General features: G+C 34.9%; 50 protein-coding genes, 2 tRNA genes and 1 riboswitch (2 of these 53 cut by a window edge). Of the genes, 49 read left to right on the top strand and 3 right to left on the bottom strand.

The genetic code is table 11. The annotated features are described in order from the left end of the window. The 3 genes from J0J69_RS03245 to J0J69_RS03235 form a co-directional block, all read left to right on the top strand. On the top strand, window positions 1-36 hold the 3' portion of the coding sequence (locus J0J69_RS03245) for a hypothetical protein (protein ID WP_055243202.1). 354 nt of this gene lie to the left of the window's left edge; only the last 36 of its 390 coding nucleotides appear in the window; the start codon falls outside the window, past its left edge; the stop codon is at window positions 34-36. 472 nt (window positions 37-508) lie between these two features. Further along, a tRNA-Arg gene (locus J0J69_RS03240) sits at window positions 509-585 on the top strand. A 109-nt stretch (window positions 586-694) separates the two neighbouring features. After that, window positions 695-771: transfer RNA gene (locus J0J69_RS03235), tRNA-Arg, on the top strand. 141 nt (window positions 772-912) lie between these two features. Here the strand turns inward: J0J69_RS03235 and J0J69_RS03230 are convergent. Further along, entirely contained in the window at window positions 913-2,208 is a 1,296-nt protein-coding gene (locus J0J69_RS03230) for an ISL3 family transposase (protein WP_128446202.1), read from the bottom strand. 203 nt (window positions 2,209-2,411) lie between these two features. Between J0J69_RS03230 and J0J69_RS03225 the strand changes: the two genes are divergently transcribed. The 12 genes from J0J69_RS03225 to murD all read left to right on the top strand — a co-directional run bounded on the left by J0J69_RS03225 (window position 2,412) and on the right by murD (window position 19,260). Further along, on the top strand, window positions 2,412-3,383 hold the full coding sequence (locus tag J0J69_RS03225; protein WP_068758808.1) for a hypothetical protein: 972 nt from the start codon (window positions 2,412-2,414) through the stop codon (window positions 3,381-3,383). An 81-nt stretch (window positions 3,384-3,464) separates the two neighbouring features. Beyond that, window positions 3,465-4,748 (top strand): trigger factor, encoded by a 1,284-nt coding sequence (gene tig / locus J0J69_RS03220; RefSeq protein ID WP_055243200.1) that lies wholly within the window; start codon window positions 3,465-3,467, stop codon window positions 4,746-4,748. Between the two features lie 179 nt (window positions 4,749-4,927). After that, window positions 4,928-6,154 (top strand): ATP-dependent Clp protease ATP-binding subunit ClpX, encoded by a 1,227-nt coding sequence (clpX, locus tag J0J69_RS03215; protein WP_055243199.1) that lies wholly within the window; start codon window positions 4,928-4,930, stop codon window positions 6,152-6,154. 217 nt (window positions 6,155-6,371) lie between these two features. Further along, a complete protein-coding gene (lon, locus tag J0J69_RS03210) occupies window positions 6,372-8,696 on the top strand; it encodes an endopeptidase La (protein ID WP_055304641.1) in 2,325 nt (774 codons plus the stop codon). 12 nt (window positions 8,697-8,708) lie between these two features. Further along, entirely contained in the window at window positions 8,709-9,335 is a 627-nt protein-coding gene (gene yihA / locus J0J69_RS03205; protein WP_055274997.1) for a ribosome biogenesis GTP-binding protein YihA/YsxC, read from the top strand. A gap of 352 nt (window positions 9,336-9,687) precedes the next feature. Continuing rightward, the gene (gene rsmH, locus J0J69_RS03200) at window positions 9,688-10,620 is read left to right on the top strand and encodes a 16S rRNA (cytosine(1402)-N(4))-methyltransferase RsmH (RefSeq protein WP_055243196.1); all 933 of its coding nucleotides are present in this window, start codon (window positions 9,688-9,690) and stop codon (window positions 10,618-10,620) included. 17 nt (window positions 10,621-10,637) lie between these two features. Next, window positions 10,638-10,991, top strand: coding sequence for a hypothetical protein (locus J0J69_RS03195; RefSeq protein WP_055243195.1), 354 nt, complete (start codon window positions 10,638-10,640; stop codon window positions 10,989-10,991). 61 nt (window positions 10,992-11,052) lie between these two features. Then, window positions 11,053-13,260 (top strand): penicillin-binding protein, encoded by a 2,208-nt coding sequence (locus tag J0J69_RS03190; protein ID WP_212725225.1) that lies wholly within the window; start codon window positions 11,053-11,055, stop codon window positions 13,258-13,260. 256 nt (window positions 13,261-13,516) lie between these two features. Further along, window positions 13,517-15,424, top strand: a complete 1,908-nt coding sequence (locus J0J69_RS03185) for a stage V sporulation protein D (protein ID WP_055275001.1) — start codon at window positions 13,517-13,519, stop codon at window positions 15,422-15,424. 21 nt (window positions 15,425-15,445) lie between these two features. After that, the gene (locus J0J69_RS03180; protein ID WP_055243192.1) at window positions 15,446-16,897 is read left to right on the top strand and encodes a UDP-N-acetylmuramoyl-L-alanyl-D-glutamate--2,6-diaminopimelate ligase; all 1,452 of its coding nucleotides are present in this window, start codon (window positions 15,446-15,448) and stop codon (window positions 16,895-16,897) included. A gap of 1 nt (window position 16,898) precedes the next feature. Then, the gene (mraY, locus tag J0J69_RS03175) at window positions 16,899-17,867 is read left to right on the top strand and encodes a phospho-N-acetylmuramoyl-pentapeptide-transferase (protein ID WP_212725926.1); all 969 of its coding nucleotides are present in this window, start codon (window positions 16,899-16,901) and stop codon (window positions 17,865-17,867) included. Between the two features lie 37 nt (window positions 17,868-17,904). Next, complete coding sequence (gene murD, locus J0J69_RS03170) at window positions 17,905-19,260, top strand: UDP-N-acetylmuramoyl-L-alanine--D-glutamate ligase (RefSeq protein WP_212725925.1); 1,356 nt, start codon at window positions 17,905-17,907, stop codon at window positions 19,258-19,260. Between the two features lie 517 nt (window positions 19,261-19,777). Here the strand turns inward: murD and spoVE are convergent. Further along, a complete protein-coding gene (gene spoVE, locus J0J69_RS03165) occupies window positions 19,778-20,875 on the bottom strand; it encodes a stage V sporulation protein E (RefSeq protein WP_055243189.1) in 1,098 nt (365 codons plus the stop codon). A 257-nt stretch (window positions 20,876-21,132) separates the two neighbouring features. Here spoVE and murG point away from each other — a divergent pair, with 257 nt between their 5' ends. The 21 genes from murG (at window position 21,133) to J0J69_RS03060 (ending at window position 41,193) form a co-directional block, all read left to right on the top strand. Then, a complete protein-coding gene (murG, locus tag J0J69_RS03160; RefSeq protein WP_055243188.1) occupies window positions 21,133-22,227 on the top strand; it encodes an undecaprenyldiphospho-muramoylpentapeptide beta-N-acetylglucosaminyltransferase in 1,095 nt (364 codons plus the stop codon). A 9-nt stretch (window positions 22,228-22,236) separates the two neighbouring features. Then, complete coding sequence (gene murB, locus J0J69_RS03155; protein ID WP_055243187.1) at window positions 22,237-23,145, top strand: UDP-N-acetylmuramate dehydrogenase; 909 nt, start codon at window positions 22,237-22,239, stop codon at window positions 23,143-23,145. Between the two features lie 11 nt (window positions 23,146-23,156). Continuing rightward, complete coding sequence (locus tag J0J69_RS03150; protein ID WP_055304647.1) at window positions 23,157-23,984, top strand: cell division protein FtsQ/DivIB; 828 nt, start codon at window positions 23,157-23,159, stop codon at window positions 23,982-23,984. 138 nt (window positions 23,985-24,122) lie between these two features. Continuing rightward, on the top strand, window positions 24,123-25,445 hold the full coding sequence (locus J0J69_RS03145; protein WP_256637925.1) for a cell division protein FtsA: 1,323 nt from the start codon (window positions 24,123-24,125) through the stop codon (window positions 25,443-25,445). A 27-nt stretch (window positions 25,446-25,472) separates the two neighbouring features. Next, window positions 25,473-26,621, top strand: coding sequence for a cell division protein FtsZ (gene ftsZ / locus J0J69_RS03140; protein WP_055275014.1), 1,149 nt, complete (start codon window positions 25,473-25,475; stop codon window positions 26,619-26,621). Window positions 26,622-26,913: 292 nt separating this feature from the next. Next, window positions 26,914-27,687 (top strand): sigma-E processing peptidase SpoIIGA, encoded by a 774-nt coding sequence (locus tag J0J69_RS03135; RefSeq protein ID WP_212725923.1) that lies wholly within the window; start codon window positions 26,914-26,916, stop codon window positions 27,685-27,687. 28 nt (window positions 27,688-27,715) lie between these two features. Continuing rightward, entirely contained in the window at window positions 27,716-28,426 is a 711-nt protein-coding gene (gene sigE / locus J0J69_RS03130) for an RNA polymerase sporulation sigma factor SigE (RefSeq protein WP_055243182.1), read from the top strand. 106 nt (window positions 28,427-28,532) lie between these two features. Continuing rightward, the gene (gene sigG, locus J0J69_RS03125) at window positions 28,533-29,312 is read left to right on the top strand and encodes an RNA polymerase sporulation sigma factor SigG (RefSeq protein WP_212725922.1); all 780 of its coding nucleotides are present in this window, start codon (window positions 28,533-28,535) and stop codon (window positions 29,310-29,312) included. Window positions 29,313-29,441: 129 nt separating this feature from the next. After that, window positions 29,442-29,708, top strand: a complete 267-nt coding sequence (locus tag J0J69_RS03120; protein WP_055243180.1) for a YlmC/YmxH family sporulation protein — start codon at window positions 29,442-29,444, stop codon at window positions 29,706-29,708. Window positions 29,709-29,815: 107 nt separating this feature from the next. Beyond that, the gene (locus J0J69_RS03115) at window positions 29,816-30,475 is read left to right on the top strand and encodes a YggS family pyridoxal phosphate-dependent enzyme (RefSeq protein WP_055243179.1); all 660 of its coding nucleotides are present in this window, start codon (window positions 29,816-29,818) and stop codon (window positions 30,473-30,475) included. Window positions 30,476-30,519: 44 nt separating this feature from the next. Then, window positions 30,520-31,020 carry a cell division protein SepF gene (locus J0J69_RS03110; protein WP_055243178.1) on the top strand — a complete coding sequence of 167 codons (501 nt, stop codon included), beginning with the start codon at window positions 30,520-30,522 and terminating at the stop codon, window positions 31,018-31,020. A 5-nt stretch (window positions 31,021-31,025) separates the two neighbouring features. Beyond that, window positions 31,026-31,280, top strand: a complete 255-nt coding sequence (locus J0J69_RS03105; protein WP_055243177.1) for a YggT family protein — start codon at window positions 31,026-31,028, stop codon at window positions 31,278-31,280. Beyond that, window positions 31,277-32,047 (top strand): YlmH family RNA-binding protein, encoded by a 771-nt coding sequence (locus tag J0J69_RS03100; RefSeq protein ID WP_212725921.1) that lies wholly within the window; start codon window positions 31,277-31,279, stop codon window positions 32,045-32,047. Before J0J69_RS03105 ends, J0J69_RS03100 begins: the two co-directional genes overlap by 4 nt. A gap of 15 nt (window positions 32,048-32,062) precedes the next feature. Further along, window positions 32,063-32,479, top strand: coding sequence for a DivIVA domain-containing protein (locus J0J69_RS03095; RefSeq protein ID WP_055243175.1), 417 nt, complete (start codon window positions 32,063-32,065; stop codon window positions 32,477-32,479). A 332-nt stretch (window positions 32,480-32,811) separates the two neighbouring features. Next, window positions 32,812-35,547 carry an isoleucine--tRNA ligase gene (gene ileS / locus J0J69_RS03090; protein ID WP_055243174.1) on the top strand — a complete coding sequence of 912 codons (2,736 nt, stop codon included), beginning with the start codon at window positions 32,812-32,814 and terminating at the stop codon, window positions 35,545-35,547. 247 nt (window positions 35,548-35,794) lie between these two features. After that, window positions 35,795-36,055: a hypothetical protein gene (locus J0J69_RS03085; protein ID WP_212725920.1), complete on the top strand. Its 261-nt coding sequence runs from the start codon at window positions 35,795-35,797 to the stop codon at window positions 36,053-36,055. A gap of 198 nt (window positions 36,056-36,253) precedes the next feature. Further along, a complete protein-coding gene (locus J0J69_RS03080) occupies window positions 36,254-37,213 on the top strand; it encodes a DUF4097 family beta strand repeat-containing protein (RefSeq protein WP_212724454.1) in 960 nt (319 codons plus the stop codon). A gap of 36 nt (window positions 37,214-37,249) precedes the next feature. Then, window positions 37,250-37,726, top strand: coding sequence for a deoxycytidylate deaminase (locus J0J69_RS03075; protein ID WP_055243172.1), 477 nt, complete (start codon window positions 37,250-37,252; stop codon window positions 37,724-37,726). 671 nt (window positions 37,727-38,397) lie between these two features. Beyond that, window positions 38,398-38,865 carry a signal peptidase II gene (lspA, locus tag J0J69_RS03070; protein WP_055243171.1) on the top strand — a complete coding sequence of 156 codons (468 nt, stop codon included), beginning with the start codon at window positions 38,398-38,400 and terminating at the stop codon, window positions 38,863-38,865. Between the two features lie 115 nt (window positions 38,866-38,980). After that, a complete protein-coding gene (locus tag J0J69_RS03065) occupies window positions 38,981-39,895 on the top strand; it encodes an RluA family pseudouridine synthase (protein WP_055243170.1) in 915 nt (304 codons plus the stop codon). A 17-nt stretch (window positions 39,896-39,912) separates the two neighbouring features. After that, a complete protein-coding gene (locus J0J69_RS03060; RefSeq protein ID WP_212725919.1) occupies window positions 39,913-41,193 on the top strand; it encodes a rhomboid family intramembrane serine protease in 1,281 nt (426 codons plus the stop codon). A gap of 268 nt (window positions 41,194-41,461) precedes the next feature. On the opposite strand, the gene rnhC is transcribed toward J0J69_RS03060, so the two are convergent. Beyond that, window positions 41,462-42,379, bottom strand: coding sequence for a ribonuclease HIII (gene rnhC, locus J0J69_RS03055; protein ID WP_212725918.1), 918 nt, complete (start codon window positions 42,377-42,379; stop codon window positions 41,462-41,464). A 315-nt stretch (window positions 42,380-42,694) separates the two neighbouring features. Between rnhC and J0J69_RS03050 the strand changes: the two genes are divergently transcribed. The 13 genes from J0J69_RS03050 to J0J69_RS02990 form a co-directional block, all read left to right on the top strand. Next, entirely contained in the window at window positions 42,695-45,040 is a 2,346-nt protein-coding gene (locus tag J0J69_RS03050) for an endonuclease MutS2 (protein WP_212725917.1), read from the top strand. A gap of 133 nt (window positions 45,041-45,173) precedes the next feature. Continuing rightward, window positions 45,174-45,340: riboswitch (Lysine riboswitch) on the top strand. Between the two features lie 79 nt (window positions 45,341-45,419). After that, window positions 45,420-46,229 carry a transporter substrate-binding domain-containing protein gene (locus J0J69_RS03045; protein ID WP_068758798.1) on the top strand — a complete coding sequence of 270 codons (810 nt, stop codon included), beginning with the start codon at window positions 45,420-45,422 and terminating at the stop codon, window positions 46,227-46,229. 10 nt (window positions 46,230-46,239) lie between these two features. Continuing rightward, a complete protein-coding gene (locus J0J69_RS03040) occupies window positions 46,240-46,992 on the top strand; it encodes an amino acid ABC transporter permease (RefSeq protein WP_370456882.1) in 753 nt (250 codons plus the stop codon). Between the two features lie 11 nt (window positions 46,993-47,003). Then, on the top strand, window positions 47,004-47,753 hold the full coding sequence (locus J0J69_RS03035) for an amino acid ABC transporter ATP-binding protein (RefSeq protein WP_055277447.1): 750 nt from the start codon (window positions 47,004-47,006) through the stop codon (window positions 47,751-47,753). A 204-nt stretch (window positions 47,754-47,957) separates the two neighbouring features. Continuing rightward, window positions 47,958-48,272, top strand: a complete 315-nt coding sequence (trxA, locus tag J0J69_RS03030) for a thioredoxin (RefSeq protein WP_212725916.1) — start codon at window positions 47,958-47,960, stop codon at window positions 48,270-48,272. 207 nt (window positions 48,273-48,479) lie between these two features. Continuing rightward, window positions 48,480-49,502 (top strand): heat-inducible transcriptional repressor HrcA, encoded by a 1,023-nt coding sequence (gene hrcA, locus J0J69_RS03025; protein ID WP_212725915.1) that lies wholly within the window; start codon window positions 48,480-48,482, stop codon window positions 49,500-49,502. A gap of 12 nt (window positions 49,503-49,514) precedes the next feature. Next, complete coding sequence (gene grpE, locus J0J69_RS03020) at window positions 49,515-50,072, top strand: nucleotide exchange factor GrpE (RefSeq protein WP_212725914.1); 558 nt, start codon at window positions 49,515-49,517, stop codon at window positions 50,070-50,072. A gap of 25 nt (window positions 50,073-50,097) precedes the next feature. Beyond that, on the top strand, window positions 50,098-51,906 hold the full coding sequence (dnaK, locus tag J0J69_RS03015) for a molecular chaperone DnaK (protein WP_055244835.1): 1,809 nt from the start codon (window positions 50,098-50,100) through the stop codon (window positions 51,904-51,906). Window positions 51,907-51,993: 87 nt separating this feature from the next. Next, window positions 51,994-53,136, top strand: a complete 1,143-nt coding sequence (dnaJ, locus tag J0J69_RS03010) for a molecular chaperone DnaJ (RefSeq protein WP_055244834.1) — start codon at window positions 51,994-51,996, stop codon at window positions 53,134-53,136. Window positions 53,137-53,347: 211 nt separating this feature from the next. Next, the gene (gene prmA / locus J0J69_RS03005; RefSeq protein WP_055277445.1) at window positions 53,348-54,292 is read left to right on the top strand and encodes a 50S ribosomal protein L11 methyltransferase; all 945 of its coding nucleotides are present in this window, start codon (window positions 53,348-53,350) and stop codon (window positions 54,290-54,292) included. Window positions 54,293-54,333: 41 nt separating this feature from the next. Continuing rightward, a complete protein-coding gene (locus J0J69_RS03000) occupies window positions 54,334-55,080 on the top strand; it encodes a 16S rRNA (uracil(1498)-N(3))-methyltransferase (protein ID WP_055277443.1) in 747 nt (248 codons plus the stop codon). 33 nt (window positions 55,081-55,113) lie between these two features. Then, window positions 55,114-56,418, top strand: a complete 1,305-nt coding sequence (gene mtaB / locus J0J69_RS02995; protein ID WP_055244828.1) for a tRNA (N(6)-L-threonylcarbamoyladenosine(37)-C(2))-methylthiotransferase MtaB — start codon at window positions 55,114-55,116, stop codon at window positions 56,416-56,418. 21 nt (window positions 56,419-56,439) lie between these two features. Continuing rightward, window positions 56,440-57,671 carry the 5' portion of a UDP-N-acetylmuramoyl-L-alanyl-D-glutamate--2,6-diaminopimelate ligase gene (locus tag J0J69_RS02990; protein ID WP_055244826.1) on the top strand. 211 nt of this gene lie beyond the right edge of the window, so 1,232 of the gene's 1,443 nt are visible here — the first part of the coding sequence; its start codon is at window positions 56,440-56,442; its stop codon lies off the right edge, out of view.

Below are 57,671 nucleotides of genomic sequence, written 5' to 3'. Positions count from 1 at the left end.
CAAGTGCTAGATCATAAAGAATTCCCATTAGGTTAAGTTAGTATAGATGAGTTTGTCAATATCAAAGGAAAATAAATATAAGTCAGATAAGTTTTTTATATTGGAAAACTTTTAGTTGGACTATCGTCAGTTTTAGTATTAAAACAATTGAGCAACTAAGACTGATATCCAGGGATGAAATACACTTCTGTTTTCATAATTATATAGTTCTCTAATATATCTAAAATAAAAAGAGGGGGGGATTTCTAAAATTCCCCTCTTTTTCAAACTAGTTAAAGTCATTATCAGAATTAGACTTTATTTTAATTCATCGATAAACAGCTATTGAGGCAGAGTTGACTAATAAAAGAATATTTTCATTTAATAAGGGATAGGGTTAGATAAACCTTTTGATCATTTATCTAACTCTTTTAATTGGAAAAAAATTCATGAATAAATGAGTAAAAAATTGTTTACAAACGTCAGTAAATGGTTTAAAATAATCAATGTGGAAAACAAAACAAAAAATGTCTCGGTAGCTCAGCTGGATAGAGCAACGGCCTTCTAAGCCGTCGGTCGGGGGTTCGAATCCCTCCCGGGATGCCACTTAATTGAACTAAATGACTACAACGGTGTAGTTTTTTTAATGTCTAAGCGTTAGGTGTATATTAACGTCCGATGTTGGTCGTTTGTTTAATGTTTTTGAATAAAAAATGTCTCGGTAGCTCAGCTGGATAGAGCAACGGCCTTCTAAGCCGTCGGTCGGGGGTTCGAATCCCTCCCGGGATGCCATTTGATAGAAGATAATGAACTACATAATTGTAGTTCTTTTTTTGTTGTTTAAAAAGGAAGATGAAACGGAAAAAAACGGCTCTTTGTCAACTGGTGTGGGTGAAGAAATTTTATACCTGTAATCGTGAGGGATTAAGCTGCTCATTGAGCAGTTTGATTCCTTTTATTTTTTTGTTCAAAGGTGTACTTATGGATAATCAAAATTCTAGCTTTGAAATGATAGAAACTACGGTATCCAAAGGCCATGCGTTTAATCACTTTAATCTTGTTATTAATCCCTTCAAGCACTCCATTGGTATAAGATGTTTCAATCGTATTTTTGATATAATCTTGGTAGTTAGTTAATGTTTTTAAAGCTGTTTTCATTTCAGGTGAAAGTAAGTCAGAGGGGTTTTGAATGGCATGATGAAAAGCATCAAAGTTGCGAAGTTTGATGGCCTGTTTGATGGTTTGATAGAAGTCATAAGTGGCTTTTAATTCCGGATCTAAAGCGAGTAAAAAGTCGATGATTTCTTGTTGAGAAATCTGCTTTTTGAAACAGTTAGAATAGAAGTAGTGGGTAGAATGGATATCCTCTTGGGCTTTTAATAAAAGGCGCCAATAATGTTTGAATTTATTGTAGAATTCTTTGTTTTGGTTCATGAAGCGAATACGAGTTTTATTGAGGGCACGAGATAAAAGTTGAACGACGTGGAACTTATCTAAAACAATTTTAGCGTTGGGAAACACCTCTTTAATGAGTGTCATATACGGAGCATACATATCAATAACAACGTGAGTTACACCTTCACGGGCCTCCTTAGAAAATCGCATGAAATAAGGTTTTAAAGTGCTTAGACGACGGTCTTCAACGATATCAATTAACTTCCCATTAGAAGCATCACAAAAAATGAATGACATAGCCCCTTCCGCTGATTTGACCGACTTAAACTCATCAAAACAAAGCACCTTTGGAAGAGAGTTAAAATGAAGGGGTTGTTCCTCGTACGATGTATGAATGATCCGATTGACCGTTGAATGGGATACGTTGAGTTCACGGGCAATATCTGACTCGGATTTTTTATGGCTAGCCTCTAGGAAAATGGCTTGTTTAAGGGGATTAGAAAGGTAACAATTAGATTCTACGAGAGAGGTTTTAAGCGTAAAGGTACGATCACAATGACGGCATTTATAGCGTTGCTTTTTTAAATCGAGATAGGTATCAAAGCCAGAGAGTTTCATCATCTTAATACGAGAGGTTTTGAAGCCGTGTTTAATGATTTGTGAGTCAAAGAGATGACCACAGTTGTAACAATGGGTCGGTTGAAAAGAGAGGATACCAGAAATGACCTTAGAGCGGATCCCGTTAATCTGAACATCTTCCATCCAATTTTCTGAAAAAGTAATATTTTTATCTTTTAAATCGAGTAAAGTTAAGATACAATTATTGTGAGACATAAACCCAATCCTTTCGTGTTTTTTTTGGTCAATTACATGGTATAGAATTTGGGACGTGATGTCTCTTTTTTTATACTTATTTTTTATTCCAAATAAAAGAAGTGTGGGAATCACCCACACCAAATATTATAGAACCAAAAAAACTAAACTCAAGTGAATATTAAACAAGGGTTGTTTACAAGATAAACGCATGAGGTGAAAAGATGGCAATGATTTATGACTTCCCGACAAATTATGAAGAAAAGATCGATCAAGCAACTAAATTAATGGAAAAGGGTTATATTGACCAAGCAATTTGTTTATTAGAAGATTTTTTAGAAGTTGTTAAAGATCAAAAGATTGAGTTCGAAGTGAAAAAGCAGTTGATTACGGCCTATATGTTAAAAGGCGAATTTGAAATGTGTGAGGCACTTATTTTAGAAATAAAAGCGGCAAATTGTTTAGACTTAATTGTAGCGGCCCATGATATATTAGTCACGATGTTTCAACTTCCAGGTGATGTAGTAGAGACCAAGCAGTTAGAATATGGTCGAGAGTTAGGGTTAAACGTTTTAACGAATAAGAACCTCATTGAATTGGTTTATCAATTAAAAACATACTATGAAAGTTATTGGTATGAAACGATTGATAAAAAAATTCAAGTGTTAAAAAATGAATCTAGCTTTGAGACCCGATTGATGGTGTTATCTGATTTGCAGGCAATTGACCCGATTCAATTAACGTTATTTCAAGAGGAATTTGAGTCTATTTTAAATAATTGTTCTCAGCCTATTATCAAAACCATGTTATTTGAATTATTAGTACAAAAGGGAATTGAATGTGAAGTGAATTTTGATAGTGAAATGATGAGTAGACAACTTAAAACAACTGCAGATAGTTTAGATGAATTTTATGAGCAACTCAATCAGGCCATTCACCTTCTCTTTGAAATTGAGGTGGATGAGGACACAAGGCAATTACTCAAACAACATCTAATCTTCTTTTACCAGTGTCTCTTTCCGTTTGTAGATGAAGTTAATCCAGGGGAAGTCGTCCAAGAATTAGCTCGTATGCTCTTAGGGATTGAACTGGAGTTAGTTAGGCAGCAAAAGGGGCTTGATGATAAATTAAATACAATGACTGACATCACATACAAAATGAGTCAGTATATCCTAAGTTTATCATCATTAATGTAGAAATTAGGAAAAGCCTATGTTATAATTTAAAAGTTGTTACAAAGATGTAAACGCAACGTTAATAGATGGAGGTTATTAGACATGTCAGTTAAAGTTGAAACAGTAGAAACTAATAAAGTAAAATTAACAATCACTCTTTCAGCAGAATCATTCGATAAAGCATTAGATGCTGCATTTAAAAAAGTATCAAAAAATTTACAAGCACCAGGATTCCGTAAAGGAAAAATGCCTCGTCCAATGTTTGAACAAAAATTTGGTGTTGAAGCATTATACGAAGATGCATTAGATGCATTATTACCAAAAGCATACATGGATGCAGTTGCTGAAACAAACATTGCTCCAGTTGCAGCACCATCTTGGGATATCAAACAAATTGGAAAAGGACAAGAATTAGTTGCTGAAGCAACAGTTGTTGTTAAACCAGAGGTAGAATTAGGACAATATACTGGAATCGAAGTTGAAGAATTATCAACTGAAGTAACAGAAGCAGATGTAGAAGCTGAATTAGAAAAATTATTACAAAACCATGCTGAAATCGTAGTAAAAGAAGGTGCAGTTGAAAATGGTGATACTGCAGTTATCGATTACGAAGGATTTAAAGATGGTGTAGCATTCGAAGGTGGAAAAGGTGAAAACCATCCATTAGTAATCGGATCTAACTCATTCATTCCAGGATTCGAAGAGCAATTAGTAGGAATGAATGCTGGAGAAACTAAAGAAATCACAGTAACTTTCCCAGAACAATATCATTCAGCTGATTTAGCAGGAGCTGAAGCAGTATTCAAAGTAACATTACACGAAGTAAAAACTCGCGAATTACCACAATTAGACGATGAATTTGTTAAAGATTTAGATCGTGAAGGAATCGAAACAGTTGCTGACTTAAAAGCAGATTTAGAAAAATCAATCAAAGCTCAAAAAGAAACTGCTGCTCGTAACCATGTCATCGATACAGTAGTTGAAAAAGCAACTGAAAATGCTAAATTCGAAATCCCAGCTGAAATGATCGAGGGAGAAGTTGCTCAAATGGTTCGTGAAGCTGACCAACGTTTCCAAATGCAAGGATTTAACTTAGATTTATACTTCCAATTCACAGGAATGGATATGGATAAATTCAAAGCTCAATTACGCCCTGAAGCAGAAAAACGTTTAAGCTACAACTTAACATTAGAAGCAATCGTTAAAGCTGAAAACATCGACGTAACTGAAGAAGAAGTGAACGCAAAATTATCTGAAATTGCTCAAGCATACGGACGTGAATTAGAAGAGTTAAAAGCTCAATTACCAAGCTTAGCAATGTTAAAAGAAGACTTAAAAGTTCAAAAAGCTGTTGACTTCATCGTTGAAAAAGCAGTTCGTAAATAATTAATTGATTTATTTGATCATTATTTTTAATGAGGCGCGTAGCATTCGTGCCTCATTTTGTGCAATATAAGAGGTTGCAAAAAATGTCTAAAATGGACATTAATAATTTGGAGGGTAGCTGAATATATTGATAGTAGTTACTCAATAATGAGATTTGTCACTGTATGGAGGTGTAAAGGATGAATAATATTGATATTACCTGCTCATTTTGTGGGAAAAGTCATGATGAAGTCAATAAAATAATTGCTGGACCTGGGGTGTATATTTGTGATGAATGTATCCAAATGTGTTCGGAAATTATTGAAAATGAACAGTCTGATGAGTTAAGTGAAGAATTTAAAACTTTACCAAAACCAAAAGAAATTTATGAACTATTAAATGAGTATGTCATTGGTCAAGAGGATGTTAAAAAAGTATTAGCTGTAGCGGTATATAATCACTATAAGCGCCTAACTTCAAATAGTGAAGCTAACGACGATGTTGAAATTTCAAAAAGTAATATCTTATTACTAGGATCAACAGGTAGTGGAAAAACGTTATTAGCACAAACTTTAGCCAAAGTGTTAGATGTCCCATTTGCGATTGCCGATGCAACATCATTAACAGAAGCGGGATATGTTGGAGAAGATGTTGAAAACATTTTACTTCGCTTGTTACAAGCTGCTGATTTTAATGTTGAAAAAGCTCAACGTGGAATTATCTACATTGATGAAATTGATAAGATTGCTCGTCGCTCAGATAATCCGTCAATTACTCGTGATGTTTCGGGTGAAGGGGTTCAACAAGCCTTATTAAAAATTTTAGAGGGTGTTGTTGCCAATGTCCCACCACAAGGTGGACGTAAGCATCCAAATCAAGAATTCATTCAAATTGATACAACAAACATCTTATTCATGGCTGGTGGAGCTTTTGCTGGAATTGAAGAAGTGGTTAAACGTCGTATCGGTAAGAAAGTCATTGGATTTGGAGCGGATTCAAAAGCTAATAACATGAGTAAAAAAGAAATCTACAGTCATATCCAACCGGATGATCTTTTAAAGTTTGGATTAATTCCAGAGTTTATTGGACGTTTCCCGATTATTGGAGCATTAAACCCATTAGAGGTAGAGGATTTAGTACGTATTTTAACAGAACCAAAAAATGCATTGACGAAACAATATAAAAAAATCTTCCAAATGGATAATGTTGTATTAGAGTTTGATGAAGGAGCGATTTCAGCTATTGCTGAAAAAGCAGTTGAACGTAAAACCGGAGCTCGTGGATTACGTTCTATCATTGAGTCAATCATGACAGATGTTATGTTTGAAATCCCATCAACAGATAATATTGAAAAATGTATTATCACACGTGATGTGATTGTGCATAATGAAAAACCAACATTAGTTTTTAAAAATGATGTAGCATAATTAGTATTTACTAATATTTTTAAAGTTTTTTGTGCTATAATAGAAGATAGAGTAAGGAAGCGAATAGCTTCCTTTTCTATATCATCTGAAGTGTCCGCTTATGATATAACTTGAAGTTGTTGATCGAAAATTAACCGTACAACAGTGAATGTCAACATGAAATTCCTGTTATCGACCAAAATATGTGGTGTTAAAAGTACTAGTGAGGTGAGTGGAAATGAGAATAGATGTAAACAGTGTCGAGATGCATACGTTGCCTGTTTTACCAGTTCGCGGCGTCATCTCATTACCAAATACAGAAGTTCGCTTAGAAATCGGTCGTCCACAATCGATTGAGGCATTAGAAGCATGTGAAGCTAATGGAAATTATGTGGTATTAGTTTCTCAAGTGGATCCAAATGTAGAAACGCCTCAAAGTGATGATTTATTCCAATACGGGACGATTGCTAAAATTACAATGAAAATTAAACTTCCAAATGGGCATTATAAAGTTAAGTTTAATTCGATTGCTCGTATTGAAGTTGAAGAGTATACGCAGCTTGAACCGTACTTTGAAGCAGTGGTTAAAACCATGCCATCCGTTTTAATGGATTCTGATCAAGAAGAGGCGATGCTTCGTTTATTAATGGAGGAAGTATCTGAACATGGAAGTTTATTATTTGCACATCCAGCTGATGTCACAGCGTTAATTGATGGGGCAGAAACAGCAGAAAAGATTTCAGATATTATCGCTTTTTATTTAAGAATTTCTGAAGAAGATAAAATGAAGTATTTACAAATGACTTCAGTTGAGGAACGTTTAACGGCTCTTTTAAAAGAAATTGAAAAAGAAAAGCATATTGCACAATTAGAAATGAAGATTAATCAAGAGGTTAAGCGTTCGCTTGATGAACATCAAAAAGAGTTTTATTTACGTGAAAAAATGAAAGCTATTCAAAAGGAACTAGGTGATGACTATTCGAAAGAATCGGTGAGCCAAGAGTTCCGAGAGAAAGTGCAGTCGTTACAAATGCCGGAAGCAGTGAAACAGAAGGCACTCGAAGAAATTAAGCGTTTTGAGATGTTACCGGCTAATTCAAGTGAGGCAGGGGTTGTACGTACTTATTTAGAATGGTTAGTAGCAATACCATGGAACGTACAAACAGAAGATAATAAAGATATTTTATTTGCTGAACAAACATTAAATGATCAACATTTCGGTTTAGAAAAAGTAAAAGAACGTATTTTAGAGTATTTAGCGGTTAAAACAATGACAGGGAAAAATCCATCAACAATTTTATGTTTAGTTGGTCCTCCAGGTGTAGGAAAGACATCATTAGCGCGTTCAATTGCTGATGCTTTAGGACGTAAGTTTGTGAAAGTTTCCCTAGGTGGTGTCAAAGATGAATCTGAGATTCGAGGCCATCGTCGTACTTATCTAGGCGCATTACCAGGGCGTATGATTCAAGCGATGAAAAAAGCTGGAACAACAAATCCGGTTTTCTTATTAGATGAAATCGATAAAATGGCAAGTGATCATAAAGGCGATCCAGCTTCTGCGATGTTAGAAGTTTTAGACCCTGAACAAAACAGTCATTTCAGTGATCATTACTTAGAAGAAGAGTATGATTTATCACAAGTTTTATTTGTTGCAACAGCTAACTATTTAGAAAATATTCCAGCACCACTTCGCGATCGTATGGATATCATTCATGTAGATAGTTATACAGAGCAAGAGAAAGCTGAAATTGCAACGCGTTATTTAATTCCACGTCAATTAGAGGCACATGGATTAACAACTGAGCAATTAACAGTAGCTGATGGTGTTGTTATGGAAATGATTCAATATTACACACGTGAAGCGGGAGTTCGACAGCTTGAACGATTAGTTGGATCAATTTGTCGTAAAGTAGCTAGAAAATTATTGACTGAAAAGTTAGAAACTGTTCATGTCAACTCAGAAGTGCTTGTTTCATTACTTGGTAAACATAAGTTTACTCATGGATTAGTGGAACAAGAAGACCAAATTGGAGTGGTAACTGGATTAGCTTATACACAATTTGGTGGTGATATTTTACCAGTCGAAGTGACGTATTATAAAGGAACTGGGAAAATGGTTTTAACAGGTAAATTGGGAGATGTGATGAAAGAATCTGCACAAACAGCGATTAGTTATGTTCGTGCGAATGCAGAACGTTTCGGAATTGATCCATTAATGTTTAAAGATCATGATATTCATATCCATGTTCCAGAAGGAGCAACTCCAAAAGATGGCCCATCTGCTGGGGTAACGATGACAACAGCTCTTGTCTCAGCATTAGCGAAAAAATCTGTTAAGCGTGAAGTTGGGATGACAGGTGAAGTAACATTACGTGGCCGCGTGTTACCAATTGGTGGATTAAAAGAAAAATCAATTTCGGCTCATCGTGCGGGATTAAAAGTTGTTATTATGCCAAAAGATAACGAAAAAGATCTAGATGATATCCCACAAAGTGTGAAAGAAGATATCACATTTATCCCAGTTTCAACAATTGATGAAGTATTACAGCAGGCATTACGATAAGGTGTTGATTATATGCAAATTAATAAAGCAGAATATGTAAAAAGTTGTGTTCGTGCGGAACACTATCCAACGGACGGATTACCAGAGATGATTTTCGCAGGGCGTTCGAATGTAGGAAAGTCCTCTTTCATTAACTCATTAACAAATCGCAAACAATTAGCGCGTGTATCAAGTCGTCCAGGGAAAACTCAGACATTAAATTTCTATAACATTAATGATATGATGTATTTAGTTGATGTTCCTGGTTATGGATATGCAAAAGTTAATCGTTCATTAAAAGAGTCATTTGGACGTATGATTGAAGAGTATCTAGTCGAACGTGATGAGCTAATCTTAGGTGTTTTGCTAGTAGATTACCGTCATAAACCGACTCAAGAAGATATTGCGATGTATAGTTTATATAAATACTATGAGATTCCAACTTTAGTGATTGGAACAAAAAAAGATAAAGTTAATCGCAGCCAACATAAAAAACAAGAAAAATTAATTAAGGAAACCCTTGATTTTGATGAAAATGATGTGTTTGTTGCTTATTCTTCTGAAACACATGAAGGACGTGAAGAAGTATTAGAGATTTTTGAAGATTTAATCAAACAATATCATGAAGTACTAGCTGAAATGGCGCTTGAAGAGGAATAGAAAAAAGCTTCCCAATTTTTGGGGAGCTTTTTTTAAAGTTAAATGATCATTATATGAAAGAAGATGGAACATTAGAATTTTTTTGTATAAATCATTTCAAATTTATTTCAAATGCAATGGAGATAATGTATAATTAGTGGTGAAAAGTGGATATATAAGCCATCATTTATAGTTTTATTATTAGATTAATAGATATTTGTTGAGGATGCATGATAAACACACTTTTTGCTGATGATACGAAAGAATGTTACCTATTCATCGTAGATAGGTCATTTAGTTATAATCGATAAATTAAAGAAACAGAACTTGATATATCACTGATATAAGAGTTGATTTATAGGAGGTTTCAACCATGTTTAATCACTACTCAGTATTACTTCATGAATCAATTGAAAATTTAGACATCAAAGAAGATGGAATTTACGTTGATTGCACATTAGGTGGAGGAGGCCACAGTAGCGAGATTTTAAAACGACTAACGACTGGGCATTTGTATTCATTTGATCAAGATACATTTGCTATTGAAAATGCAACGAAACGTCTACAAGCGATTGGAAATAATTTCACGATTATTAAAAGTAATTTTGTTCATTTGAAGGACGAGTTAAATGCACGAGGAGTTGAAAAAATTGATGGAATTATTTTTGATTTAGGTGTTTCATCTCCACAATTTGATACACCAGAGCGTGGATTTAGTTATAACCATGATGCAAAATTAGATATGCGTATGGATCAAGAAGCCGAATTATCAGCTTATGAAATTGTTAATGAGTGGGAATATAAAGATTTAGAATTTATTTTCCGTGTTTATAGTGATGAGAAGTTTTCAAAACAGATTGCACGTGCTATTGAGCGCTATCGTGAAAAGCAGCCAATTGAAACGACATTTGAATTGGTTGAAATCATTAAATCTGCGATTCCTGCACCTGCGCGTCGAAAAGGTGGACATCCTGCTAAACGTACCTTCCAAGCATTACGTATTGCAGTAAATGATGAACTCAAAGTATTCGAATATGCTCTAAAGGATGCCATGGATATGCTTGCGATTAATGGGCGTGTTGCGGTTATCACTTTCCATTCATTAGAAGATCGAATTTGTAAACATATGTTCAAAAAGAGAAGTGAAGCGAAAGATATTCCACGTGGATTACCAATTATTCCTGAGGAATTCCAGCCAGAATTTAAGGTCATTACACGTAAGCCGATCGTTGCTGACGAAGGGGAATTAGCAGAGAATAATCGCTCGCATTCTGCTAAATTAAGGGTAGCAATGAAGTTAAAATAGGATAAGGGGGAAAATAGATGAGTCCATTAAAAAGACAGGTTGAACAGCAACAGCCGCTTCAAAGAAGAACGGTTAAACCAACTCAAAAACGAAAAGCGAAGAAAAAAGGATTATACTCACTACAAGGATTAGTAGGGATGACAGTCGTAGGAGTATTTCTTCTTTTAATTGGACAACTGTATTTAGATGCTCAAATTAATGAGCTTCATTATCAGGTAGAGAGAAAGAAACTTGAAATTGACCAACAAGTGGTCGTAAATGAAGAGTTATATTCAAAAATTTCAGAATTATCGACCTATTCACGTGCGATGGAAATTGCGAAAGAAAATGGTCTTTCAACTTATGAGAATACGATTACGATTGGAGAGTAACTTCGGTTACTCTCCGTATTTTTAACATCAAGAAAGAGAATGAGTTGTGAGGTTGATGTAGGTGAAACGAAAGAAACAACAATTAAATAACTTGGGGAGATGGACACTGTTCATAACGACAGCTTTTTTTGGAGTGCTATTTTTATATGTAGCTGGTTGTTTTGTTAAAATTGCGGTAACGGGACAAACAAGAGGGACGGATTTATATGAATTTGCTCTTGAAAAATATTTAGTCGAGGAAGTTGTAACAGGAAGACGTGGCACTTTATATGATCGTGATGGAAATGCTTTAGCAGAACAATTAACTTCATATACCTTATACGCCAATTTATACGAAGAGTATGGTGACGTGGTTGAGGATATTGATGAGACAGCAGAGAAATTAAGTACAGTTATTGATTTGTCAAAAGAAGAAATTGTTGAAATTTTATCGAAAGATGCTTATCAAGTAGAGTTTGGGACAGCAGGGCGACAGTTAACCTATTTAGAAAAAGAAAAAATTGATCAATTAGGATTAAGTGGAATTGGATTCCGACAAAATACTAAGCGATTTTATCCAAATGGTATTTTCGCTTCGCATACGCTAGGTTATACGAAGCTAAATGAAGAAACAAATGTCTTAAAGGGTGAAATGGGATTAGAACTTTATTTAGATGAATATTTAGCTGGAAAAGATGGAGTTATCCAATATATTAAAGATAAAAAAGGTTATTTACAGCCCAATAAAAAAGAATATGTGATTCAACCAGTAAAACATGGTTATGATTTTTATTTGACACTTGATTCAACGATTCAGACTTTTTTAGAGGAAGCGATGAATAAAGTTTGGGAACAAGCTAATCCTGAAAGTTTAGTAGCTGTTGTGGCTAATCCAAAAACGGGTGAAATTTTGGCGATGGGAAGTCGTTCGAGTTTTGATCCTAACATTAGAGATATTGAGAATTATAATAATCCAGTTGTCTCTGAACCATTTGAACCGGGATCGACGATGAAAATTTATACTTATGCAGCAGCGATTAATGAAGGAAAGTATTCAGGGAGTCAGTTTTATGAGTCAGGATCTCGCTTAGTTAATGGATCAACGATTCGAGACTATAATACAACTTGGGGAACAATCACTTATGATGAAGGATTTTATCGTTCCTCAAATACTGCGATTATTGATATGTTAACGAATTGGATTAGTCCGGATAAATATATTGAATATTTAGAAGCGTTTGGATTTGGAAGTCAGGTAGGATTACCACTTCCATCAGAAAGTGCTGGAACATTGCCAACAGATTGGGATTTAACACAAAAAATGACGGCTGGATTTGGACAAGGGATTTTAACGACTCCCATTCAGCATATTCAAGCTATTTCAGCTATTTTAAATGGTGGGCAAATTATTAAACCTCAATTGATTTCACAAGTCTATGATTCAAATACTGAGGAAATGATTTATGAATTTAAAGCAGAACTGGGAGAAACACCAATTACCGCTCAAACGGCTGAACAGGTAAAGCAGTTAATGGTTGGTGTTACTTCAAATAAAACCGGTTCTGGGCGACTTGCGTATAGTTTAAATGGTTTTACAAGTGGTGGGAAGACTGGAACAGCTCAGATTGCAGATGGAGCCAATGGTTACTTAGCCAATGAGTATCTGTATAGTTATATCGGATTTGCTCCAGCTGAAGATCCGGAATTGGTGATGTATGTTGCAATGAAACGACCTGAAACAGGTGGACATGATCAATTAGGACAAATTTATCGCTTTGTTATGCAAAATTCGTTAGTCTATTTAGGAGCTGAAAAAACACCAGTCGTGGATATTGCTGATGTTTATCAAAATACAGAAGTTCCACAGATTATTAATGAATCAATCGAGGAAGCCGTTCTAAAAATTGAAGAGGCAGGATTAACACCAATTATTATTGGGGATGGAACGCAAATATTTGCTCAATCTCCAAAAGCAATGTCTTCTGTTAGTGTTGGAAGCAAGGTGTTTATTCAAACCTCAAAAACATATGCCTTACCTAATTTTACTGGGTGGACGAAAGATGAAGTGGTTCAGTTTGCGATGTTAACAGGATTACAGGTCGAGTACATGGGAGAAGGATATGTGTTGGAACAATCTATTCAACAAGGACAGTTGTTGACAAATCCAATTGGAATAACGCTGACGTTAACGAAAGATTTAACTCAAATTAATGAAAAACTTAACTTGCAAGAAGTTCAGATACAACCTGAAGATTTAACAACTGAATCCAAAGATGAAGGTTCTCAATAAATAAAAAAAGACCTAATTGCTATATCGGAGCAATTAGGTCTTTTTTTTGTTTACATAGAGAGCAGTAGATGAGTCTAGATTCATCACATGAAGTAAAAATAGTTTTCATAAAGAGTAAATAAGTGTAATAAATTTGAATAAAAGGGATTTGAAGTGAAGGATTATGTATTTACTCAAGCGTGCACTCATATATTTACTATGGATGTAGAAGAGGTAATAAACGAATCTTAATTCAATTCAATAAGGGGGATAAGAGATGAAACAGTCAGGAGTTATACAACGACGATTAGTCGTATTGCTCTCAATCATTTTAATTTATTTTATAGCACTGTTTATTCGACTTGCGTATTTGCAAATTTTTAATTCAGGGACATTGGTTGACCGAGCCGAATCGTTATGGTCACGAAATTTACCGATTGAAGGACAACGTGGTATTATTTATGATCGAAATCATGATGCAATTGTTGAAAATGAGGTGGCACCATCTGTGATTGTCATCCCAAAGCAAGTCACAGATGTTGATAGAACGTCTGAAGTCTTAGCTGAAGTGTTAGAAGTAAGCGTAGAAGAAGCGAAAAGGCATGTCACACATGGTGTTTCCATTGAAAGAATACAGCCTGAAGGACGTAAACTTTCACTTGAGCAAGTTCAAGCTATTCAAGAGGCTAATTTGGATGGGGTATATCTGGTGAATGATGTGAAACGAAGCTATCCATATGGAAATTTATTAGCTCAAACAATTGGATTTACAGGAATCGATAACCAAGGAATTACTGGTCTTGAGTATGTGTATAATGATTACTTAATGGGAGAAAACGGGGTATGGAAATATTTTTCTGATGCCAAGGGGAACTCTTTACCACAATTTTCAGATGATTATGCTCCCGCTTCGCGAGGATTGGATATTGAGCTGACGATTGACTTACATTTACAAGAAATCTTGGAGCGAGAGTTTGATAATGCAGTTGCTAAATATGATCCTGATCAAATGATAGGTATAATTATGGACCCAAATACAGGTGAAATTTTAGCAATGGCCTCGCGGCCAACCTATGACCCTGAAAACTATCAAGATTATGATCAAGAAATTTTTAACCGAAATTTACCAATTTGGTCAACGTATGAGCCAGGTTCAACCTTCAAAATTGTAACTTTTTCTGCTGCGTTAGAAGAAGGAGTCATGAAGCTTGAAGATCGCTTTTTCGATCCTGGTTATGCCATTGTTGATGGAGTACGTATTCGTGACTGGAAAGCTGGTGGACACGGTGATCAATCGATGTTAGAAGTCATTATGAACTCATGTAACCCGGGATTTATTGAACTTGGGCAACGTTTAGGGAAAGAGAAATTATTTGAGTACATTCGAGCTTATGGATTTAATGAAAAAACGGGTGTCGATATGTTAGGAGAATCTCAAGGAATTATCTTTAATCCAGACAACATTGGAAATGTTGAGCTAGCGACTTCATCATTCGGACAAGGAAACTCAGTTACACCGATTCAATTAGTAACAGCAGTGAGTGCCGCTGTAAATGGTGGAAATTTAATGCAACCTTATATTGTGAAGCGAATGTTGCATCCCTATACGAATGAAGTATTATACGAACGCGAGCCAAGCATCAAACGTCGTGTCATCTCTGAGGAAACATCGGAAACGATGCGTTATGCCTTAGAAATGGTTGGTGCACAAGGAAGTGGGAAGGGTGCGTATATTGATGGGTACCGTGTAGGAGGTAAAACAGGGACAGCCCAAAAAGCAAAAGATGGAGCATATATTAGCGGAGAGTATATTCTTTCGTTCGTTGGAATTGCACCCATGGATGATCCTCAGTTAGTTGTTTATGTAGCAATTGATAACCCGAAAAACACGGTTCAGTATGGTGGAGTTGTTGCCGCCCCAATTGCCCGTTCAATCTTAGCAGAGGCACTACCGTATATCGGAGTTGAACCTCGTGAAGAACAAATTGAGAAAAAATATCTATGGACAGATACAAAATATGTAACGGTTCCAGATTTTGTTGGGAAGGAGCCGAAAGAGATTGAATCTTCTTATCTGTATAATATTGAATATCACGGTGAAGGGACAAAAGTTATTTCTCAACAGCCAGCAGCCTTTTCACGTACCATTGAAGGTGGAACAGTTAGATTATATTTAGGCAATTAATATAAAGATTGGAGAGATAGTATGAATTTAGTAGAAATGAGTGATTTGTTAGGAATTAGATTTATAGGGGAAAACCAAGTTATTTCTAACTTAGCTTACGATTCTCGTGAAATCGAACCTGGGGGCGTCTTTTTTGCGATTAAAGGTCAGGATCAAGATGGACATGAATATATTGAAAAAGCTATTCAAAACGGCGCAATTGCCATTGTTGGAGAAGAAGATTTAACATTTGATATTCCCTACTTTCAAGTGTTCAATACTAAAAAAGCTTTGGCTGTCGTATCAAATGAGTATTATCAAACCCCATCAAAAGATATTAATTTAGTTGGTGTGATTGGAACGAACGGAAAGACGACAATTACCTACCTGATTCAACATGTGTTTGAATGTTTAGGGGTGGATAGTGGTTTAATTGGAACGAATGGTTCTTGGGTTGGACAAAAGAAAAAAGCGACACATACGACACCGATGAGTTTAGATTTGAATGATTTATTAAAAGAAGGGGTGAAACATAATTTACCCTATCTTGTTATGGAAGTTTCATCCCATGGGATTAAAGAAAATAGAGTGGATCAAATTCAATTCGATCGTTTAATTTTCACTAATATCACCCCAGAGCATTTAGATTATCATAAGACATTTGAAGATTATCTTTTTACCAAAATGAGACCATTTATTCAATTGAGTGATTATCAAGAAGATAAAGTAGCCATTATAAACTGTGATGATGAACATGCCGATTATTTTATTGGGGCAACAAATGGACGTATTCTAACCTATGGCTGCAAGCCTCACGCAGATTTGTTTGCCAAAGATATTGTTTATACGTTAGAGCGTACCGAGTTTTCGCTTTATGTGAAAGGGGAATTTGTGAAGCGAATGTCTATTCCTTTATTCGGTAAATATAATGTTTACAATGCTTTATCCGTGCTTGCCTATTTTTATTCTTTAGGATATGATCCATTAAAAATCGTTTCATTTATTGAAAATGTCTCTTCAATAGAAGGACGATTTGAATATTTAAAAACCCAAGATGGCGTGACAGTCGTAATTGATTATGCACATAATCCGGATGCTATTTTCCAAGTTTTGACCTGCTTAAATGTTATTGCGACAGGACAGATCATTACGGTTTTAGGGGCAGGTGGGAATCGTGATAAAGCGAAACGAAAGATTATGGGAAAACATGCAACACGTTTATCTGATCATGTGTTCTTTACGAGTGATAATCCACGAAATGAAGATCCACTGAGTATTATTTATGACTTATTATCTGGAACAAGTAGTGTCAATTATACAGTGATTGTGGATCGAGCAAAGGCTATTGAAGCTGCGATAAAAAAAGCAAAGCCGAATGATTTAGTTGTTGTTTTAGGGAAGGGACATGAAAAAACCCAAAATATTAATGGTAAAATTGTTCCTTTTAATGATAAAATAGTCGTTGAAGAAGTGATTAGAAAAAGGGGTATATAAAATGTTAAAATCAACTTTATTTGTATTAATTTTCTCATTTTTTATCGCAACGATTATCGGACCATTCTTCATACCTTTTTTACATCGTTTAAAATTTGGTCAAGCGATTCGTGAAGAAGGTCCGCAATCTCATCGAAAAAAATCGGGAACACCAACTATGGGAGGTATTATTTTCATCACCTCGATTGTTGTTATTTTATTAGTAACAGTTTTCTTTACGAAGTATGCGACAATGAGTAATGAGTTAATGATGCTACTTTTAACTCTTGTCGGATTTGGTGCGATTGGTTTTGTTGATGATTTTATTATCGTTGTTCGAAAAAATAACGAAGGACTTAAACCAAAGCAAAAATTATTAGCTCAACTTGTATTAGCAGCAGTCTTTTTCTATCTATTTTTAAAGAGCGGTTATTCAACAGAGTTATCTTTCTTTAATTTATTTAATATTAATTTATATTGGGTTTATGGATTATTCATTTTATTTTGGATGGTTGGATTCTCAAATGCAGTTAATTTAACAGATGGATTAGATGGATTATGTGGTGGAGTGAGTGTCATTACTTTTGGTACATTTGGAATGATTGCCATCGCTCAACAACAAGTTGGAATTGCTTTATTCTGTTTTGCAGTTGTAGGCGCATTATTTGGATTCTTAGTTTTCAACTTAAATCCTGCTAAGGTATTTATGGGTGATACGGGATCACTTGCGTTAGGGGCAGCCATTGCAGCTGTTTCAATTCTCTTAAAACAAGAGTTACTATTAGTCATCGTTGGATTAGTTTACGTGATTGAAACTTTATCTGTCATCATCCAAGTTGCTTATTATAAACGTACACAAAAACGTATTTTTAAAATGGCCCCAATCCATCACCACTTTGAATTATGTGGATGGAGTGAGTGGAAAGTCGTGACCTTCTTATGGGCTATCGCATTAATTTGTGGAGTAATTGGCTTATTCATTGCCATTTAAGAAGATAGAATAAACTTTTATTAAAGGGAAGATTCTTATGAAAAAGACGATTAAATACGAAAATAAAAAAGTATTAGTCATTGGATTGGCTAAGAGTGGAAAAGCAGCTGCGCGACTTTTACGTGAATTAAAAGCGAATGTAGTAATTAATGATCGTAATTCATTAGAAGACAATCCAGATGCGGTTGAAATGATGGCAGAAGGATTCGAAGTCGTGACAGGCGGGCATCCATTAGAACTGTTAGATCAAGGATTTGATTTAATTGTGAAAAATCCAGGAATTCCATATCGTAAAGTTCCGTTATTAATGGAAGCCATCAAGCGTAAGATTCCAATTTTAACTGAAGTGCAGTTGGCTTATGATGTTAGTGAGGCACCATTTATCGGAATTACAGCGACAAATGGGAAGACAACGACAACGACGTTAATTTATGAAATGTTAGAAGAAGATCAATTAAAACCATTAATTGCTGGTAATATCGGAGAAGTAGCGTCTTTAGTTGCACAGCAAGCGTCTAAAGAACAAGTATTAGTAACTGAATTATCATCTTTTCAATTAATGGGGATTGATTCATTTACGCCGCAAATTTCACTGCTATTGAATATTACAGAAGCGCATTTAGATTATCATACAGATATTGATGAGTATCGCCAAGCAAAGTTGAATTTAATTGCAAATCAAACGGCTGATCAGTTTTGTGTTTATAATGCAGAAGATGAGGTTATTGTCAATGGATTATCACGTACAAAAGCCACTTGTGTTCCATTTTCTTTAACAAGTGTGGTCGATGGTGCTTATTTATCTGAAGGAGATGTCTACTTTAAGGATGAAAAGATTATTGATATTGAATCTATTTTGTTAAAAGGTGACCATAATCTTCAAGATGTCTTAGGTGCTGTTGCTGTCAGTAAATTATATGGTTGTGACACAGAAGCCATTAAGCGTGTGTTAAAGCGATTCGTAGGAGTGAAACATCGACTTCAATATGTTGATGAAGTGAATGGTGTTAAATACTATAATAACTCTAAAGCAACCAATGTAATCGCAACTCAAACAGCGTTGAAGGCGTTTGATGATTCTATCATTCTATTAGCGGGTGGATTAGATCGTCAGCATGACTTAAGTGGATTGCTCCCTTATTTCTCTAAGATCAAAGCTATTGTGACATTTGGAGAGACGAAACATCGATTCAAAGCATTAGCTGATGAGCACCAGATGCCATGTATCGTAGTAGAGACATTAGACGAAGCAGTAAAGGAATCAGCTAAACTTGCCACGGCAGGTGATCATGTTTTACTTTCACCCGCTTGTGCAAGTTGGGATCAATATCCTAATTTTGAAACACGTGGGGATCACTTTATTGAGTTAGTTGAACAATTAAAGAATAAATAAAGTGTCTGGCTAAAAAAGAAGAGCTTAAACTAAGCTCTTCTTTTTTATGATTATGTTTATTAAAATGTATACTAATGAGGATTTAAAATGTTGATTTATATCTATAGCGAAATATCATTTGTAGTTTTTACTCATGCGATCTGTAACAAAAAAATGCGCATAACTTATATCAAAATGGTCTCTATGTTAAAATTCATGTTCAAATTAGGCTAAAATCTTGTCGCCTTATATATAACCCTAGATAAGTTTTTTGATATCCTAAAAACCTGTATTTGGACAATAGGATGTTTTGAATGGTAGAAATATTAACTATTTAGATTGCTAGAGTAAATGTAGAAAATATTTCTGTATATAGGGAGGGATTGGACGTTATTTGATAATAAAATTAAACTCCTATCAATTGGGATTGATAGGAGTTTTTTAGAAAGCTTTTTACTAAGTAAGGACATTTTACAGAGTGTTGAATACACTATTAGTGGCTAGAACTATACGTATTTAAAGGAGTAGAGCCAATGAATTACTTCATGTAGCGACTAATATTCAAGATGATTCCAATTGATAATAAAGTAATTGTTAGAGATGAACCTCCATAACTCATTAGCGGTAACGTGATTCCGGTAACAGGAAGAAGTCCAATGACAACTCCAATATTTATCATGACTTGAATCATTAGCATGGACATAATTCCAACGACGATATATTTTGCAAAAAGGTCATCTGTTTTAAGGATAATATAGGCACATCTTGCAAAAAATAAAATAAATAGAATAAGAATACCAACTGACCCTATAAATCCTAATTCTTCTGAAACAACTGCAAAGATGAAATCGGTTTGTGGTTCAGGTAAAAAGAAGTGTTTTTGAACACTATTTCCAAGTCCTATTCCGAATAGTCCCCCTGGAGCGATAGCATAAAGTGATTGAATAATTTGAAATCCTGATCCTCTTGGATCACTCCATGGATCAAGATAAGCTGTAATTCGTTCAAGACGATAAGGTGCAGAGATAATAAGAGCGACAATTCCAGCAACACCAGTTAAAATAAAATACATGAAGTAACGGATTGGCACACCACAGATAAATAGCATAACAAATCCTGTAGCAACAATGACCATCCCACTTCCAAAATCGGGTTGTAACATAATAATTCCAAACACAAGTAGAATAAAGAAAAGAAGCGGGACAACGCCTTTTTTAAATGTCTTTGCTTCTTCAACATAGTTACTCATATATTTTGCTAAGAAGATAATTAATCCAAGTTTCATGAACTCTGATGGTTGTAAAGAAAAGGCTCCAATTCCAATCCAACTTCGTGCACCTCCACGGACAAGTCCTATTCCTGGAACGAGAACAAGTATTAATAGAACTAAACTAGTAAAGAAAAAGGGTGTGGCATACTTTTTGTAAATTTGATAATCAATTCGTGAAATGGCAATCATACCTACAACTCCAATGGCGGCAAATAATAATTGCCGTTTGAAAAAGTAGAAGGCATCGTCAAATTTATACTCTGCCCAAATATATGAAGAGGAGAGAACAAAAATTAAACCGATGGTACTAATACTTAAAGCGAGTAGTAGGGTTAGTAAATCAATTGAAGGTAATTTATTTTTCATTGGAATTCCCCTTTGGTTTAAAATATATAGTAATGTATATGATAGAAGATGGATTGATTTGAAATAAAATCAAAAAAACATAAAAATAAATGTATCTATTTCCATAAATAACAATATATTATATAAAAAAATAAGAAAAAAATATAAAATCAGACATTATTTAGATGAATTTTAAATTAAGCTAACGGATTTTGTTTAAAGTGTGTTAAAATATAAAATGATAAAAAAGACGATTCAGTCTAATAAGGAGTGAGAATATGCGCGTCCTTGTCACTGGTGGTGGGACAGGTGGTCATATTTACCCAGCACTTGCAGTCGTTCGAACATTGCAACAAGTAGATGACCAGTTAGAAGTTTTATACATAGGAACTGAAAAAGGATTAGAAAATGAAATTGTAACTCATGAAGGGTTACCATTTAAACATATTGAAATAGCAGGATTTAAACGCTCATTATCATTAGAGAATTTTAAGACGATTATGAAGTTTTTTAAATCAGTTTCGGTTTCAAAAAAATATATTAAAGAGTTTAAACCAGATGTTGTCGTCGGTACCGGTGGCTATGTCTGTGGGCCTGTTGTGTACAGTGCCGCTAAATTAAAAATTCCAACGATTATTCATGAACAAAATAGTTTGCCTGGTGTGACGAATAAATTCTTAGCACGCTATGTTGATAAGGTAGCCATTTGTTTTGAGGAAGCACGTTCGTATTTCCCTCAGAATAAAGTCGTTTTAACAGGAAATCCAAGAGCTACTGAAGTTGTATCGACATTAAAGGTTGGCAAAAGTGCTTTAGGATTAAATCCTCATAAAAAGACAGTCATGATTAGTGGGGGTAGTCGTGGTGCAGAGCCAATTAACGATGCTTTTATTTCAATGATTAAAGAGTATGAAAAAGCAGATTATGAAGTTGTTTTTGTAACGGGGAACAAACATTATGAAGCCATTAAAAATCGTATTGAGAATGTAGAAGAATTACAAAATGTACATATTTTACCATTCATTAATAACATGCCTCAATACTTAGTTAATATGGATTTATTTGTCGGACGTTCAGGTGCAACTTTCTTAGCGGAAGTCACAGCTTTAGGCGTTCCATGTATTTTAATTCCATCTCCATATGTTACTGCGAATCATCAAGAGTATAATGCACGAAGCTTAACAGATCATGGTGGAGGCGTCTTGTTACTTGAGAAAGAGTTAACCGGGGATCGCTTATATAACGAAATAGATAGGATTATGAGAGATGATCAATTACGTCTAAATATGCAAAACACCTCAAAGCAACTTGGAATTCCAGATGCAGCACAACGTCTGATAACATTGATGAATGAAATTATTGAAAAAAAGTAGGTGTTTTTAATGTTTAAAAGTTTTATAGAAGAGTATACAAAAAACAATTTAGGACTTTTATTAGAAAATGAGCCACTTGCAAAGCATACGACGTTTCGTGTGGGAGGGCCTGCTCGTATTTTTGTAACGCCAAATTCAAAAGAATCTCTTGTTCAAACATTAACATTAATTCGTGAACTCGATCTAAAATATAAAGTAATTGGAAGAGGTTCGAATTTACTTCCATCGGATCAGTTATTCGAAGGAATCATTGTGAAGTGTGATAAAGGATTAGATCACATTGAAATCAATGAGAATACAGTGACTGTTGGAGCAGGTGTATCAACCATCTTACTTGCTAATCGTGTAGCAAAAAATAATTTATCAGGATTAGAATTTATTTCAGGTGTTCCGGGTTCAGTGGGTGGCGCTATTTACATGAATGCAGGTGCTTATAATAAAGAGATTAAAGATATTTTAATAAAAGCGCTAGTAATTGATGGAGAAGGACAGTTAATTTGGTTATCTAATGAAGAATTAGAATTTGCTTATCGTACCTCTATTCTCCAAGATAAAAAGAATTGGACAGTTGTTGAGGCTGTGTTAGAACTTGAACCGGGAAATTATGAAGAGATTGCTGAGTTAATGAAAGTTCGAAAAGTTCGTCGTATTGAATCGCAACCTACGAATATGCCTTCAGCTGGTAGTACATTCCGTAATCCGCTACCTCATTATTCATGGAAATTAATTGAAGACTCAGGCTTACGTGGTGTTCGTATTGGGGGGGCTGAAGTTTCAAAGAAGCATTGTAATTTTATTGTTAATGTTGGAGATGCAACAGCACAAGATATTTATGAACTAATTCAACATGTTCAATCGGTTGTTTTAGAAAAGCATGGAATTGAATTACACCCAGAGGTTGAAATGTTTAACTGGTAGGTGAGGGGAGAATGGCAGTAAAAAAAGTTGTTTCAATAGAGCAATATCGTCAAAAATCAAAGAATAAACCTAAAAAAAGACTAAAGAAGAAGGTTAAAAGCTTCTTTTTTAGTCTCTTTATTATACTTATTGTTGGGAGTATCTTTTATTTTACATCATCATTGAGTAAACTATCGGTGATTTATTTTGAAGGATTACACTATGTTTCACGTTCAGAGTTAATTCATCTGACGGGTCTAACGTATCAAGATTATTTTCTTGAGTTAGACACGGAAAAAATTGCGACTGATATTTTAAAACATCCACTGATTACGAATGTAACCGTGAAGAAAACAGGGCTAAATCAGTTGAACATTGAAGTGAAAGAAAAAGATATTATCGGATGTGTTGAGCTTGATGGTGGTTTTCGCTATGTTTTAAGTGATGGAAGGTTAATTGCTAATGATCAAGCGATAAATGTAACTTGTCAAGGTACAGTTATTTACGGTTTGACTAAAGAAACGTTGAAGGAGTCAATTTTAAGTTTATTTATTCAATCAATGACAAAACTTGATCCTATTCTAATTAATTTAATTAAGGAAATTCACTATGAACCAATGTATGGAGATATTAATCGTTTTTCTCTCTTTCTAAAGGATGGGAATACCATTAATGTAAATAGTTATAGTATGGTCAATAAGCTTAAGTATTATCAGACAATGGTCGACAAAGTCTCAAGTTTGTATGAAGGCGTAAAAGGAACCTATCACTTAGATGTAGGAGACTATTTTGAGCCGTATTCAAGCTCTGGAAAGGTTCTATTAAGGGATGAAAATAATGGCTTATTAACTGAAGAGTAGACTGTGGATAAATAATGTGTATAATGTGTGATTATCCCGATGATATTTTGTAAATAGTCTTTTCTTTGTTATAAAAATATAGTAAAATAAATTATGATATTGTGGTAATAGACCCATATGTTAGTGGAGTGGTTTGAGGTGAAAAATAATATTTATGCTTGCTTAGAAATAGGTTGTGCAGAAGCTAGAATGATGGTGTGTAATATTAGGCAAGAGCGCCTCTATGTATTATCGCAGCAATCCGTTGTAGCAACTGGAATTGAAAATGGAAATGTCGTCAATGTGAATCAAATCGTTGAAAAATTAAAGCTATTAAAAGCTAATGTTGAAGCAGATTTAAAGCAAGACATTCAAAATGTTTTATTAGCTGTTCCTAGCGTAGAATGTCGCATTGATAATGTGGCTAATTCGTTGGAGCTTGACCCTAATCAACCAATTAGTCATGCTAATATCAAACAGTTGTTCCGTGATATTATTAATCAGCCAACATATCATGATCAAGTAGCCATTAATATTGTGCCGCGAGCTTTTGTTGTAGATGATAAAAATGCGATTCAAAACCCTCTTGGTATTATTGGAAAACAATTGATCTTACATGCACAAAAAGTCACTGCCTCTGCCTCGTTAGTTTACAACTTAATTAACATCGCTGAATTAGCAGGATTTAGAATTGCAGATATTGTTTTGGGAAGTGTTGCAGAAACGATGTACGCTCTTACGTCAGAACAGTTGAAAAAAGGAGCTTGCCATGTCAATATCGGGAAGGATATGACAACAATTACAGTGGTTCACTCAGGTAAAGTTGTCTCTTCTGTCTCTTTATCAACGGGTGGCCAAGATGTGACACAACACATAAGTGATGCATTTAAAGTAGATGAACAGACAGCAGAAATGTTAAAGTTAAACTTTGGTCGAATTTATCATGAATCAACTGCTCCCGAGATTATTTATGCTGATGATTTAGATGGTCAGTTTGTCTGTGTTACACGTCAGATGTTAACAGATATTATTACATCTCGTTATGAAGCAATTTTGAAGGTAGTTAAACAATATTTAATTGAAAATTGTTATAAACATGACCAGATGCAATATATATTTACAGGTGGTGCAAGTGAGATTGAAGGGTTTAATTTGTTAGCAAAAGCAATCTTTGCTCAAGAGGTAACTGTCTTTACTCCTTCAATGCTTGGAGCTAGAAGTGCTAAATATGTAAAATTAATTGGGATGGCAACATTTATTCATGAAATGTCGTTGTTGACTGGACAAAAAAGTAATATAATTGACTTTGACCAATATGCGAATGTCATACCAGATTCACCTTTGAGTATGGTTGAATCTATATCAACAGAGGTGACACCTAAAACAAAAGGGCATGACAGAACATTTATGGATCATAAGTTAGAAAACAGTGGTGTATTAGTCCGTATTTTCGATATGATATTTGATGAAAAAGTAGAATAGAAGTAAAAGTAAGAGGAGGTTTCAGGGATGGAAGGTTTCGGATTTGGAAATGAGTTTACGTATGCCCCAAGAATTATTGTAATTGGTGTTGGTGGTGGAGGTAGTAATGCTGTCAACCGAATGATTGAAAATGATGTACAAGGTGTAGAATTTGTGGTTGTTAATACAGATGCACAGGCATTAAATCTTGCTATTGCTGATCGCAAATTCCAAATTGGACGTGATTTAACTCGTGGTTTAGGTGCAGGTGGAAATCCTGAAGTAGGTCAACATGCTGCCGAAGAAAATTTAAGCGAGCTTAAAGAATTAGTAAAAGGAGCTGACATGGTCTTCATCACTTGTGGTATGGGTGGTGGAACTGGTACAGGTGCTGCCCCTGTTATTGCTAAAGCTGCAAAAGAAAGTGGAGCGTTAACGGTTGGGATTATCACGCGTCCATTCACATTTGAAGGAAAACGTCGTACTGATTTCGCATTACGTGGAATCGCGGAACTAAAGGCTAATGTTGATACATTAATTTCAGTTCCTAATGATCGATTATTACAAATCGTTGATCGTACAACACCAATGTTAGAAGCATTCCGTGAAGCGGATAACGTATTGCGTCAAGGGGTTCAAGGAATTTCAGAAATTATCGCAGTACCAGGTTTAATCAATCTTGACTTTGCTGACGTTAAAACGGTTATGCATAACAAAGGTTCAGCAATCATGGGAATTGGTCTTGGAACGGGAGAAAACCGTGCAACTGAAGCTGCTAAAAAAGCTATTGCAAGTCCATTACTTGAAAATGATATTGATGGAGCAACGGATGCAATTATCAATATTTCTGGTGGGATGGATATTGCCCTATTTGAAGTTGATGAAGCGTTACGTACAATTCGTGATGCATCAACAACTGAGATTAATATTATTTATGGGGCAACAATTAACCCTGATTTAGGTGAAGATTTAATCGTTACAGTCATCGCAACTGGATTTGACGAAACAAATGCAACAGCAAAGCCAGTTGAAATGTTAATTGGTGATAATCGTAACAAGAAAACATCAACACCTCAATCAGAGCAGGAAACACAACCATCGGCTGAACAACCAAAACCATCTCAACCAAAACGTCAACCATTTGGTGGAGATAGTGTAGAAATGATTCCGAACTGGTTAATGAACCGTTATAAATAAGAGAGAGCTTAGCTCTCTTTTTTTATTTGTTAATAAAGATGAGTTAATTGTAATAAGAGAAAGTGTGGCTCAGTAAGTGGAATAGTTTACTCAAGGCGAGATTAAAAGATATCAATATATATGTATTTTATATATTAGATATACTTTTTATACCTTGAACAATAAAAGTTTTTACGAAAAAAGATAATATCCGTCTTAAATAAAATGAATAAGCAACAAAGAATTGACAGATTTTACACTCTCAGTCGGATAAAATGTAGAGGTAATCATCGTTAGAAGAAGGAGGGGGTTTATGTACATCGATTTATTCATCATTCAAAATTTGATATATGATTACCTTATTTTAAATGGTGTTGCTATCCTAACTGATGAAAAAATGAGACTCTCTCGCTTAAGCTTAGGATTAATCAGTAGTCTAGTTCTCAGTACATTGTTATTTATGATGGATTTTACGACTTTAGTAGGGTTAGTTCCATTTGTGATGCTAGCCATTGTATTTTCAAAACAAAACATCAAGTGTTTTATGACCAAAGTATTGTATTTCTATTGTTTAAGTCTTATTTTAAGTGGAGCGATTTATACTATTAGTCATTTCATTAAATTTGATTTAACAATCATTCCATACATTTTAATTTTACTTGTTCTAGCATTTATCGTTACTTTAATCTATGTATTAAAGGTTCGCTGGTTGAACGATCAACAATTAATCAATCAATTTATTTATGATGTGCGTATTTTTTGCGGACCGATTGAAATTAAGGGGAGTGGTTTTGTGGATACTGGAAATCACCTAATAGATGAAAAAACAGCGCTGCCTATCATGATGGTTCCAAAAGAAATGTTTTGTAAAGAATCGATGGAAGATTTTTTAATGAAGCATCGTATATCATCTTGGTCTACCAGTTATTCTGTGATTAATGATGACCAACAATACTTACTAGTTTTTAAACCAACATTATTATTAATTAATGACCAAGTTGTTCGAAACGTGCTGATAGGGGTAGTAGAAAATCAGTTTTATGAGTATGATTTTTTATTACAGCCAAGTATGGTTAGAAGTATATAAAAGGATAGGGAGTTAAGGGGGAAGTGGAATGCAGTCTTTAATGATGTTTTTTATCAATTGGTTTGAAAGGGTTTTTAAACGTAAGAAGAAATATGTTAATTATATTCGTGGAAATGAAACGTTACCAGAACCATTATCAAAAGATGAGGAATTCAGAATTTTAACAAATTTTCAGGCTGGAGATGAACGAGCAAGACAAACACTCATTGAGCACAACTTAAGGTTAGTGGTTTATATTGCAAAGAAATTTGAAAGTTCTGGTGTTAATTTGGAAGATTTAATTAGTATTGGAACGCTTGGACTCATTAAAGGTGTGCAAACGTTTAAGATGGATAAAAATATTAAATTAGCCACGTATGCTTCACGATGTATCGAAAATGAAATTTTAATGCACCTTAGAAAGACTAACAGAATTCGACACGAAGTTTCATTAGATGAACCATTAAATGTAGACTGGGATGGAAATGAATTATTGCTTTCAGATATCTTAGGAACAGAGGAGAATGAGGTTTATAAAGATATTGAAGAGGACGTTGAACGACAACTTGTGTTCGATGCGATTAACCGTCTGAAACGTCGTGAGCGAGAGATTATGTATATGCGTTTTGGACTTTGTGGTGAGGATCCGTTAACGCAAAAAGAGGTTGCACAAAAACTAGATATTTCACAATCGTATATTTCACGACTAGAGAAGAAAATCATCGATAAAATTCGTAAAGAAGTTTTAAAAACAAAGTAAAGTGTCGAAAAAAAGATAATAATAAACTGGTAAATCATGAATGATATGACATGATGTTGCTCATACTTCTTTGTAGAAACAATGTAATGCAACAGGAGGGGCCATCATGTCTAAACATAAAGTTGATATTGTCGGTGTAGACACGTCAAAATTAGAGGTATTAACAAATGCAGAAATGGTTGAATTATTCAAAAAATTTCAAAGTGGTGATATGAGTGCCCGGGAGACATTAATTAAAGGAAATTTAAGATTAGTTCTAAGTATAATAAAAAAATTTAATCACCGAGGAGAAAATCTAGATGATCTTTTCCAAGTTGGGTGTTTAGGTTTAATGAAAGCTATTGATCATTTTGATTTATCACATGAGGTGAAGTTTTCGACGTATGCTGTTCCGATGATCATTGGTGAAATTCGACGCTACTTACGAGATAATAACTCATTACGTGTTTCTCGCTCCTTAAGAGACACCGCTTATAAAGTGCTTCAGATGAAGGACCAGCTATCTATTGAATTACAGCGTGATCCGACGAATGAAGAGATTGCCGCGGCAATAGGTGTTGAGCCGATAGATGTTGTCTTATCTGTTGAGGCGATTTCTGATCCTGTTTCAATTTTCTCTCCTATTTACAATGATGGTGGAGATACTATTCATTTGATTGATCAAATCAGAGACGACAGTATTACGGATGAAAAATGGAGTGTCAAATTGATGCTTGAAGAAGGGTTTAAACGTCTTGGTAAACGTGAAAAACGTATTATCCATGATCGCTATTTCATGGGAAAAACGCAGGTGGAGATTGCAGCTGAAATTGGAATTTCGCAAGCCCAAGTGTCACGTTTAGAAAAGAATGCTCTACAAATTATGGAAGAAATGATGAAAAGTTAATTATGAAAGAATCAGCGTTTGTTGGCGCTGATTCTTTTTCTATAAAAATTGAATGTAAATTTGAATATTACATATTTATTGAAAGAAGTACATAAAATAAATTACAAAGATAAGAAGGCGGGGGAGAAGATGAAAGATTCAATTATGACATTGAGTGATATTGAAGAAAAAGATGTAATTAATGTGGTGACTGGTGAGCGCATCGGATTTGTTTCAAGTTTAAGAATTGATACAAACTCAGGACAAATTATTGCAATTACAGTACAACCTTCTATGAGATTTGTTAGTTTTTTTTCGAAAGATGAATCAGCGGTTGTCGTCCCATGGAATCAAATTTTGAAAATTGGGGAAGATGTAATTATTGTGAATGTGGCTCAGCGATTAAATGAATATTAAGCTGTCATATTTACGAGATACATCGTAAAAAAATTTTCCATTCAATATGAAATATGGTATAATTTATAGTATCATGCAGTAATATTATTAGTTGATAGGTGTGTAATATGAATATTCAAAAAAACGTCGATGCAGTTCGACAAAATATCCAATCATTTACTACTGATCCACAAGCTGTAAACATTGTTGCTGCAACAAAATATGCTGATCCAGAGCAAATGATTGCACTTTTTGAAAGTGGAATTACGATGATGGGTGAGAATCGTGTGGATTCTTTGTTAGAGAAGAAATGCCAATTATCTTTACCTATTGAGTGGCACTTTATAGGGACCTTACAGTCACGTAAAGTGAAGGACGTGATTAATGAGATTGCTTGCCTTCATTCACTCGATCGTTTATCACTTGCAAAAGAAATACAGAAATACCGACAACAGCCATTACCTTGCTTTATTCAAGTTAATGTAAGTGGAGAAAAGAGCAAACATGGTCTTCGTTCTGAGGAAGTGATTCCGTTCTTACAAGCTTTAAAAGAGTATCCAATCATTAAAGTGATTGGGCTTATGACAATGGCTCCAAATACGGAAGATGAGACCATCGTTCGCGACTGCTTCAAATCGCTAAAGCAATTACAGGTCAGTATTTCACAGTTAAATCTAGAAGGAGTAGAGTGTTCAAATTTATCAATGGGAATGAGTAATGACTATACGATTGCCATTGAAGAGGGAGCAACCCATATACGATTAGGGTCCATTCTATTTCAAGACTAGTATATCCAGCACATAAAGAGAATTAGTTATAGGAGGAGAAGAAGATGAGTTTTAAAGATAAGCTTAAAACAATGATGGGAATAGATGAAGAGGAATATGAGATGGATGACTTCGAAGAAGAGTTCGAAGAGCCTGAAGTGGTAAAACCAACGCCAGCCCCTAAACCAGATTTAACAGTTGTATCAAATCCAGCAAATCAAACGATAAATAAAGGAAAGAGTACTGTGATGCCAATGAATACAGAAACAAATAAACTAAAATTTGATAGCAATTTAAATAAAGTTATTATTCGTGAACCAAATGAATACTCAGATGCACAAGATATTGCAGATTGTTTAAAAGAAAACTATCCGGTTTTCATTAATTTACAACGCTTAGAAAAATCACAAGCGAAACGCGTGGTCGACTTCTTAAGTGGAACAATCTATGCTATTGATGGAGATATTAAACGCGTTGGAACAAACTTATTCTTATGTACACCAAAAAATGTTGAAACAGAAGGACAAGTGACAATGAACGAAACACAACCAGAAATAGAGGAGTAATACATATGGCACAAATCATATTATTATTTACAGCTATTTTGAGAATTTATGAATTCTTAATGATTATTTACATTTTAATGAGCTGGATTCCAGAAAGTCGTTCTACACAATTAGGGCGTGTCATTGGTGGATTTGTTGAGCCGTACTTGTCAATTTTCAGAAAAATTATTCCTCCACTTGGAATGATTGACTTTTCACCAATTATCGCATTTATCGTGTTAGATCTTGCTATGCAAGGATTAATTAATATCTTATTATGAGACTCGAGCATTTTAATAAACACGAATATGAATTTGTCACGAAGGTTAATGACTGGATTCATCAAGTTTATTATAGTCATAAGATAAAAAAGACAAAATTTTTAACACCACGTGAACAACAAGTTGTTCAAGTATTGGTGAATGAGTTTGAGGATGTAGTGGTTCGATTTGAGGGAGGCTTTAAAAATGCTGAACGAAAACGAGCCATTATTATCCCAGCTTATTTATCAGGTGAGTTGTTTGATCAGACAGTGGTTGGTTATGAGGTGCAGTATCATCATCGTCTAGTGACAATTGAACATCGACAAGTTCTTGGCTCGCTAACGGCACTTAATATTGACCGAGCGTTGGTCGGTGATATTTTAGTGTTAGAGACAGGGAAGATTTATGTTGCTATTTGTGAAGAGTTTGCATCGTTTATTATGCGGTATTTCACTAAGGTGGGACGACATCCTATCTCACTCCTGAAGGTCGATATCAAAGGGTTAGAAAAGCTAGAACAATATGAAGAAAATGAATATATTATCAGTTCGATGAGACTTGATGTTGTGGTGGCTAGCTTGATGAAGGCTTCACGTTCCGAAGTGTTTGAATACATGAAGCAAGGAAATATCCAGCTTAATTTTAAATTAGAACAAAATCACTCGTATCAGTGTAAAATTGGTGATGTTATCTCGATTAAACGATATGGACGATATAAACTATTGGCACAAAAATCAATTACTAAGAGTGGAAGAATTGTAGTTATTATTGGGAAAACAGTGTAGTTAGGGGGGGAAGACATGACGCCAGCAGAGATATTAAAGACTCAGATGAAAAAATCGTGGGGAAAGTTTTCAGATGATGAACTTTATCGTGTCTTTTGTTTATTGATTGAACAAATAGAAGCATTAGAAAAGCAAAATAAATCATTAAAAAAAGAAGTGCAAACTATGCAAGAAAACTCTGAATCCCATTTGAAATCCGAACTGGAACAGATTGAATTATTGAAATCACATGCCAAACGCGATGCGATTAAAATCATTCAAGAAACAGAAAAAATTTCTAAGGTCATGATTGAGCAAGCCATTTGTGATGTAGAGAAGATCATGGAGGAAACAGCACTGTTTGAGCAACAACAACTACAAATTAAAGATGAATTAATCGATTTCCTAAATACAAAAGTTGATGATATTCGAAATTGTTTTGGAAAAAGTTAAAAAATCTATTGATTTTTTTAACTGAATTCTTTAAAATAATAAACAAATATAGTAAATATTAGCGAAGAGTGGACCATGCTATATTATCAACTTTTTTCTAGCGAGTCGGTGACGGTGAAAGGCCGATAAAAAGAGTAGTATAGAATCAACCAGGAGCTTTCATGTGATAAAAAGCATGACGTATACTATGCGATAAATAGTTTGAGGCAGTAGCTTTTTGATTTCTACTGCGAATTAAGGTGGTACCACGGAACTTTTCGTCCTTATGTGATGAAAAGTTCTTTTTATTTTCGCAAACTATATGAGGAATATAAAAAAGGAGCGATCGTACGATGGAATTAAAAGAAACCTTATTAATGCCTAAAACAGATTTCCCAATGCGTGGAAACCTTCCAAATCGTGAACCACAAATTGAGCAAAAGTGGTATGACGAAAATGTCTATCAACGAGTATTAGATAAAAATAAAGATAAAACGCCTTTCGTTTTACATGACGGACCTCCATATGCTAATGGAAATATTCATATGGGACATGCATTAAACAAAATTTTAAAAGACTTTGTTGTTCGTTATAAAAATATGAATGGATTCTATTCTCCATATATTCCAGGTTGGGATACACACGGACTTCCAATCGAGCAAGCTTTAACAAATAATAAAAAAGTTAATCGTAAAGAAAAAACAATTGCTGAATTCCGTGAATTATGTAAGCAATATGCTTTAGAACAAGTTGAAGGACAAAAAGCGCAATTCAAACGTTTAGGGGTATTAGGTGATTGGGAAAATCCATATATCACATTACAAAAAGAATTTGAAGCTGAGCAAATCAAAGTCTTCGGTAAAATGGTTAAAGACGGTTTAATCTACAAAGGGTTAAAACCAATCTATTGGTCACCATCTTCTGAAACAGCATTAGCTGAAGCAGAAATCGAATATCATGATAAAAAATCTCCATCAATTTATGTGGCATTTAAAGTACAAGATGGAAAAGGTATTTTATCAGGAGATGAAGAGTTCGTTATCTGGACAACGACACCTTGGACAATTCCAGGAAACTTAGGAATCTGTGTGAACGCAGATTTAGAGTATGCGACAGTTGCTGTTAACGATCGTAAATTCATTGTTGCTAAAGAGTTAGTGAAACAATTAGCGGAAGAGTTCGGATGGGAAAACTATGAAGTGGTTGCAACTCATAAAGGTTCTGATTTTGAATATATGACAGCTAAACACCCTATCTTTGACCGTGAATCATTATTAATTTTAGGAGATCACGTCACACTTGAAGCTGGAACAGGTTTAGTTCATACAGCCCCAGGACACGGGGAAGACGACTTCAATGTTGGACGTAAATATAACTTAGAAGTCTTATGCCCAGTTGATCATCGTGGATATATGACAAAAGAAGCGTTAGAGTTCGAAGGATTATACTACGAAGATGCTAACAAAGCTGTTGGTCAAAAATTAGAAGAGAATGGTGCATTACTTGGATTAAAATTCATCACTCACTCATATCCACATGACTGGCGTACGAAAAAACCAATCATCTTCCGTGCGACTGAGCAATGGTTTGCTTCAATTGAAGCATTAAAAGATCAAATGATGGAACAAATCAAAGAAGTGAACTGGCTACCAGCTTGGGGAGAAGTTCGTTTAGGAAACATGATTAAAGATCGTGCGGACTGGTGTATTTCTCGTCAACGTGTTTGGGGAGTTCCAATTCCAGTCTTCTATGCTGAAGATGGAGAAGCTATCTTAGATGAAGCAGTAATCAATCATGTGGCTGACTTATTCCGTGAAAAAGGATCAAATATTTGGTTTGAATTAGAAGCTGAAGAATTATTACCAGCGGGATTCACTCACCCAGGTAGTCCAAATGGTAAATTCCGTAAGGAAATGGATATCATGGATGTATGGTTCGATTCAGGGTCATCTCACCACGGAGTATTAGTTGAACGTGGATTACCATACCCAGCAGATTTATACTTAGAAGGATCTGATCAATATCGTGGATGGTTCAACTCTTCATTATCAACAGGAGTTGCGATGACAGGGCGTGCACCATATAAAACAGTCGTAAGTCACGGATTCGTTTTAGATGGACAAGGACGTAAAATGTCTAAATCAATCGGGAATGTTATCGATCCATTAAAATTAATCAACATTTACGGAGCAGATATCGTTCGTTTATGGGTGGCTTCAGTTGATTACCAAGCAGACGTTCGTATTTCAGAAGACTTAATTAAACAAGTATCTGAAAGCTACCGTAAAATGCGTAATACATTCCGTTTCTTATTAGGAAACTTACATGGATTTAATCCAGAAACAGATTTAATGGCTTATGAAGACTTAAATGAAGTTGATCAATTCATGATGGTTCGTTTAAATGAATTAACAGCAGAATTAAAAGCTGCCTATGAAGAATACCGTTTCGATGATGTCTTCAAAACAGTGAATAACTATATCTCAAATGATTTAAGTTCATTCTACTTAGATTTCACGAAAGATATTTTATATATCGATGCAGAAGATAGTAAAGCTCGCCGTTCTATTCAAACAGTATTATATCACCATGTATCAGATATGGTTCGCTTATTAGCACCAGTTATTCCTCATACAGCGGATGAAGTTTATTCATATATCCCAGGAAGCACAGAAGTGTCAGCTTACTTAACTGATATGCCGACTGTAAAAGAGTATGCAAATGCGGCTGAAGTGACTGTAAAATGGAATCAATTATTATCACTTCGTCATGACGTATTAAAAGCATTAGAAGAGGCTCGTAATGAGAAAGTTATCGGTAAATCATTAACTGCTTCATTACACTTATATCCAGATGCGCAAACGAAAGAATTACTTGAGTCGTTACAAGCTGACTTAAAACAAATCTTCATCGTTTCTGAGTTAGTGATTGAAGAAGGAGCAGCTCCTGAAAATGCCTTAAAATTCGATGGATTAGCTGTTGTCGTTAAAGCAGCCGAAGGACACACATGTGACCGTTGCTGGTTAGTTGTAACTGATGTGAACGAACAAGGAATTTGTCCTCGTTGTTCAGAAGTTGTGAATGGATAGTAATTTTTAGACAATAACCTTTAGGTTATTGTCTTTTTTATATCAAATCTCTTTATATAAAACTTAGTTCTATAAAGGAAAGTGAAAAACGTTATTAGGATTAAAATGAATAAATTGTAAAATGATTGAAAAACAAAACTGGCTAGAAGCACTCAAGAAAGACTTAAAGTAGCTATTAGAAGATGATTGAGAAGATATTTTAGATAATTATCGAGAGCAAATTTCTTAGATATTAGCTGAAGGAACTATGGAAGATCAAATTTTACAACGTTTAAGTTCACCTAAAGACGTGGCTAAAGAAGCCAAGCAAGCACTTGGATATGAGTCAAAATTCAATTTTAATCAAGAAGAAGTGATTGATCATGTCAAAAAAGGAGTTAATGCAGCTACTAATCAATTGAATGAGGCATTAGAAAATAAGAGAAGTAATGGGAAGCCGACCTTAGAACAAGTTCTTTTTATCATCTTGTGTGCAATATTTTTAATAGTAGCTTTTTCAGTAGATTGAGCTGGTTTAGGATTCATTGTTGGGGGGAATGAAGCTTTTACCGTATCATTTTTATTGATTCACTTTACGTGGTCATTATTTTTTTGCTGTTGAGTATTAGTATATTATTGGTTAATACCCAAATTACACTTTTCTATGGACTATATGTCCTTGGACGCTACTTCATCCGTCATTTTAAATACATAGGGGGGAGATTTCATGAAAAAGTATTTAATCTATTCAATTGTGTTAGCGGTGATTCTTTTTGTTGGAAGTTTAATCACTTTGATGATTTATGAGGTCACGAAATTGCCAGATAGTTTGAATCGTATAATCACAGAAGTAGAGGAGTTTACAAATCATGAATTCCAATTAGATTTCAATAAGAAGTTCACTTCAAATTTAACGTATGAGACCGGCTTAGATGGTCAATCTATTTATGAAAGTCAATATTTTTGGCAAGGTATTCAGTTAGATATTGAGGCAGATTTAGTGAATGCAGATGTTACGGTGCAAAAAACAGATGGCGATCACATAGAAGTAGCGATTGAGACGAAGGTTCCTGAGCGTTATCGAATTGATTTTGATGGAAGAGAACTACAAATCAAAGAGAAAAAACAAGTTAGATTTTGGTTGTTTGGGTGGAATAATTATCAGAAAGCACAAGTAGTCATTAAAGTACCGACAGAATCAGTAGATGTGAACTTAGAAACAATCAACGGTGATGTAATGATTGAGTTATCAGGGATAGATTTAGCAGCCTCAACAGTAAACGGTGATGTAACCATTTCTCACTCAGCATTTACTCAAGCAAACCTTTCGGTAGTAAATGGAGAGATTTTTGTAACCGATAGTAATGTTAGTAATGTTTTATGTTTACAGACTGTCAATGGAAGCTTAGACGTTGAACGTGTCAAGGCTGACCGATTTATTGCTGAAACGGTGAAGGGTGATTTCTTATTATCAGATATCTCAGGTCGTGGGTTATCTACTTCAACGGTCAATGGCGACTTTAGTGGGTATAATATCTACCTGAGTGAGATTGCGGTTGAAAAATTAAATGGAAGCTTTAAGTTAGTAAATGAAGATTCAACCTATCAAATTCAATCGCTAAAACTTTCAGGGCTACAGAAAAATCATGAAATTCAAGCAAATATTTTAAATATCAGTTATAATTAAAGATGAATCATTAAGAGCAATATAGGAGTGGATTATATGCGTGAAAATTATTTAAGTTGGGATGAATACTTTATGGGAATAGCATTACTTTCAGCCATGAGAAGTAAAGATCCTCAAACACAAGTAGGTGCATGTATTGTTAATGAAGATAATCGCATTGTTGGGATTGGTTACAATGGATTTCCACACGGATGTTCAGATGTTGAATTCCCATGGGAACGTGAAGGTGAGTTTCTAGAAACTAAATATCCCTATGTGGTTCACGCAGAACAAAATGCAATTTTAAATAGTACAACTCGTTTAAAAAAATGCCGATTATATGTCTCATTATTCCCGTGTCATGAATGCGCAAAATATATTATTCAATCTGGAATTGAGGAAATTATTTATATGAGTGATAAGTATGCGCATACTGATAGCACCCTTGCTTCAAAGCGAATGCTAGATGCAGCGGGAGTGAAGTACCGTCAAATGAAAGAAGTTAAAATTACTGTTGAAACAGAAATGAAATAATTTTTTAAAAGCATGATTTTGATGCCACTAGAAAACTAGTGGCTATTTTTTTATTAGTCATTGAATAAGGTACGATTAATAAAGGTTATGGAAATTAATCTAAAAAAGAATGGCATAATAAAGGGGATATTGACTAATGAAATTAGAGCTTTACTCATCTTTTTATGACCGATTAAAAGGTAAACTTAATTTTTCACCGTATGATAGCAGTTTCAATGATTAAAGTGCAATGATAGAATCATGAATCTTCACTGCATTATTTAAGAAGGATATTGATAAAACATACAGTTGAAAAAAAGTTAATAATTAAGATATAGAAAAGAGCAAATGAATGGTATCAGCTTAGCTGTGAATTCATATTTATCATGATTATCCTTATAAAATAAGATGGGGGGAAGGTGTAGATAGATACTTTGTTTGTATAAGAGTTGAAATCTAAATAGAATGTGTACCAAACCCATTTTAAGAATCAGAAAGAGGTGATTGTTTATTCCAAAAATAGTAAAATAGACTTATGTATTGATGTTCTTTTTATCAAAAGAATAAGGAGAGATGAAAAAGTATTAAGAAGTGCTTTCCACAATAGGGAAATATTATATACAAAAATAGAATTGTTTGTTATAATGTTAAAATGTCAAAATAAAACGAATACTAAAGGAGTAGTGAGATAAATGTGGCTTGTTTTAGCGATTGTCGCTGTGACGATTATCGTCGATCAATTAACTAAATTTTTAGTTGTGAAATACATGACCCTAGGTCAATCTATTTCAGTGATTGATAACTTTTTATATATCACCTCTCACCGAAATGAAGGTGCAGCATGGGGAATCTTACAAGGGAAAATGATTTTCTTTTATGTTGTGACATTAGTGGTCATTGGTTTGGTTATCTTATGGATTAGAAAATTAGATATAAAAAAAGAAAAGTTGCTAGTGATTGCCTTATCATTAATTTTAGGTGGAGCATTAGGAAACTTCATTGACCGCGTGATGTATCAACATGTCGTTGACTTCATTAATACGTATATTTTTGGTTACGATTTCCCGATTTTTAATATTGCAGATAGTGCCCTATGTATTGGGGTATTCTTAATGGCTGTGGATGCCATTTTAGATATTAAACGTCACTCACAATCATAGATTTAAAAGCTTCATTTATTCCTACACCAGTGTATCGACATAAAGAAATAAAATTGCAACAAGATAAGTAGTAAATGCTTAAATAGTTTTCTGCTTTGTGAAAGGATGGGCGTTTATGGAACAAGAAACAGTCTTAGTACCAGAAGAATTAGTAGGTGTGCGTTTAGATAAAGTGTTAAGTGAATTATTTAGCGATTTATCACGTTCATATATTCAACAATTAATTAAAGATCAACAAGTTTTAATTAATGGAAAAAATGAAAAAGCAAATTATAAATGTCGTTTAAACGATCAAATCGATATTACTATTCCAGAACCAGAAGCATTAGATGTTGTTCCTGAAGAAATGGATTTAGACATTGTTCATGAAGATGATTATGTGATTGTTGTCAATAAACCATCTGGAATGGTCGTACATCCAGCACCAGGTAGCATGAGTGGAACATTAGTTAACGGTTTAATGGCTCAAGCTAAAAATTTATCTGGAATTAATGGCGTATTACGTCCTGGAATTGTCCATCGTATTGATAAAGATACATCAGGATTATTAATGGTAGCTAAAAATGATTTAGCTCATGAATCGTTAGTGAATCAATTAGTGGAAAAAACAGTGACTCGTCGTTATATTGCCCTTGTACATGGTGTTATTCCTCATGATAATGGAACGATTGATGCACCAATTGGTCGTGATCCAAAAGATCGTAAGAAAATGACAGTTATTGAAGGGGGAAAACATGCAGTCACTCACTTTAAAGTGTTAAGACGTTTTAAAGATTTTACCTTAATTGAATGTCGTCTTGAAACAGGGCGTACACATCAAATTCGTGTCCATATGAAATACATTGGATATCCATTAGCGGGTGATCCACAATATGGTCCACGCAAAACAATTGGTGGGGAGCATGGTCAATTTTTACATGCAGCAATTTTAGGATTTGATCATCCAAAGACCGGGGAGTATTTAGAATTCTCAACGCCACTTCCTTCATATTTTGAGGAGGCACTTGAGAGTCTTGAAAATTTAGGATAGGTATAGGTGATTTAAACATGAGCAATCAAGGTGTGATGAAAGAAATACGAATTGATATTCAAAGTGAGCTTGCCATGAATATTATTAATTATCTCATAGTTGAGGAAAATTACGTTTATGTAGGTAATGAACGAGATATTTGGTTAGAAAACTTATCTCATCCAACTGTTCAATTGATTTATATCAATCAACGTAATCTCTTTAATGAACATCAAGCCACTCAATTCTTTAATCAGGTAGATGCTGTTCGTTCACGTGTTCGTCGTCGATACTTAATGGGAAGATTAAATGTCATTATCCTTAATTTAGACCAATATAGTTCACGTTTTCTAGAGTCTCATCGTAAGTATCTTAAGATTGTTCATGTTAATCAGCCGAGTGATTTAAAACAAGATGTGGAATTACAACAGTTATTCCCACATTTAAAAGAAGCACAGTTAGAACGTTCAATGATTGAGTTGATCCCTCTCATGCAACAAGCCACGAAAGAAAAAGCAATGAAGGTAAAAAAAATGCTAATGTTTCAAAATAAATCATTTATTACATACGGATTTATTGTGTGTTTAATTGCTATTTTTGCTTTTTTACAGTTTAAACCGATTAATGAATGGTTTGCTGCTGTTGCGATTGATTATGGTGCTAAGTATAATCCACTCATTTTAGCAGGACAGTATTATCGTTTAATAACACCGGCTTTTTTACATTTAGATTTAATGCATTTATTGTTTAATCTTGTCTTTATTTATCAATTTGGAAGAATGATTGAGCATGTATTTGGATGGTGGCGAATGTTAGTTATCATCATTGGATCTGCGATTTTTGGAAATTTATGCAGCTATGCCTTTATTGATGGATTATCCATTGGAGCTTCAACCGTTGCCTATGGCTTGCTTGGAGCGTTATTGTTTCTTGGAATCGAAAGTCGTAAAATGTTTATGCATTTTGTTCGAACTCTTGTGCTACCGATTTTATTATTCTCAGTCATATGGATATTTTTAGAACCTAATATTGATTTTTATGGACATTTGGGAGGCTTTTTAGGAGGGTTCTTAATTGCAAGTATTACCGGATTACCCAAACATAAATATTACTTATCGCGTACGATATTAGCAGGTGCCACTATTCTTGTCTTGTTAGTAGGATTATTTAATCGTGGTGCTGCAATTACTAAACAAACAGACTATACGCTGTATAATAGAGCTATGATTGCTTATTATTATCAAACGGATCAACTTGAAAAAGCTGAACAATTTATAGAAACTCTTCAGTTAGATTTTAATGAACTATTTAAAAAATAATTTTAAAAGAGCTCAACTTGATGTGAGCTCTTTTTATATGTGCCCGTATTTACCGCCCTTTGTCAACAATATAAAAAGACTGTACTAATTAAAAAGTAGTATAACAAAAAGTACCTTATCGTATAGGCTTTTTTCTTGGTCTATATCATAAGGTACTTTTTAATTAGATTAGTCTATATAGGAATAGAAATATATTTTATACCAAGATATCCTATAGTCTTGTTAAAAGTTTTTATGTTTTGGAAAACTGATTGGGATTTATATATTTTTATTTTAAGATTTTATTCGTATTTGCAAAGTGCCATTTAGTTAATTCATTGAGTTTTTCTGGTCCAAATTGTTGAACAAAACGACGTCCAGCTACATCAACTGGATTTCCAGCTCCTTTTGGTAAATCAAAGTTTAACTTTTTACTCATGATATTCATATATTTAACAAATGATGCACGAGCCAAAATTGAAGCAGCGGCGACTGCAACATGAACTGACTCTCCTTTTTGGATAAAATGGAGATTTTCTTTAATAATTGTTGGTTGTTTGGGTAATGCTTTTAAATAGTCAAAATATTTTCTTTCGTTCACGAATTCATCCATAATCAAATATGAGGGATAGTGAGGAAGTGAGGTTGTTAATTTAATTAGCGCCTGATTATGTAAGAACGCTTTAATCGAGTTAGCATTCATTCCTCTGTCAATCATTGTATTATATTTTTCATTTGGAAGAATGAGGACTTGATGAGCAATAAGGGGTTCGATTTGTTCGGCCAGATGACAAATTTCTGGATCTTTTAATGCTTTAGAATCTTTAATTCCCATCGCTTGTAATTTAGAAATTAATTCTTCTGGGACATAAGCACAACAAACAACAAGTGGACCAAAGTAATCACCGGTTCCAACTTCATCACAACCGATGGCACTTAAACTTGCGATATTCGCTGGAAGTTTTGAGCTGGATGTTTTAGCTTTAGTAGTCGCTGCTTGAGGGGGCGTTTGCCACTTTTGAGCCTCTACCTCAGGTGCTTTTCCTTGAAAGACAACCTTTTTACTTAAATAAGCTGTGATGGTACAATGCGTCGTTTTCGCCTGGAATAATGTATGATTTGGGACTTTAATAATTTGATTTGTATAGTGTTGATACATTTTTTCTAACATTTGTTGAGAGACTGTAAGTGTAATTGTTGAAGCCATCTCGTCACCAACCCTTCTTCATGATATTATGATTTTAACAGAAAATAAAAAAATTTCCTATTATAAATGAGAGAATAACGGTTGGATTTTTATAGGTTCATACTTTTATGGTCGGAATGAAAATTTGACGTGGCTTGATCTTGAAATAGTGTTGAAGTGTGAAAAATATAAGAAATTGTCTCTATTTATTGAGAGTCATTTGTTTTATGATAGAACGTCTTGTGTCTTGAGAAGAATACTAGGTTTTTAGAGTGTTTTGTGTTAAAATAGTAAAGATAAAATTTTTGCATTTTTTAGGCAGTTGGAGTGAGATTAATGAAACAGGCCATTCAAATATTAGAATTTAATAAAATTAAACAAACGGTAGATTCATTATGTGCTTGTTCACTCGGACAAAAGCGAGTGGAGTATTTAAGTCCATCCATTGATGAGAAACAAGTGGAGTATTCGTTAAATCAGTCGGATGAAGCGTTAAAAATTATTTTAGCATTGGGTGAAGCCCCATTAGGTGGGGTCACAGACATTACAGAAGCCATTAAACGAGCTAAAATTTCTGCAATGTTAAGTGCCCAAGAATTATTAGGGATTAGCCGTTTATTATACGCGGTTTCACAATTAAAAACTTTTTCAGAACGTTTAAATGAAATTAAAGTAGACGCGCCAATTTTCTCGTCTCAAGTGAATAGTTTAGTCTCATTAAATAGTTTACAGACAGCAATTAATGATTGTATTGATGAAACTGGGTACATCTTAGATAGTGCTTCATCTGAATTAAGAAGTATTCGTCGTTCGATTCAAAGTACGGAAGCACGTATTAAAGAAAAATTAAATCACGTTGTCTCAGAACGTCGTAATAAATTAACAAATGGGATTGTTACCATCCGAAATGAACGTTATGTTGTACCTGTTCGTGCCGAAGCTAAAAATACATTTGGCGGAACCGTTCATGATCAATCCTCATCAGGAAATACTTATTTTATTGAACCAAAAGAAGTTGTTGATTTAAATAATAAATTACAAGAGTATCACGTGGAAGAGCGCCGTGAAATTGAACGTATTTTACGCGCTTTAACGGAAGAAGTGAAAAAATTCGTTGACGCGTTGGCTGTCAACGTAGAGGTGTTAGGTGAAATCGACTTCATGTTTGCCAAAGGAAAATATGCACGTTTGATTAATGGAACACGTCCAAAAATGAATACAAAAGGAATCATCCGTTTAGTTGCGGCACGCCATCCACTCATTGATCAAAAAGTCGTTGTTCCTAATGATATTGAATTAGGAGATGAATATACAACGATTGTCATTACAGGTCCAAATACAGGAGGAAAAACTGTTACTTTAAAAACGGTTGGTTTATTAACTTTAATGGCACAAGCTGGACTTTTAATTCCGGCTCATGAAACATCACAATTAGCAATCTTTGATCATGTATTTGCTGATATTGGTGATGAGCAAAGCATTGAACAAAGTTTATCAACTTTCTCATCACATATGACAAATATTGTTCGAATCATGGAACGTTTAACGGTGAATAGCTTAATTTTATTTGATGAGTTAGGGGCAGGGACCGATCCAAAAGAAGGAGCTTCTTTAGCCATTTCTATTTTAGATTACGTGAAGGTTCGTGGTGCAAGAACCATTGCCACTTCCCATTATCCGGAGTTGAAAGCATATGCCTATGAAAATGATGATGTCATTAATGCGTCAGTGGAGTTTAATATTGAAACATTATCGCCAACCTATCGTTTATTAGTTGGGGTACCAGGTCGTTCAAACGCGTTTGAAATTTCAAAACGTTTAGGGTTAAAAGAAGCGATTTTAACAACAGCTCGTGCGTATGTTGAAACAGAACGTACGGAAATGACTGATTTAATTACGAAATTAGAAGATCGTGGTTTAGAGTTAGATCATGAAATTCAATTATTACAAAAACAAAATCAAGAAGTAGAAGCGATGCGTCTTGATTATGAACGTAAGATTGCAAAGTTTGAAGCTGAACGAGAGCGTGTCTTAGAAGACATTAAAAAAGAAGCTTTTGAAAATATTCGTCAGGCAAAAGAAGAAGCAGAACAAATTGTAGCGGATTTACGTCAAGCAAAGAAAATGGCTGACTTAAGTATTAAAGATCATGAACTAACAGAAAAACTAACGTCGCTTAAAAAATCAGAAGCCAAACAAGCAGAGCAGTTTAAACGTAAAGCACGTAATAAGGCCCCACTAAAAGCAGGAGATGAAGTCATGGTACTTTCATTAAATCGTCAAGGAGAACTCATTGAGAAAACAAAAAATGGTGACTGGATGGTTCAACTTGGAATGATGAAAGTAAACATTAAAGAAGAAGATTTAGAATATTTACGTCAATCAGTGAAGAAAAAAGATTCAGGCAAAGGTAAAATGATTCATAAACGTAACACAAACGTTGGGATTCAACTAGACTTACGTGGGGAACGCTATGAGGATGCGATGTTACGTTTAGATAAATATATGGATGAAGTCCTGTTAGCAGGATATCAAACCGTGACAATCATTCATGGTCATGGAACGGGAGCTCTTCGCCAAGGGGTTCATAAATATTTAAAGAAAAACAAACATGTTGCTTCATTTAGATTCGGTGGTGCTGGTGAAGGTGGTACAGGAGCAACTGTGGTTGAGTTAAAATAATAATTAAAGACATAGGGTACCCTATGTCTTTTTTCGTACCAGAGTATTAAGTTACTTTATAAAATAATCCAAAAATTTCCTATAAATACTTGAGGTTCATGTTAAAAAATGGTACATTAAGTTTAGACAAGAAAAATCGTATAGAGGTAGCGGTGCATCAGAGTATTATTTGGAGTCGGCAGACAGTGAAAGATAAGAAAGGTAATCATCGCCGAAAGCTAGCATTGGCAGATGCCTAGCTTGGGGTTGCAGGGAATACCTGTAACACTCCTTCAGAAATGAAGAGGAGCTATTAATCAAGCGGACTTTAAAAAGGTAAGTCGTGTTTAATAGCACGACTTTTTTTGTTGAAGAAAATCAAAAGGGGAGAAAAATTGATATGAAAAAATTTATTGGAGTTTTAGCATTAGGTTCGTTGTTAGTTGGGTGTGGAGCAAACGGAACAAATTCAGAGGATCAATTTATTGTAGGAATGGAGTGTAATTATGCTCCATTTAACTGGCAAACAGATAAGGAAACGGAAACAGCTGTTTCAATTGGTGGAGCGGGATTATGTGATGGTTATGATATACGAGTGGCCTCACAAATTGCAGATACGCTGGGGAAAGAATTAGTCGTTAAAAAATTAGATTGGGATGGATTACAGCCAGCACTTCAATCAGGGGAAATTCATGCCATTATTGCAGGGATGACAGCGAATGAAGAGCGTGAACAAGGAATTGACTTTACAACACCATACTTTGAATCTGAAATGGTCATGATAGTTAAAAAAGATGGAAACTATGTGGATGCCACTTCAATTAATGACTTTAGTGGAGCTAATGTCATCGGACAAATGAATACAAATTATGATGAAATCATTGATCAAATCAAAGATGTTAATCATTTAACGCCACGTTCAAGCTATCCTGAATTAGTTCAAACATTATTAGCAGGAGAGTCTGATGGAATCACAGCTGAATTACCAGTTGCCGAAGGAGTTGTCCAAGCGAATCCAAGTTTAACAATTATTCATTTTGCTGATGGGGAAGGATTTGATGTAGATACATCTGTATCAATTGGGTTAAAAGAAGGAAGCCGCGGATCAGATTTCTTTAATAACGTACAAGCTGCTTTAGATCAAATTTCTGAAGCGACACGTCAGGAATGGATGAATGCTGCACGCGAAACAGCGCCAACAGGAGAGTAAGAGGGTGTTTATGATGTTTCAAGTTGATTTTTTTGAGAAAGCTTTTGATTTATTTACAAATAATTTTAATTTATTTTGGTATGGGATTAAAATTACATTATTATTAGCCTTATTGGGAACAATATTTGGATTAGTTATTGGTCTTGTTTTAGGAGGGATTCGTGCCATTGCCATCGAACCTCGTGATTCGATGGGAGTTAAGGCTATAAAAAAAGTATTACATTGGATTGTGGGGTTGTATGTGTGGTTCTTTAGAGGAACGCCGATGATGGTGCAAGCAATGTTTTTATATTATGCCTTAAGACCTGTCCTTGGGTGGGATGCGATGACAGCAGGGATTGTAATTATTTCTGTGAATACGGGTGCTTATATGGCGGAGATTATTCGTTCTGGGATTCAATCCATTGATAAGGGGCAAATTGAAGCTGCACGTAGTATTGGAATGACGAGCTCGCAAACCATGAGATACATTATTTTACCACAGGCCATCAAAAATTCATTCCCATCTATCGGAAATGAATTTATCGTTAATATCAAAGATAGTTCGATGCTAAATGTCATTGGGGTGATTGAAGTTTTCTTTCAATCACGATCAGTAGCTGGTAGTGCGATGTTATATTCAGAAACATTTTTTATTACTTGTTTGATTTATTTAGTGTTGACAACGATTACGGCGCAAATTTTGCGATTTATTGAGAAAAGAATGAATCTGCCTAAAACATCTTTTCCAGCGTCACAAACTGTACCTAATACGCTTGACTAAGGAGGATCATAGTGGAAGCGAATCATATTATTGAAATCCATCGTTTGAAAAAACATTTTGGGAATTTAGAAGTTTTAAATAACATTGAGTTTCATGTAAAAAAAGGAGAAGTTATTACAATTATTGGATCAAGTGGAAGCGGGAAATCAACCCTTTTACGTTGTATTAATTTATTAGAGAATCCAGATAGTGGAGAAATTTTATATCATGGAAAAGATATTTTAAAGGGAAATATTAATATTAATCATCATCGAACAAAAGTGGGAATGGTATTTCAAAGCTTTAATTTATTTCAAAACAAGACGGTTTTGGAAAATTGTATGATTGGTCAAACTAAAATTTTAAAACGAAGTAAAGAAGAAGCGAAAGAAAAAGCGATGTTTTATTTAAAAAAAGTGGGAATGGAGCAATTTGCAAACTGTAGTAGTACACAACTATCAGGAGGACAAAAGCAACGTGTTGCCATTGCGCGAGCCCTTTGTATGGATCCAGAAGTGTTATTGTTTGATGAACCAACTAGTGCACTCGATCCAGAGATGGTTGGTGGTATCTTAGATGTCATGAAACAGTTAGCGGATGAAGGATTAACGATGATTGTGGTAACACATGAAATGGGGTTTGCAAAAGAGGTTAGTGATCGTGTGGTCTTTATGGATAAAGGGGTTATTGCTGAAGAAGGCACACCTGAGCAAATCTTCATAAATCCAACGCAAGAGCGTACAAAAGAATTCTTACATCGTTATTTATCTAAGAGCCTTTAGGAGAGTTATTCAGTTCATATTTTTTAATGACAGTTATGATGAAACGATCTATAAAATTCATGTTTTTGAAAATTTTAGTTCATGCTCTTGTGGATACATTCTGATAAATGTGAGATAATATGGGGGAAAGTGCAAATTATTTGTAATTTCATGGAAATGTGCTATACTAAAGTATAGAAAAAGGGTATAAAAGGAGGAATGAACATGTCAGTCATTCATGCAACAGAAGAATCATTTGCTCAAGAAATCGCAAGTGGATTAGTATTAGTTGACTTCTATGCTGATTGGTGTGGACCATGTAAAATGATTGCACCAGTTTTAGATGAATTAGCAACAGAGTTAGAAGGAACAGCAAAAATTGTTAAAGTAAACGTAGATAACTGTCCAGCAGTTGCAGCTGAATATAAAGTAATGTCAATTCCAACATTAATTTTATTCAAAGATGGACAAGCAGTTCAACAAACAGTAGGTTTCCAACCTAAAGCCTCATTATTATCATTAATTGAAACAAATAAATAATGAAATTTAAAAAAGAGGGTACACTATGCATTGTACCTTCTTTTGTTTTATTATCAGCCATTGTCTATCTCGAAAACGTCTGATTTGAGTTTGTATAATAAAGATAAAAAACAAAAAAATTAGCACTATAGTGTTGACAGTGCTAATAGAGTTTTATATAATGGTATTAGCACTTAGGGTTAATGAGTGCTAAAAGAGGTGTTTACATTGCTAACAGAACGTCAAATATTAGTTTTAAAGGCAATTGTAGAAGAGTTCATACAAACTGCACAACCAGTTGGTTCGCGAATCCTTTCTAAAAAGGAGGAGTTAAACTTCTCTGCTGCAACCATTCGTAATGATATGGCGGATTTAGAAGATTTGGGATTTATTGAAAAAACTCATACATCAAGTGGTCGTGTGCCTAGTCAGAAAGGCTATCGCTATTATGTAGATTTTATTGTAAATCAAGAACCGATGGAGACAACACCAGAAGTAGGAATATTTAGACAATTGTTAGATCAAAAACAATTTGAACGTGAAACAACGATTAAAGAAGCTGTGAAGCTCTTATCGAGTTTGACTAACTACACATCGATTTTACTTGGACCTTCTAGAGATTATAGTCGAGTGAAAAAAATTCAACTTGTTCCAATCTCAGAACGTCAAGCGGTGTTTGTTTTGATTACAGATCAAGGCCATGTAGAAAGTCGAACAATTACTCTTCCAACTAATATTGATATGACTAGAATGGAAAGCATTATCAAAGCACTCGATGAGTTATTAGTAGGAGAATACATTGGACAGGTTCATGAAAAATTGACAGAAAGTTTTGAACATCAATTACATGATTTTATTTCTTATAAAGAAGAAATTATGTATACGATGCTACAACTTTTAACCCAGTCATTAAATCAACAAAATTATATTTTGAGTGGGAAGTCAAATATTTTAAAACAACCTGAATTTAACGATTTAGATAAAGCGTATCATTTATTTAATATGATTGAAGCTGATGAAATTGTTAAAGTAATAGAAGCCGACGAAGACGGCCATCAATTAACGGTTAAAATTGGACAAGAGAATGAGATTAAAGCGATGGAGAATTGTACGCTAATTACAGTTCCTTATCAGATTAGTGATCATGAATTTGGTAAAATTGCGGTACTAGGTCCGACCCGAATGGAGTATCGTAAAATTATTCCACTTCTTGAACAAGTTGCTCGAATCATGTCTGATTTATATAAATAGGAGGTGGGACGATTGAATAAGGATGCCCAATCAGTTGAGGAATTAAATGAAGAAAATGTGGAAGCTGTAGAATCAACGTGCTGCCAAGAAGAGTCTGAAGCAACAGAAACAGTTGAAACAATCTCTGAAACTGAAAGTTTAAAGCAGCAAATTGAAGAGTTAAAAGATCAATTGCTACGTAATGCGGCAGAGCTTGAAAACTTCAAGCGTCGTATGAATGAAGAACGTGCACGTGAAGTAAAGTATCGTTCGCAATCAATTGTAACAAATATTATTCCAGCAATTGATAACTTTGAACGTGCATTATCAAGTACGGTTGAAGATGAAAATACGAAAACATTCTTAACAGGATTTAAAATGATCCATGCTCAATTAGTGGATGCTCTTAAACAAGAAGGAGTAGAAGTAATCGTAGCAGAGGGTGTTGCTTTCGACCCAACAGTACACCAAGCAGTGATGCAAGAAGCTGTAGAAGGTGTAGAATCAGGAATGGTATTACAAGAGTTACAAAAAGGATATAAGCTAAAGGATCGTGTGATCCGACCATCAATGGTAAAAGTTAGCGAATAATATAGATTAAGGAGGATGAATCTCTATGGGTAAAATTATCGGTATCGACTTAGGAACAACAAACTCATGTGTTTCTGTAATGGAAGGTGGAGAGGCAAAGGTTATTGCTAATCCAGAAGGAGCTCGTACAACACCATCTGTTGTTTCATTTAAAGGTGAAGAACGTCAAGTTGGTGATGTGGCTAAACGTCAGGCAATTACGAACCCAAATACAATTATGTCAATCAAACGTCATATGGGAACAAACCACAAAGTGACAGTTGAAGGGAAAGAATATACACCACAAGAAATTTCAGCAATCATTTTACAAAACTTAAAAGCTACTGCTGAGGCTTACTTAGGTGAACCAGTAACAGAAGCTGTTATTACAGTACCTGCTTACTTTAATGATGCTGAGCGTCAAGCGACAAAAGATGCTGGACGTATCGCTGGTTTAGATGTAAAACGTATTATTAATGAGCCAACTGCAGCTGCATTAGCATACGGATTAGATAAAACAGATAAAGAACAAATCATCTTAGTATATGATTTAGGTGGAGGAACATTCGACGTATCTATCTTAGATTTAGCAGATGGAACATTCGAAGTATTAGCTACAGCAGGAGATAACCGCTTAGGTGGAGATGACTTCGACCAAGTGATTATTGATTGGTTAGTTAAAGAGTTCAAATCAGAAACTGGTGTTGATTTATCAGCAGATAAAATGGCAATGCAACGTTTAAAAGATGCAGCTGAAAAAGCGAAAAAAGACTTATCAGGGGTAACTTCAGTCCAAATTTCATTACCATTTATCTCAATGAATGCCACAGGTCCTTTACACTTAGAAAAAACATTATCTCGTGCACAATTTGATGCGATGACTGCACCGTTAGTAGAACGTACAATGGGACCAGTTCGTCAAGCATTAAAAGATGCAAAAATGACAGCTAATGACTTAGATCAAGTATTATTAGTTGGTGGATCAACTCGTATCCCAGCAGTTCAAGCAGCAATTAAAAATGAATTAGGAAAAGAACCTAATAAAGGAGTAAACCCAGATGAAGTAGTAGCAATGGGTGCTGCAATTCAAGGTGGAGTCTTACAAGGTGACGTTAAAGACATCTTATTATTAGACGTAACTCCATTATCATTAGGTATCGAAACAATGGGACAAGTTATGACAGTATTAATCCCTCGTAACACAACAATCCCAACTTCAAAATCACAAGTATTCTCAACTGCAGCGGATAACCAACCAGCAGTAGATATTCATGTCTTACAAGGTGAACGTCCAATGGCAAGTGATAATAAAACATTAGGACGCTTCCAATTAGGAGATATCCCACCAGCACCACGCGGAATCCCTCAAATCGAAGTAACATTCGATATCGATGCAAATGGTATTGTAAATGTTAAGGCAAAAGATTTAGGAACACAAAAAGAGCAACGTATCACAATTACTTCAGGATCAGGATTAACTGACGAAGAAATCGATCGCATGGTACGTGAAGCTGAAGAAAATGCAGATGCAGATGCTAAACGTAAAGAGCAAGCAGAACTTCGCAATGAAGCAGAACAATTAATCTTCGCAGCTAAAAAATCAGTCACTGAATTAGGGGATGAAGTAACTGCAGAAGAAAAAGCAAATGTTGAATCTGGTGTTGAAGCATTAGAAAAAGCATTAAGCGAAGGAAATGTAGATGAAATTAAAGCGAAAAAAGAAGAACTTGAAAAAGTGGCTCAAGAATTAGCAGTTAAAGTTTATTCAAAAGCAGCTGAAGCTGGGCAAGCCGCTCAAGGTGGAGCAGAATCAGGTGACGATTCAGTAGTAGACGCTGAATATAAAGAAGTATAATAAAAAAGTAAAAAGTCAAAGTCTACTATGACTTTGACTTTTTTTTATGGTATAGTTAGGAAAGTAAAAGAAGGAGGGTAAAAAGGCATGGCAAAACGTGATTATTATGAAGTCCTTGGGGTTTCAAAATCAGCAAGTGATATCGAAATCAAACGTGCTTATCGTAAATTAGCGAAACAATACCATCCCGATGTTTCAACAGAGGAAAATGCAGAAGAGAAATTTAAAGAAGTTCAAGAAGCTTATGATGTGTTAAGTGATGAACAAAAACGTGCTGCATATGATCAGTTTGGACATGCAGGAGCAGAAGGCTTTGGTGGACAAGGTGGATTTGGTGGCTTTGGAGGCTTCGGCGGTGCCGGAGGATTTGAAGACATTGGTGATATTTTTGAAAGTATGTTCGGCGGAGGATTTGGTGGCTTTGGCGGAGGTGCCAGTCGTCGTAATCCAAATGCTCCACAACGCGGAAATGATTTACAACAAGCCATTACTATTTCATTTGAAGAGGCAGCCTTTGGAACAACGAAAGAAATTTCAGTTAATCGTGAAGAAGAGTGTACGAAATGTGGTGGAAGTGGTGCGCGTTCAAAAGATGATGTGGAAACATGTTCACGTTGTAGTGGAAGCGGTCGCGTAACTGAAGTTCAAAATACGATTTTAGGTCGCGTGCAAACACAAACTGTTTGTCCAGATTGTCATGGAGCTGGTAAGAAAATTAAACATAAGTGTGATGCTTGTCATGGTCGTGGAACAGTTAATAAAACAAAAACAATTGAAGTCAAAGTTCCTGCAGGAATTGATGATGGACAACAAATCCGCTTAAGTGGACAAGGTGAAGCGGGACGTAATGGTGGTCCAAGTGGTGATTTATATGTCGCATTCCGTGTTTTACCACATGATTTCTTCATCCGTGATGGATACGATTTACGTTGTGAAATTCCAATTTCATTCTCTCAAGCGGCATTAGGAGCAGAAGTTGAAGTTCCAACGTTAAATGGTAAAGTAGCGTTGAAGATTCCGGAAGGAACTCAATCAGGGACTGAGTTTAGAGTTCGTAATAAAGGAATTAAGTACATTAACCGCGAAATGACGGGAGACTTATACGTTAAAGTTAAATTAGTCGTACCTAAAAAACTTAACCATCGTCAACGTGAATTATTACATGAATTTGATCAATTAGAAGATAAATCAGGATCAATTTGGGATAAGTTAAAAAAAGCTTTTAAATAATAATAAGGGTTGTGAGTTTTGTTCTCACAACCTTTTTTATACTAAAGATTTATAAATTTACAGAATTAAACAAAGAGACATAATTTTATGTTTGATTGATTTTGTGTTATAATTAGAAAATGAGAAAAAATAGCTATCGAGTCGAGAATTGTTATTTGATTGTTATAACAACTTGAATGGATAGTACGATAATTTAAAATGAGGTGACCATATGAACTGGTTAGAACTAAGTTTTCATACAACTCATGAGGCATTTGATTTAGTTAGCAATATTTTTATTGAAGCTGGTTCAAAGGGAGTACTAGTAGAAGACTCAAATACATTAACAGAAGCTCATGAAGATCATTTTGGTGAGATTTATCGCTTAAATCCTGATGACTATCCAACAACAGGTGTGGTTATTAAAGGTTACTTAGCGGTCACATCAGATATTGAAAATCAATTAGAGTTTGTAAGAACGCAATTATTAAATTTAAAACTGGATCATTATGACCATAATAAATTGGAGATTAAAATGTTAGATGAAGAAGATTGGGCGAATAGTTGGAAAAAGCATTATAACCCAATCGAAATCACTAAGACATTAGTCATTAAGCCATGTTGGTTAGAGCCAACAACGGATCCATCGGTCGTTGAAATTATGTTAGATCCAGGAATGGCCTTTGGTTCGGGAACACACGAAACCACACAACTTTGTCTAGAATTAATCGAAAAATATGTGAATTCTCAACAAGTTGTGGTCGATGTTGGGACAGGGTCAGGAATTTTGGCAATTGCAGCGTCAAAACTTGGGGCGAAGTCAGTTTATGCCGTCGACTTAGATGCGATGGCTGTGATTCGTGCGAAAGAAAATATTGAAATGAATCATTGTCAAAATATTTTAGTTGAAAAAAATAATTTAATTGATGGAGTAGGTGCTTTAGGGCAACAACCAACCTTAATGGTAGCTAATATTTTAGCCCCTATTATCATTAATATGTTAAGCGATGTTGAAAAAGTATTACCGGTTGGTAAAACATTTATCTGTTCAGGAATTGTCGATCATGAAAAAGACGCAGTGGTACAAGCATTAAATGCTCATCATTTTACAGTAACTGAAGTAAAAGAGAAGAATGGATGGGTTGCTATTGTGGCAATCTATAATGGTTGCAAGTAGTAATTGTAAATAGAGAATAATCAGTCATTGGAGGCAATGGAATGCAACGCTATTTTTTAAACAATACTCAATTTCAAGGGGATGGTGCCATTATTACGGGTGATGATGCGCATCATATGTCACGTGTCATGCGTATGGAGCCAGGTGATCAAATTATTGTATGTAATGAAGATAAAGCGTGTCACTTTGCAACCATTAAGCAAATGAATGGACAAGAGATTGAAGTTACATTAGACTCTGTAATTGAAGCACAAACAGAGCTTCCAATTGAAGTGACAATTGCACATGGGTTACCAAAAGGTGATAAATTTGAATGGGTGATTCAAAAGGCAACGGAATGTGGGGCTAGTGAGTTTATTCCACTTAATATGGAACGTTCAGTTGTAAAGTTAGATGCGAAAAAAGCGAGTAAGAAAGTAGAACGTTGGAATAAGATTGCCAAAGAAGCAGCAGAGCAATCGCATCGACAAATGGTTCCGACAGTTACTGATGTTTATACATTTAAGCAATTATTAGATCGAGCTTCACAATATGATGTTTGTTTATTTGCCTATGAAGAAACAGCAAAACAAGGGCAGTTAGCGCAGTTAAAGCAATCACTAAGGGAGATTCAAACGAATGGTAAGATGCTAGTAGTGGTTGGGCCTGAAGGTGGAATTAGTGAAAAAGAAGAGACATTATTACTACAATCAGGATTTAAACCTTGTGCGTTAGGGCCACGTATTTTAAGGACGGAAACGGCACCGATTTATATTTTAAGTGCCATTTCGTACGCATTAGAATTATAAAAGACAACAAGAGTATGGAAAGGATTGATTTTGATGCCAACTGTAGCATTTCATACCCTGGGATGTAAGGTAAATCATTACGAAACAGAAGCGGTATGGGAATTATTTAAAAACGAAGGTTATGAGAAAGTAGACTTTAAAGAAGTAGCAGATGTATATATCATTAATACATGTACAGTGACAAATACGGGAGATAAAAAGAGTCGTCAAGTGATTCGACGTGCGATTCGTCGTAATCCAGAAGCCGTGATGTGTGTGATGGGATGTTATGCGCAAACGAAACCAAAAGAGATTATGGATATTGATGGGGTGGATATTGTCATCGGGACACATGGTCGTGATCAAATTCCAGCCTTAGTACAAAAATATCGTGAAGAGCGTCAACCTATTTCACAAATTCAAAATGTCTTTAAAGTGGATGGATTTGAGACTTTAAATGTCACACAATTCTCAGACCGTACACGTGCCACATTAAAAATCCAAGATGGATGTAATAATTTCTGTACATACTGTATCATTCCATGGGCACGTGGAACTGTTCGTTCACAAAAACCAGAAGTCGTGATAGAACAAGTTAAACAATTAGTTGAACATGGACATTGTGAAGTAGTTTTAACAGGGATTCACACAGCTGCCTATGGAGAAGATTTAGAAGATTATAGCTTCGGTAAGTTATTACAAGACTTAATTGAGATTGAAGGATTAAAACGTATCCGTATTTCATCGATTGAGGCATCAGAAGTAACAGATGATGTCATTGCAGCGATGAAGAAATCGGATAAAATTGTAAATCATTTACATATGCCAATTCAAGCGGGTTCAGATACGATTTTAAAAGGGATGAAACGTCCATATACGTTAGCTGAGTTTGAACAAAAAGTGACTGAATTACGTGAGTTATTTGATAACTTAGCGATTACAACAGACGTGATCGTTGGATTCCCTGGTGAAACAGAAGAATTATTTAATGAAACATTAGAAACAATTAAACGTATTGGATTCTCTGAGTTACACGTCTTCCCTTATTCAGTTCGTAATGGAACACCAGCTGCACGTATGGAAAACCAAGTGCCTGAACTTATTAAGTCAATGCGTGTGAATCAATTATTAGCATTAAGTGAGCAATTAGCTAAAGAGTATGCAAGTTCATGTGAAGGGAAAGTGTTACAAGTCATTCCGGAAGAAGTCTCTCATACAAATGAAGGGTACTTAGTTGGGCATGCTAGTAACTATGTGAAAGTTGAGTTTAAAGGGACACCTGATCTCATTGGAGAGGTTGTACCAGTTAAAGTTGTGAAAGCAGATTATCCAATCTGTCAAGGGGAAATGGTTAAGTAACAGTGAATGAGAGGCGATGGCATGGATATTAAGTTATTATTTGATGTAGATTTTGATTTGAAAGTGACGGGAATCTCAACTGATAACCGTCTTGTTCAACCAGGTGATTTATTTGTCTGTATTAAGGGGTATACAGTTGATGGTCATCGCTTTGCAAAACAGGCAGAAGTTGCGGGAGCAGTTGCTATTGTTTGTGAGCAATCGATTGAAAATATAGGGATTCCACAAATCATTGTGGCAGATACAAAAGCTGAGTTACCTCGTTTAGCCCATTTAATCTTTAATAAACCGACTGAAAAGTTAAATTTATTTGGGTTAACAGGAACAAATGGTAAAACCACGACGGCCTATATTTTAGAACATTTACTAGGTGGATTTGAGGGACATGTTGGTTACATTGGAACGAATGGAATTCGTTATGGTGAGGTATTTATAGAACCGAGAAATACCACTCCTGAACCATTAAGCTTACAACAAACGTTTAACAACATGGTTAAAGCCGGTGTTCAAAATGTAGCGATTGAAGTTTCATCACATGCATTAGAACTTCACCGCGTGGATTACTGTCGCTTTAAAGTTGCATTATTTACGAATTTAACACCCGAACACTTAGATTTCCACCCAACAATGGAAGAATATTTTGAAGCAAAATATAAATTATTTACAATGTTAACGCCGGATGGTTATGGAATTGTGAATCTTGATGACGAATATGGGATTCAACTAGTGAATCGACTTAAAGCGGCTCAGCAACGTTTCTATACGTATGCCATTGAAAAGGATGCTGACTTTAGAGCGTTAGATGTGAGGATGACAACATCTGGGACGACCTTTACTTTGAAATCACCAGTAGGTCAGTACGAAGTGAAAACACCATTACTTGGAACATTTAATGTGCATAATGCATTAGGTGCTATGGCTTCGGCTTATGCAGCGGGAATGCCAATGGAACAAATCGTCTCATTGATTGCAAAATTATCGCCTGTTGATGGTCGTATGGAGATTATTAATGAGGGACAGGATTTTACAGTTATTGTGGATTATGCTCATACACCTGATGGGGTAGAGAAGGTTTTAGAATTTGTGAATGATATTAAACAAAGTTCTGTTAAAGTCGTGATCGGTTGTCCAGGTGACCGTGATCGTACAAAACGTCCCGTGATTGCAAAATTATCTGTGGATTATGCGGATGATGTCATTTTTACAACGGATGACCCTCATTCAGAAGACCCAGTCGATATCTTAAATGAAAT

It is taken from the genome of Turicibacter bilis, assembly GCF_024499055.1.
GTDB lineage: Bacteria > Bacillota_I > Bacilli_A > MOL361 > Turicibacteraceae > Turicibacter > Turicibacter bilis.
The sequence above is the reverse complement of the archived record's forward strand: the minus strand, read 5'-3'. Positions and strand labels throughout refer to the sequence as shown.

Excerpts from the sequence above, each read along its gene's own strand:
- J0J69_RS03230 (WP_128446202.1), bottom strand. The coding sequence starts at position 2,208 with ATGTCTCACAATAATTGTATCTTAACTTTACTCGATTTAAAAGATAAA.
- J0J69_RS03225 (WP_068758808.1), top strand. The coding sequence starts at position 2,412 with ATGGCAATGATTTATGACTTCCCGACAAATTATGAAGAAAAGATCGAT.
- tig (WP_055243200.1), top strand. The coding sequence starts at position 3,465 with ATGTCAGTTAAAGTTGAAACAGTAGAAACTAATAAAGTAAAATTAACA.
- clpX (WP_055243199.1), top strand. The coding sequence starts at position 4,928 with ATGAATAATATTGATATTACCTGCTCATTTTGTGGGAAAAGTCATGAT.
- lon (WP_055304641.1), top strand. The coding sequence starts at position 6,372 with ATGAGAATAGATGTAAACAGTGTCGAGATGCATACGTTGCCTGTTTTA.
- yihA (WP_055274997.1), top strand. The coding sequence starts at position 8,709 with ATGCAAATTAATAAAGCAGAATATGTAAAAAGTTGTGTTCGTGCGGAA.
- rsmH (WP_055243196.1), top strand. The coding sequence starts at position 9,688 with ATGTTTAATCACTACTCAGTATTACTTCATGAATCAATTGAAAATTTA.
- J0J69_RS03195 (WP_055243195.1), top strand. The coding sequence starts at position 10,638 with ATGAGTCCATTAAAAAGACAGGTTGAACAGCAACAGCCGCTTCAAAGA.
- J0J69_RS03185 (WP_055275001.1), top strand. The coding sequence starts at position 13,517 with ATGAAACAGTCAGGAGTTATACAACGACGATTAGTCGTATTGCTCTCA.
- J0J69_RS03180 (WP_055243192.1), top strand. The coding sequence starts at position 15,446 with ATGAATTTAGTAGAAATGAGTGATTTGTTAGGAATTAGATTTATAGGG.
- mraY (WP_212725926.1), top strand. The coding sequence starts at position 16,899 with ATGTTAAAATCAACTTTATTTGTATTAATTTTCTCATTTTTTATCGCA.
- murD (WP_212725925.1), top strand. The coding sequence starts at position 17,905 with ATGAAAAAGACGATTAAATACGAAAATAAAAAAGTATTAGTCATTGGA.
- spoVE (WP_055243189.1), bottom strand. The coding sequence starts at position 20,875 with ATGAAAAATAAATTACCTTCAATTGATTTACTAACCCTACTACTCGCT.
- murG (WP_055243188.1), top strand. The coding sequence starts at position 21,133 with ATGCGCGTCCTTGTCACTGGTGGTGGGACAGGTGGTCATATTTACCCA.
- murB (WP_055243187.1), top strand. The coding sequence starts at position 22,237 with ATGTTTAAAAGTTTTATAGAAGAGTATACAAAAAACAATTTAGGACTT.
- J0J69_RS03150 (WP_055304647.1), top strand. The coding sequence starts at position 23,157 with ATGGCAGTAAAAAAAGTTGTTTCAATAGAGCAATATCGTCAAAAATCA.
- ftsZ (WP_055275014.1), top strand. The coding sequence starts at position 25,473 with ATGGAAGGTTTCGGATTTGGAAATGAGTTTACGTATGCCCCAAGAATT.
- J0J69_RS03135 (WP_212725923.1), top strand. The coding sequence starts at position 26,914 with ATGTACATCGATTTATTCATCATTCAAAATTTGATATATGATTACCTT.
- sigE (WP_055243182.1), top strand. The coding sequence starts at position 27,716 with ATGCAGTCTTTAATGATGTTTTTTATCAATTGGTTTGAAAGGGTTTTT.
- sigG (WP_212725922.1), top strand. The coding sequence starts at position 28,533 with ATGTCTAAACATAAAGTTGATATTGTCGGTGTAGACACGTCAAAATTA.
- J0J69_RS03120 (WP_055243180.1), top strand. The coding sequence starts at position 29,442 with ATGAAAGATTCAATTATGACATTGAGTGATATTGAAGAAAAAGATGTA.
- J0J69_RS03115 (WP_055243179.1), top strand. The coding sequence starts at position 29,816 with ATGAATATTCAAAAAAACGTCGATGCAGTTCGACAAAATATCCAATCA.
- J0J69_RS03110 (WP_055243178.1), top strand. The coding sequence starts at position 30,520 with ATGAGTTTTAAAGATAAGCTTAAAACAATGATGGGAATAGATGAAGAG.
- J0J69_RS03105 (WP_055243177.1), top strand. The coding sequence starts at position 31,026 with ATGGCACAAATCATATTATTATTTACAGCTATTTTGAGAATTTATGAA.
- J0J69_RS03100 (WP_212725921.1), top strand. The coding sequence starts at position 31,277 with ATGAGACTCGAGCATTTTAATAAACACGAATATGAATTTGTCACGAAG.
- J0J69_RS03095 (WP_055243175.1), top strand. The coding sequence starts at position 32,063 with ATGACGCCAGCAGAGATATTAAAGACTCAGATGAAAAAATCGTGGGGA.
- ileS (WP_055243174.1), top strand. The coding sequence starts at position 32,812 with ATGGAATTAAAAGAAACCTTATTAATGCCTAAAACAGATTTCCCAATG.
- J0J69_RS03085 (WP_212725920.1), top strand. The coding sequence starts at position 35,795 with ATGGAAGATCAAATTTTACAACGTTTAAGTTCACCTAAAGACGTGGCT.
- J0J69_RS03080 (WP_212724454.1), top strand. The coding sequence starts at position 36,254 with ATGAAAAAGTATTTAATCTATTCAATTGTGTTAGCGGTGATTCTTTTT.
- J0J69_RS03075 (WP_055243172.1), top strand. The coding sequence starts at position 37,250 with ATGCGTGAAAATTATTTAAGTTGGGATGAATACTTTATGGGAATAGCA.
- lspA (WP_055243171.1), top strand. The coding sequence starts at position 38,398 with ATGTGGCTTGTTTTAGCGATTGTCGCTGTGACGATTATCGTCGATCAA.
- J0J69_RS03065 (WP_055243170.1), top strand. The coding sequence starts at position 38,981 with ATGGAACAAGAAACAGTCTTAGTACCAGAAGAATTAGTAGGTGTGCGT.
- J0J69_RS03060 (WP_212725919.1), top strand. The coding sequence starts at position 39,913 with ATGAGCAATCAAGGTGTGATGAAAGAAATACGAATTGATATTCAAAGT.
- rnhC (WP_212725918.1), bottom strand. The coding sequence starts at position 42,379 with ATGGCTTCAACAATTACACTTACAGTCTCTCAACAAATGTTAGAAAAA.
- J0J69_RS03050 (WP_212725917.1), top strand. The coding sequence starts at position 42,695 with ATGAAACAGGCCATTCAAATATTAGAATTTAATAAAATTAAACAAACG.
- J0J69_RS03045 (WP_068758798.1), top strand. The coding sequence starts at position 45,420 with ATGAAAAAATTTATTGGAGTTTTAGCATTAGGTTCGTTGTTAGTTGGG.
- J0J69_RS03040 (WP_370456882.1), top strand. The coding sequence starts at position 46,240 with ATGATGTTTCAAGTTGATTTTTTTGAGAAAGCTTTTGATTTATTTACA.
- trxA (WP_212725916.1), top strand. The coding sequence starts at position 47,958 with ATGTCAGTCATTCATGCAACAGAAGAATCATTTGCTCAAGAAATCGCA.
- dnaK (WP_055244835.1), top strand. The coding sequence starts at position 50,098 with ATGGGTAAAATTATCGGTATCGACTTAGGAACAACAAACTCATGTGTT.
- dnaJ (WP_055244834.1), top strand. The coding sequence starts at position 51,994 with ATGGCAAAACGTGATTATTATGAAGTCCTTGGGGTTTCAAAATCAGCA.
- prmA (WP_055277445.1), top strand. The coding sequence starts at position 53,348 with ATGAACTGGTTAGAACTAAGTTTTCATACAACTCATGAGGCATTTGAT.
- J0J69_RS03000 (WP_055277443.1), top strand. The coding sequence starts at position 54,334 with ATGCAACGCTATTTTTTAAACAATACTCAATTTCAAGGGGATGGTGCC.
- mtaB (WP_055244828.1), top strand. The coding sequence starts at position 55,114 with ATGCCAACTGTAGCATTTCATACCCTGGGATGTAAGGTAAATCATTAC.